Source organism: Burkholderia sp. BCC0322, from assembly GCF_902833045.1.
Lineage (GTDB): Bacteria > Pseudomonadota > Gammaproteobacteria > Burkholderiales > Burkholderiaceae > Burkholderia.
In genome coordinates this window covers 286,609-341,704 of the sequence record NZ_CADFDU010000006.1, presented here as the reverse complement: position 1 = coordinate 341,704, position 55,096 = coordinate 286,609, and the positions used below count along the sequence as shown (strand labels likewise).

Sequence of the window (55,096 nt, the reverse complement as noted above, 5' to 3'; positions counted from 1 at the left end):
AAGCAAGTTTCGACCCGACGAAGCGCGACGTTTCGCACATCACCGTCTATCCGGATCCAGCGGGCACGCAGCAGAAGACGAGCGCCCAGGGGAAAACCGACATCCTGATCCTGCGCGACAAGGGGCTGCGCGTCATCCATATGACCGCGCATCCGCTCGTGCGGGATCGCATCAACTTCGTGAACGGCTGGCTGCTGAACGGCAACGGGCAACGGCGGTATTTCGTCGACCCGAGCTGCGAGCACGTAATCGAGTGCTTCGAGCAACTGACCTACAAGGAAGACACGAACCAGCCGGACAAGGAAAGCGGCATGGATCACATGCCCGACTCGATCGGCTACTACCTGTACACGAAACACATCTGGATCCCCGCGCAACGCGTAGATAGCCCGCACATGGCCCGCTGACGGCCTCGCCAATCCCCAAGCATGCCCGGCGCCGCACGAGCGGCGCCACGGGCTCCATATGAGGCGCCAATGTGGTTAGACCTGAAATCGCAGCACAAGCAAGACAAGGACTTGCCGCAGCGAAGCTTTGAAAACCAGTGTTACAACGCCGTGCTCGACGGCACGCTGTACGACGTTCTGCAACACTCCTTCCATACCGAGCGAACCGACGCAAACGAGTACATCAAACTCCGAGATCGGCGCCCGAGCGTCAGATATGCGCTCTGCCGAGCCGTCGTCGACGATTCGGTCGGCCTGCTCTTCTCGGAAGAGCACTTTCCGACGCCGAAGTGCGAGGAAAACCCCGATGTCGCGCAGCAGCTTGCGACGATCATCAAGGAAACGCGCCTCAACCAAATCATGATCGACGCCGCGACGCAGGGCTCGGTTGGATCGGTCGCAATCCTCATGCGTGTCCTGAATGGGCGAATCTTCTTCGACGTGATGCGCACGACGTATCTCACGCCCGAGTGGAAGGCCGACGAGCCCGACACGCTCGCGACGGTCGTCGAGCAGTACAAGACGAAGGGAAGCGCCCTGAAGGTGCTTGGCTACTCGATCAGTGACGACGACCTTTCGGCAGATTTCTGGTTTTGCCGCGATTGGGATCAGCGGGCGGAAAACTGGTACATGCCGTGGCCGGTACAGGGCGCGGATCCCGATTTCAAGCCGATCCAGGACGAGAAGCGAACCGTAACGCACAACCTCGGTTTCGTTCCGATGGTCTGGATCAAGAACCTTCCGGGCGGCAACGGAATCGACGGCGAATGCACGTTCAAGCTCGCGATCGATACCAACATCGAAATCGACTACATCCTTTCGCAGGGCGGCCGCGGGCTGAAGTATGCCAGCGACCCGACGCTGCTCATTAAGGAACCGGCCAGCGGCGGCGGCAACTCGATGGTCAAGGGCGGCGGGAATGCGATCGTCGTCGACAAGGACGGCGACGCGAAGCTGCTCGAAATGAGCGGCGACAGCACGACGGCGATCCTAGAATACGTGCGGCTCTCGCGCCAAGTCGCGCTTGAATCGATTCATGGCAACAAGTCGGACGCCGACAAGATCGCGGCGGCGCAGTCTGGGCGAGCGATGGAACTGATGAATCAGGCTCTTATCTGGCTCGCCGACAAGCTGCGAATCTCCTACGGCGAGTGCGGGCTACTCGAAATCCTGAACATGATCGTTCAGGTATCGAACAAGCACGCACTCAAGACGAAAAAAGGCAAGCCCATCGGCAAGATTCCGGTCGATCCGGAAATCGCGTTGAAGTGGCCGCCGTGGTACGCCCCTACCTGGGCGGACAAAACGAACGAAGCAAACACCCTAACCGCTCTCACGGGCGGCGGGATCCTCTCGAAGGAAACCGCCACGGAATCGATCGCCGACGAGTACGACATCGAAGACACCGCGGCGGAAACCGGAAAGATCAAGGCCGAGGCGCAGGCGGCGCAGGACGCGCAAATCACGCTCGCCAAGGCAACCAAACCCGTCCCGGATAACACGGGCGACTAGCGGCCGATGCCGCGCATCACCTCGGCGCCCTGCCGGGACATTTCAACATCACCAAGGGGGAAGGCTGATGCCTGACTCAACGCCTCACTACATCGGTAAGGCTCTGGCCGCAAACGCGGCCGAACGATTGGGGGCACGCTCTGCTGTTCTGCTGACGCAGGACGAAAACGGAGTCGTGACGCTCTTCTCGCACGGCGCGACGACGCACGCCGCAATCAACGGCGTGCTGTCCGTTGGCATCCACATCAACCTGTCGGATCACGACGCGCAAGTGCTCGGCGGCGCTGCGGGGCAAGAAGCCATGCAGACGGCGCAATCGATCCTCAATTCCTAACCCTGTAGCGAGCAATCACCATGCGAATCACGAAACTCCTGTCTGCCCTCCTGTTCGGTTCTTTCTTCCGTTTCTCCGTTGAAGATTCGGGTGGTGGCGGCGGCGGTGGTGGCAACCCGCCCGCCAATCCGGACGCGCGGGCCACGTTCACGCGCGAGTACGTCAGCGAACTGCGCGAAGAGGCGAAGATGTGGCGCCTGAAGTTCCAGGAGCGCGACGGCCAATTCAACGAGGCGAGCAAGAAGCTCACCGACAGCGAGACGGCGCACAAAACCGCCCTGACCGACGCCGACACGCGCGCCAATCAGCGCGTCATGCGCGCCGAGCTGAAGGCGCACGCCGTGAAAGCCGGGCTCGTCGACATGGAAGCGCTCGACCTGCTCGACCTGTCGTCGGTGAAGTTCAACGACAAAGGCGAACTCGAAGGCGTCGACGCGCTCTTCGAGGCGGCGAAGAAGGCAAAGCCGTACCTGTTCGGCGCACAGAACACCGGGTCGACGGAAAAGAAGCCGCCGCCCGCTGAGAACACGCCGAAAGACGTGCGCAATCTGTCGGCCGCCGAGTACGAGGCGGAAAAAGCCAAGATGGTCGCCGCGTCCCGCAAGCGCTGATCGCATCCCTCCCCCTGTAGCACCTTCCCTTTCCTGAATGCCCCGCCATCGAGCGGGGCATTTTCATTTCCAAGGTAGAAAATGGGTATTCAAAATTTCCCGGCCGCACTGCAACCCGCGATTCAACAAGGCTTCCTCGCTCGCGAGTTCGAAAGCGGCCTGCGGTCGCGCCTGGGTTTCCGTGACATCGCCGATCGCGAAGACTTCCCGAACAAGGTCGGCGAGACGATCACGAAGACCCGCAACGGCCTGAAGGCGCCGACCACGACGCCCCTCAACCCGTCGACGAACACGAACCTCGACAACGGCATGTCGCCGTCGCAGTGGACGATCGAGCAATACGTGCTCGGCATCAACATGTACGGCGACACGATCGACCTGAACATGGTCACGCAGGGCGTCGGCATCGCGAACCAGTTCCTCGTGAATGCGAAGGTGAACGGCGTGCAGTCGTCGCAATCGCTCGACCGCATCGCGCGGAACACCCTCTACGGCGCGTATCTCGGTGGCAATACCCGCGTTCGAACCACGCTCGGATCGGCGGGCACCACGGTTTCGGTCGACGACATCCGCGGGTTCCAGCAAGTCTACGTCGACGGCTCGGGCCTGACGCCGGGCAACGGCACGATGGTGCCGGTGAACGGTTCGAACACGATGCAGGTCACGGTAGGATCGAACGTCTATGCGCTGGTCGGCGCGACGGCCGACGTGACGAACGTATCGACCGCGCCGCAGGGTATTTCGGGCACGCTGACGTTCTCGGGCAACGTCACCGTTGCGGACGGCACGGCCGGTAACGCGGTCCTGTCTCAGACCGGCGCGACGATCTACCGCCCGAACGGCCGCACGACGACCGCGGCGCTCCAGGCGGGCGACTACCTGACGATGCAAACCGTGCTTTCCGCTGTCGCGACGCTGCGCGGTAACGGCGTCCCGGCCGTGCGCGGCCTGTACAACTGCTACATCGACGACATCCAACTGCTCGGCCTGTTCAAGGACGGCGATTTCAAACTGCTCTACCGCGGAGCGTACGGCTCCGAAGAGTACAAGACCGGCCAGATCATCGAGCTGCTCGGCGTGCGCTTCATCCCGACGAACGAAGCGCCGCAGCAAACATCGATCGGCGCGGGCGCCGTTCACCGCGCGATTGTGTGCGGTCAAGGCGCGATCATCGAAGGCGATTACGTCGGCATCGCATACAGCGACGTTAGCGGAGACAACGCGCTGATCGAAATGGTCGACAGCGTGTGCATGGTCACTCGTGAGCCGATCGACCGCCTGCAACAGATCATCGCGCAGTCGTGGTACTGGATCGGCGGTTTCGCCGTGCCGACCGATGTCACCGCGACGCAACTCATCATCCCGACCGCGACGCTCTCGTACTTCAAGCGCGCCGTCGTTCTCGAATCGCTGTAATCGCCCCGAGGGCGTAGCGATTGAGGGGCGCCCGTAGTCGCGCCCCTCCCTGATCGAAATTTTGAAGGAATCCCCATGACGGACGCAGTTCAGGCCGCTACCGCGGCGGCCACCAAGGCGGTTACGAAGGCCGCGGCGACGGCGACGGCGAAGAAGGCGAAGACCGACGCCGAGACGGCCACAAAAACCGTCGTCGCCGACGCGAAGAATCTGCCCGAGTCGGTGACGCTCGCCGCGCCGCACGGCTTTATCGACGACGAAGGCGAGGCGCATGTGTGGCTTCAGCATGAAGTCGTCACGGTCGAAAGCGAAATCAAGTTGCTGATCGAGCGCGGTGCGCGCCTGTTCGGCATCAACGGCGAGCCCGAAGCGCCCGCGAAGGCGAAGTAATGCTCACGGACGCCCAAAAGATCGACATCCGGCGCTTTTGTGGCTATCCCGTGTACGGCGGCCAACCTGTTCAAGCGTTCGGCTACCGCTTCTTCCAGTGGTACGGCACTCTCGAGTTTCGTATGAACAACCTTGCTCAGGGCGAGGAAACGGTCGTCATCAATACGTACCTCGCGAACCTAAACACGCTGGAACAGGCGATTCCCGGCACGTCGTCGAACCTCGACACCGATACGGCCGCAGTGTGGAAGCACAACCCGAACGAGCAACGCGACCGAGATCGCCTATTCGACTCGTGGCGCCGCCGCCTCTGCGGATTCTTCGGCATCCCGCCCGGCCCGTCGTTTGTCGACGGGTCGTCGGGATCAATTGCGCTGGTGGTCTGATGGACGGGGCCACGCTTCAGCGCAAGGTGTATCAGGGATACGGGAAAGCCGCTATCCGGGTCGGGTTGCCCTTCGCGCAGTATCGGCCGACCGGCTCGAACAACCCGACGCAGGGCGCCCCGCTCAACTCGGCACTGCTCGCCAGCTTCAACGCCGAAGACATGAAGTACGGCCGGGCGAACAAGTACGGAAAGCCGACATGGTATTGCCTCGCGGATGGCACGCAGATGCAGGTCTTCGACTATCTCGTCGGCCCGCAGCGCACGTATTTTATCGCCGCCATGCAGCCGCTCTTGCCGATCCTGGCCGTCGAGTGCAATCGGACGCTCAACATCACGCGCCCGCAGCAACAAACGCAGTTCGGCCAAGTGTCGAGCTACGAAGGCACGACGGCCGCGAACGAAGTTCCGTTGATGGCTACATGGCCCGCTTCGGTGCTGCAAGGCACGAAGGGCGAGAAAGGTGAAATCGTTCTGCCGGGCGACGTTCGTAACGCATGGTGGGCGATTCTTCTGCCGTCCACGCCGAGCGTCACGCTCCGGTCGGGTGACCTCATCGCCGACGACATCGGGCGTCGCTACATCATTTCGAGCGCCGAGCTAACCGATCTCGGATGGCGGCTCACCGCGCAACAGGGTCAAACGTAATGGCCGATCTTTCTGACGTTCAAAACGTGCTCGCCGGACAGATCGCGTCGTGGCTTTACCCGAATGGAACGGGAACCCCTTCTGCTGTCGGGTTCGATGTGCGCGTCGGATGCGGATGGCCGACCACCGCCGTGCTCGACGCCGACTTGAAATCGGGTTCCGCAAACGTGTCTATATACGCGACCGGTATCGAGCAGAAAACGACGCGGTGGCAACAGGGATGGCAGATGCAGAGCAACAATGCTCCAACTCTGACGCTATCGCAGTCCGGTCAGGTGGTTACGGTTGGCGGAACGAACCCGACGCCTTACAGCCAGCAGAACATCGCGATCTTCATCAACCAGTCGCCGTACACCTACGCGGTTCAGCCGTCCGACGCACCCGCGACGATCGCGACAGCGCTCGCGACGATCATCGCCGCCGCCGTTCCGGGAACAACCAGTTCCGGTGCCGCGATCACCATTCCGGCCGGGGCGCGCATCGGCGCGCTTCGCGTCGGCGGAACTGGAACTGCGGTCAAGGTCATCCGGACGCAACGTCGCCTGTTCCAGATCGTTCTGTGGTGCAGCACCGACGCACAGCGGGTCGCAATTGCCAACTGCATAGACGGCCAGCTTTCCGATATGACGCGAATCGCCATGCCGGACGGCCTGTTTGCGCGGGTCGTCTACCACGACAGCCCACAGCAGGATCTAGGAGAAAAGGCCCGCCTCTTCCGGCGTGACCTCCGTTATTTCGTCGAGTTCTCGACGACTAAGACGGAAGGCGTCGCACAGGTGATTGTCTTCAAAACTACAGTGTCGGATCAGTTTGGGAATCCGATCACCTCTTTCAACGCATAAGGAATCCGCATGAGCGATAAGAAAGCTCCCGCGCCTTCGTTCGATTTCGAACTGGTGGTGATTCACCAATTCGGTTTCAACGAGCGCGGCAAGCGCATCGCCGACCCGCAAGAAATTGCGAGCGTCATCGGGACCGAAAACGAACGGTTCTGCCACAAGGTCGCGAAGGAAGATCCGCAGTAATCGCCCCTATTTCCGAATGAAGAAGCCCGCTACGTGCGGGCTTTTTTTATTGGAGCATCAATGCCTATTTATCAAGTCGGTCAACTGAACTCGACCGCTCTCTCTGCGCCGGGCGTGTATCTGCAAATTCAGCCGCCCCCGCTCATCATCAACGGCGTTCCGTCAAACCTCCTCGGGATGATCGGCGTCGGATCCTGGGGGCCGGTCAACAGTCCGACGCTCGTCGGCTCGCCGAGCGATGTCGCGAATTTTCTCGGGGGCGCCCAGGTGCGAACCTCCGACCTTCCGACGCACATCGGCATTGCATTTCTGATCGGGGCAACGGCGATCAAGTACGTCCGCGTGACGGACGGCACCGATACCGCTGCGACGATCGCACTGAAGGACACGGCAAGCACGCCGATGACCGGCGCGACGCTCACCGCGCTCTATACGGGCACGGGCGGAAACGCCATGACCGCCGCAATCACGGCGGGCACGAAGGCGAGCACGTACAAGCTGACGGTCACGCGGCCCGGCATCACGCCGGAAGTGTTCGACAACATCGCCGGAACTGGCGCCGCCTTCTGGCAAAACCTCGTCAATGCCGTGAACAACGGGCAGTCCAATGCGCGCGGCCCGTCGCAAAACGTCGTTGCGACGATCGGAACGTCCGTCACTGCGCCGAACATCGTCACGGTTTACGCGCTGGCTGGAGGCACCGATGGCGCGACCGGAGTCACGAATGCGACGCTCGTCGGCGTCGACGGCACCGCAGGCGCAGCCAAGGGCATGTACTGCCTGCGCTCGCAAGGCTGCCAAGTCGGCGCGCTCTGCGATCACACCGACCTCACCGCTGCGTCGACCATCCTGCAATTCGGTTTGCAGGAAGGCATCTACATGGGCACGCAGGGATCGGCCGGGCAGTCGTATTCGACGGTATCGACCGCGCTCAACACGGCGGGCGCGGACGGCTACGGCCTGAAGGTTTTCGTCGGAGATTGGGTGACGTACTGGGACGGCACGAACAACCAAAACCGCCTCATTGGCCCCGCTACCTTTTGGGCCGCCGAGCAAGCGTCGCTGTCGCCCGAGCAATCGAGCCTCAACAAGCCGCTACCCGGAATCGTCAGTACGCAGCGCGTCGCGCAAAACCTGCCGTACAGCTCGGCCGAAATTGGCGCGATCAAGTCGGCGCGACTGGATGTCATCACGAACCCGTCGCCCGGAGGCAACTACTACGCGTGCCAAACCGGCATCAACGCGTCGAGCACGAACGGCCAGAACGGCGACAACTACACGCGCATGACGAATTACCTTGCCCTGACGCTCGCGAGCGCGTTCGGCAAGGTCATCGGCCAGCCTCAGACGGCCGACCTGCGCACCGACGTGAAAAGCGCGATGCAAGGGTTCCTCATGAACCTGTGGCGCGCGAAGATGATCGGCGACGTGAACAACCCGCAAGCGGTTCCGTTCACGGTCGAAATCGACGCGGCGAACAACCCCGCGCAGCAGGTCGCAAACGGATACATGGCCGCAAACGTGTCCGTCAAGTACCTGTCGATCGTCTTCTACTTCGTCATCAACCTCCAGGGCGGACAGACGGTCACGATTCAGTCGTCGATCAGTTCTCACTAAGCCCCCCTCCGAACAACCAGTAAGCCCGCCATGCGCGGGCTTTTTCTATTGGGAAGCGTAAATGCCGCTGAATGGCTTTAGCGTTGGCCGCGACATCGCGACCAACATCCAGACGCCGACCGGAACCCTCGCCCTTTCGCTCATCACGAAATTCACTTCGAAGCCGGAAACGACCGACAAGAAGGTGAAGGGGATCGACGGCCGGACGCGTCACCTGATTTTCCCGGACGGCTGGACGGGCGCGTTTGAAGTCGAGCGGCAAGACAGCACGATCGACGATTTCTTCGCCGCCCAAGAGGCCAACTACTACGCAGGGCTCAACCTGCTTCCGTCGACGATCACCGAAACGATCACCGAGTCGGATGGTTCGACGAGCCAGTACATGTATGTGGGCGTGATTTTCAAGCTCGACGATGCTGGCGATTGGGCTGGCGACGAAACGGTCAAACAAAAAATCAGCTTCATGGCTGAACAACGGATCAAGGTGGCATAAGGATGACGACGGTCAACGTGCGCAGCAAAAAGCAGGAGTCGCCGCAGGTCGGCGAAACCCCCTCGCAACAACTGATCAAGAAGGCCGATGCATCGGTCACGATCGACACGCCGAACGGCCTGCAAGTCACGCTGCGCAAGCCGGGCGTGCTGTCGCAATTCCGGCTCGTGAAAATGCTCGGCGAGGCGGCGAAAAATCAGGTTTACGTCGGCATGGTGCTTCCGATCACCTACATCACCGGCATCGACGGAAAGCCTGTCAACTACCCGAACAACGAGCGTGAGATCGAGGCTCTGATCACGCGACTCGATGAAGATGGCGTGACAGCCGTCATGCAGGCGGTCGACGAGCATTTCGGCGCGCAATCGAAGCCGGACGAGGTGCGCGAAGAAGTAAAAAACTAGCACGCTCCGCGGCAATCAGCGAGGCGCTGTGGCTCGTGAAAAACGGAGTGCCGTTCGACGTAGCGTTCGCCTTGGACGATGCGACGCGCACGGCATTCTCGATCAAGTTTTCGGAGTTCGAGGGCCATAAGTTCAACTACTCGAATATGGAGTTTGAGGACTCGTGAGCGCGATTCGGGAATTTGCGAGCCTGGGCCAGTTCGCTGCGCATCTTATGACGCGTCAAGCGGCGGTAGCCCTTGAATTGCATGCGGGGCTTGTCGAGGTTGCGAACAACGTTCGCGACACTGCGCGGCAGGAGCTTGGCACATATCAGAAATCGATCGGGCCGTTTCCTGCTTGGGCTCAACTGAAGGAAGAAACGAAAGCGGATCGGGTTCGCCAAGGGTTCACGCCGAACGATCCGCTCCTTCGATCGGGCGAAATGCGCGATTCGGTTCAAAGGGAGGTGTCGGCGCTCGAAGCCGTGGTCGGATCGGACGACGACAAAGCCGTGTATCACGAGCTTGGCACCGACAAGATCCCGCCGCGCCCGTCCCTCGGGCCTGCGGTGCTGCACTGCGAAGAGAAGATGAAACGCGTGCTCGGCGGCGCACTCGTGACCGGCATCCTAGGTCGGGGCATCAACGTTCCCACGTTGATGACCTCGCGCGAATTCACATAGACGAAACGAACGCCCACACGATCGCGCAAGTCCCGGTCAGCAGCGGGATCGCGATCGCTGCAGCGCCCGCGCACAACATCACCATCGAAATCCGCTGCCATATCGGCATCGGATGAATGAACTGAACGCGCGCCCCTACGCGCGACGCCCTATTCAATGGGCGCACATTCGGATACTGCACCGAGTCGAACCGGTCAGCCGCCCATTCATGCAGGCGAAATATAAAGGACGGTTTCATGTTCGAAGCCTTCAAAATTGGCGTGCGAATCAGCCTCATCAACAGCGCGTCATTGGGGCTTGCCGCACTCTCTAAAGATTTTTTACGCACCGAGGCGCAAGCCAGTCTACTGCAAAAGCGGATCGAAAGCATACAGAATCAGGCGAAGAAAGGCGCCTTAATGCTCGGAATTTCCGCAGGGATTGTCGGAGCGCTTAAGGTTCCATACGAAGAAGCGAAGAAACTTCGCATGGAGCAAGAAAAGTTTCAAACGCTTAACCTTTCGTCTGCCGATAACGCGAAGGTATTCGCGACCGCGCAGACGCTCGCGCACAAGAACCTCGGCGCAACGATCGCGGACAACATCGCGCTCATCACCGACCTGCACACGGCGACCGGTGACCTCGGAAAGGCACTGTCGCTATCCGACGCATACAACCGGTTTGCGATCGCCGCGAAGATTCAGAACGACGGAAAGAATGTCGACGGCCTGGTTTACAACTCGGTAAAAGCGCTTGAGCATCGCGGCGACAAGGTGATGCAGAATCCGGCCGAGTTGGCGAAAGAACTTTCGATGCAGTCTCAAGTTTACTTTGGGACTCGCGGTCGCGTGTCGGCGAACGACTATTTCCACGCGTCGCAGACCGGCAAGATCGCCTATCAACTTGCGTCGCCCGAATACTTGTATGGCGCTTTCGCTGCACTCATCAGCGCGAAGACCGGCTCGACTGCTGGCACCACGTTGATGACGTTCAACAGCTCGCTGATTGGCGGGCACATGGACAAGAAAGCAAAGGGGTTCCTGTCGAGCCTCGGCCTGTGGGATACGAAAATTTCCCCCGAGGCGCTCGCGATTCAGCGCGCCATCAACAAGACCGTAGACCCTGCGATGCGCGCGGCACTTCGGGCGCAGCACGTTGAAACGCCGGTCACGGGCGGCCTGTCCGCAGAAAACGCAAAACTTGCGTCTCAGCGTCCGGATGTATTCATTCATGATGTGCTCGTGCCAGCCATGCGGCGCAAGTACGGGAATCTCGACGAAGAACAGCTCGCGATCCTCGTCGCGCAGCACTTCAACCGAGCGACTGGCGATTTTATCGGCTCCAACATAACGAGCGCACAGAAGAACGCGAAGGACACGGCGATTTTCCGAAAGACGGATGATTTTTCGGGAGCGTACCGGCAGTACATCAAATCGCCCGAGGGTGCCGAGGTGGCCGCGGATGCCGCGTGGAAGAACTTCCTCGCCGTGTTCGGCTCGGTCTACCTGCCGACAATCACAAACGGACTCTTGAAGATTGCGGGCGGCCTGGATCGATTTGGTCAGTTCGTGGAGCGACACCAAACGCTGTTCAAGGTCATAGCAGACGGGTTCATCCTGCTCGCTGGCGGACTCGCCATCAACGGCGCCGTTCTGCTCGTAACCGCGGCGGTCCGCGGCTTCGGATTGGCGCTTGCCATGCGCGCTATTGGCGGCCCTGCCGGTTTGATGCGGCTCGGTCGCACTGCGGCCGGACTCGGCATGTCGATTTTCAGAATGGGAGGTATCGCGTTCCGCGCGCTGCGTATCACGGGCAACGGGCTCGCGTTTCTGCGAGGCATGGCATTCATCGTCACTGGACCGATAGGCGCCATTGCGCGCGGATTGCTTTTCCTCGGGCGCGCTCTGGCAATGCAAGCTGTCGGTGGCGCTGCGGGGATTGTCCGTATTGCTGGCGCGATCGCCGGAAGCGCGTCCACGGCGTTTACTGGCGCGCTGGCCGCGCTCGTTAGCCCGCTAGGCATTGTCGTGCTCGCGCTCGGCACCCTAGCGGCTGCCGCGTACGCATTCCGGCCGTTCACGCAGTCGGAAATCGATAGTTACAAGACGGACGGGGGCGTGAAGCTCTCGGCGGGCGCGCAGAAGCGCGTCGACGCAGGCGAATTCAAGGGCGCCGCGGCGCCGACATTTTCGAGTGTCAATCAGGCGACAACGACGCAATCGCGATTCGTTCGACCCGGCCCTCCTGCGGTTCACGTAACGACCTATGCAGACTTCGGAAACGGATTCGAGAAGGGCGTGACGAAAGTCGTCGGCGGGATCGTTTCTAAGTCTTCGGCGCCGCTCGGCTCAGGCATGTACGACGCCGGGCTCGGCCAAGCGGTTCCGGGGCAGGAGTACTAATGCCGGACATCACACTCAGTCTCGGTGATGTGCAGTTCGCAGATACCGAGATTCCCGAAGTAATCAAGGTGAAAACCGGACAAAGGAGTGTCGTTCACAAGTTCATCGGCGGCGCTCGGCAGGTCGACCTGCTTGGCGCCGACCACGATCCGATCGAATGGTCGGGGCTGCTGATCGGGGAAAACGCGCTCGATCGCGCGCTTACTCTGAAAGGCATGAACGACGCGGCACTGCCAGTTTTCTTGGCATGGTCCGAATTCTTCTACCTGGTGGTCGTAACGGGCTTCGATGCTGATTACGAGCGCGACTACCAGATCCCGTATCAGTTGACCTGCACTGTCGTTCAGGACATGACGACGACGCCGGGCCAGAGCGCGAGCGACAGCCTCGACGACCTCATCAACGGGGACATGTCCGCGGCTACTTCGCTGGCGTCGAGCATTGGCGATAGCGGGGTCAGCGGAGCTATTTCAACGCTTGGCTCTGCTGTTTCGGCGGTTTCCGATTTCGCTAAGGCCGCAAAGAGCACGATCAACTCGGTGCTTACTCCGCTGAATCAAGCGCGCAGCGTCGTCGGTACGCTGATCGCATCGACGGAAAACACCATTCAGAGTGTTACGACGTTGGGCGGAATCCTTCCGGGAAATCCGATTGCGACGAACGTCTCGCGCCTCTTCACGCAGATCAACGCGTTTCAGTCTCAGCAGAACCTAGTCCAACTCGACAGTGTTCTCGGTCGAATGGGCCGGAATCTCGGCCAGATCAACAGCGGCATCAAGACCATCAAATCGGGCGGCGGCTCACTGTTCGACATCGCATCGAAGTTCTACCGCGACGTGAGCGGATGGACGACGCTGGCTCAGGCAAACCCGCAGCTCGGTGGCGATCCGAGGATCATCGGAAACCAATCGATCGTCATCCCGCCGTATCAGGGCGGCTCAGGAGGAATTTTAGGTGCCTAACTCGTCCGCAAACTCGGTTCGCGGCGCGATCAAGGTAAACGGTCAGATCATCACGGGATGGGATTCGTTCGAGGTCGACAACAACTCCTATGCATCTGCGGATACGTTTTCCTGCGTATTTGCAGCAAACGCGCTCCCTGCGTCTCAGGACGCAGCATGGTTTTCCAACCAAAAGGATATGTATATCGAGCTTTTCGCCGGGGTTCCTAACGACCTGTCGAAATGGACGGCTACGGAGCTTCCGCGATGGATTTACGGGCAGGTCGACAAGATCGGATACGACCCGGCTCGCGGCTGCATTGAAGTGTCAGGGCGCGATCTTACGCGCGTTTTCATCGATGCGAAGACGACCGAAAAATTTCAAAACAAAACGTCGTCGCAAATCGCCGCCTTGCTCGCTCAACGGCACGGCCTCACGTCAAACGTCACGGAAACTTCGACCCTCGTCGGTAAGTACTACGCGATCGACCATGACGCGATGAACAACGCGCGAACGGAGTGGGATTTGCTCTGCTATCTCGCACGCATCGAACAGTTCGCCGTCTACGTGCGGGGGCAAACACTGTTTTTCAACCCTCGCCCCGATCCGTCGAAGGTGGCGCCGTACAAGATCGTATGGACGCCGCCCGACGCAAATACCGGCGCGCCTACCTGTAACGTCAAGGGCCTGAAGTTCGAGCGAACATTGACTGTGTCTCGTGGGATTTACGTACAGGTTCGATCGTTCAACGACGTTGACCAGCGTGTCTATACCGCTCAGTACCCATCGTCCACAAGCAAGAAATCGACGGCGCCCGGTTCGATTGGAAGCTCGGGCGACGCTCAGACGTATTACTACAACGTTGCGAACCTCACGAAGCAGAAGTGCGTCGAGTACGCGCAAGCGAAATACAACGAACTCATTCGGCACGAAATGTTGATGGAGTTCGAGATTCCAGCCGCTGGAAACGATTTCCTCGATACGACATCCGTCGTTCAGATGCAAGGGACCGGAACGGCATGGGATCAAATGTATTTCCCCGACAGCATCACGCGGCGTCTTAGTTTCGATGACGGATACACCCTCGAATTGCACGCGAAAAACCACAGCCCCGATTCTCAGCAGGAGGGCATATGAGTACACGCGTAGCGAATCGGCTCGCGAACATGGCCCGCATGCAGTCGGATTTGAGCGGGCAAGGTAGCGCGAAACCGAGAACCGGGATTGTGTCGAGCTATGACCCAAACCGTCACGCAGTGAAGGTCAAGATTCAGCCCGAGGATGTGGAACTCGTCGGCTGGATTCCGGTTTCCGCTCCGGGCGTCGGAAATGGCTTCGGCGTGCTCGTCGGTCCAAACATCGGCGACATGGTGCAGATCACGTTTAACGAGGGGAACGAGCGCGCGCCTCGCGTTACTGCGCGCTTTTTCTCGAACGCCAATCCGCCCGTAATCGTTCAATCCGGCGAAACCTGGATGGTCCACAAGAGCGGGTCGACCGTCAAATTGACGAACGACGGAAAGGTGACTCTCATCGACAAAGCCGGGTCGACTGTCGTCATGAATGGCGACGGATCCGGAGTCATGACGTTCAGCGGGGGGCTGACGTTGAACGGGACGCTTCTTGTGACAAAGACGATTACCGGACAAGGTGGAATCCAGATTTCCGGCAATAACGGCACCGGATCGGCATCGACCCTCACCGGGAATTTCACCATCGTCGGCGACATCAGTTCGACAGGCGCCATCGTCAACAACGGCCACCACGTCGATAGCACGCATTACCACTCAAACGGTAACGGCGGATCCAACACTGGAGAAGTTGTAAATTAATGCCCGATATTTACCACTATTGGGGAGGCGACCTTGTCGTCTCCCCCGGTGGCGATTTGGCGGTTGCGAATGAAGGTGATAGCACAACACAGCAGATTCTTCGCGCATTGATGACGAACCCTGCTCTAAGCGATGCTGCTGGTAACGCTATCGCGTCGGCTGACTATTCCGATCATCCATCTTTCGGTGCGGGCCTCCCGCGCCGGATCGGTTCAACGGTAAACATCCCGACAGTCAGGGCGCTCGTCCGCAGCGTCGTCTATTCGTTCCCTTCCGTCTGCCGCTCTCCTGCCCCGACCATCGACGTTCAACCGTTCAACGATGGCGCGACGATCAACATCCAGTATGTCAACGCCGCAACCGGCGAAACTGACACGCTGTCATTCGACATCAACAAATGAGCGTTCAAGGCCAATCCTTCACGCAGATCCTTACCGGATTTGCGACGGCCGTTCAGGGCGCTGCGTCCACGCTTGTCAGCTTCGTCATCGGCTCGGTTCTACGGGCGATCGGCGAGGGGACGGCATGGATCGCGATGTACCTGCAAGGGCTGATCCTCACCGCAATTGCACTCACGCGCGCAGCTACATCGAACGGCGCTGACCTCGACTCATGGTTTGCACAGTTCGGATTCTCGCGATTGCCGTCGAGCGCTGCAAGCGGCCAAGTTACGTTTTCCCGGTTCACCTACACGCAGCAGGCTGTCGTCCCGGTAGGCTCGATTGCGCAGACCGGCGACGGCACGCAGCAATACCAGGTAGTCGCCGATACGACGAACCCGGCATATAGCGCCAGCCTAAACGGCTTCGTTATCGCGGCCGGAGCACAATCTGTCACGTGCTCGGTAGTCAGCATCACTGCCGGAAGCAATTCCCTAGCGTTGCCGGATGCATCTGGAAATGTGATTGCGAACGCAATCAGTTCCCTGTATCAGTCGATCCCCTACGTCGACACCGTTTCGAATGCGCAGCCATTCACGAACGGCAAGAACGCCGAAACAGACGCGGCCGCGCGGGTTCGTTTCGTCGGGTGGCTTGCAACACTCGCGCGCGCTACACCCGCGGCAGTCGGAGCTGCAATTTCCGCGCTTGGGGCGAATTTCGCGTACTCGATCGTCGAAAACCAGAATTACAACGGCTCCACGAATATTGGGTACTTCTATGTCGTCGTCGATGACGGCACGGGATACCCATCGTCTACAACGCTGTCGACCGCGTACAACGCGATCAATGCAGTCCGGCCGATCACCTCGACATTTGGTGTGTTCGCGCCGGTAGTGGTGGGCGCAGTCATTTCGATGGCCATCACGACTACATCGACCGGCGCAGGGCACTCGTCCACCGCGGCAACCGTTCAGGCTGCGGTGCAAAGCTACGTCAACAGTTTGAAGCTCGGGCAGATGCTCTCCTATCTGCGAATCGCGCAGGTTGCGTTCGATGCGTCGAGCGATGTGACGGATGTCGGGTCGTTACTGTTGAACGGCGGAACGTCGGATCTTATCGCGACCAACCAACAGGTCATCAAGGCCACTAGCGTATCGGTGATTTGATGACGATAGGCGACCAAAGCGATTTTCTCGCTCGACTTAAGGAGCGGATGCCGAACGGATGGTTTGGGACAATCCATCCGATTCTCGACGCCGTTCTGAGCGGCATCGCGAGCATGTTCGCTGCCGTGTACGCAGCCTATGCGTTCATGGTGGCGCAGACTCGCATTCAAACGTCGACCGGCGGGTGGCTCGACATTTCTTCCGCCGACTACTTCGGCACGAATCTCCCGCGCCTTTCGAACGAATCGGATCCGGCGTTCAGCGCTCGGATTCAGATCAATTTGGTTCAGGAGCGCGGCACCCGCAACGCCGTCGTTACGGTGCTCAAAAACTTGACCGGGCGCGCACCCGTCATCGTAGAAGTTCAGAACCCTGCGGATACCGGGGCGTATGGAGGCCCGACGATCGGATACGGCGTTGCGGGCGCATATGGCTCTCTCGTGCTCGACTATCAGGCGTTCATCACCGCGTATCGCCCGATTGGTTCCGGCATTCCCAACATCGGCGGATATGGATCGTCTGTATCGGGGTATTCGATGCCATCTCAAGGCGAATACGCCGACCTGTCGCAAATGAATTCGGGCGTGACCGATTCCGCGATCTACGCCGCAATCGAATCCGTTCGTCCTGCCGGGACGATTCTTTGGGTTCGTATTTCGAACTAATTCCCCGCGCACTATCACATGCAAACCCCGCTTCGGCGGGGTTTTTGTTTTTGGAGTTTCAATGGATCGACAGATCGTCTACGCAGGTCAAATCCCGCTCGAAACTGACCTTCTCAACACGAACCGAAACACATACACGGCCCTCGGCATGCTCATTCAAGACATGCTTGGCACGAACACGGTTTTCTCTGGGCTCGCATGCGTTCCGACATCGCCCGCGGGAATGACGGTCAACGTGAACCCTGGGCGCGTCTACTCGCTTCAACAACGCGATCCGACAGCGTATTCATCGCTCGGTCAGGACACGACCAATCAGATCATGAAGCAAGGGATCTTGATGGCCGCGACGAACTTCTCGTGCCCTGCGCCCGCAACGTCCGGCTACTCGGTCAACTATCTGATTTCGGCATCGTTCCTTGAGCAGGATACGAACGCTGTCGTTCTGCCGTATTACAACTCGACAAATCCGCAGCAAGCGTTCAGCGGGCCACCCGTAAACGGCCAGTCGAGCGGAACCGCGCAGAACACCACGCGGCAAGACACGATCCAGCTCACGCTTACGCCGGGTGTAGCGGCTGCGACCGGCTCGCAGCAAACGCCCGCGACACCGACCGGCCAAATCCCGCTGTGGGTCGTCACCGTCGCCTATGGACAATCTACGATCACTGCATCGAGCATCAATGCGGTAGCTGGATCGCCGTTCGCGCCGACTGGCGGGTATTTCCAAGCTGTCGGGGAACGTTATAGCTCGATCATCAACGCATCGGCGAGCCAAACGCTCACTACCGCTGCGCTCGGCGCGCTCATCAACGTCACGTCGACCGGGACGACGCAGACGCTCCCGCCTGCATCGAGTTGTCCGAACGGAACGAGTATCACGGTCGTGTACATGCAATCGTCCGGATCGGCAATTGTCGCGCGGAACGGCACCGATACGCTATCGTTCGGCCAGGGAAGCAGCTCAAACAGCATCACGCTTTCTCCCGGCGAGGAAGTGCAGTTCGTTTCGAACGGGTCGAATGGGTGGGTCAGTGCGGGGCAAACGCTATCAACAGGCGTTACTGCTACGCAGTTTGACAATTCGCAGAAACAGGCAACTACCGCGTTCGTTCAGCGCGCGCTCGGTAACTTTTCCGGCTTCACCGCGCTGAATGCGAATACGACACTCACCGCGTTTTATGCCGGTCAGCTCATTCAATGGTACGGCGCATCAGGAGGAGCAATCACCCTTCCGACTGGCGCGTCAATGCCTTCTGGAGGGACGATTTCGATCGTCAACTTTGGCTCCGGGCCTATCACTGTCAACACTCAGGGCTCCGATTTCATTTGGTCCGCGGGCAACGTGCAGCCCGTGACGCTGCAGATCGGCGACTCTCTGCTTTTAGTGTGTCGCGGCAGTACGGAATGGGATGTGGCGGGCGGCACCGCAGCAATTCAATTTTCGCAGACTCGCGGAGTTACGGCTGCGCAGTTCGACAGCAGTACCCGTCTTGCGACCACGGCGTTCGTGCAGCGGGCGCTCGGCAATTTCCAGAATTTCTACAGCTACCAGACTTCGCAGACGCTCATCGGCGCACAATCTGGCGCAGTGATCAATTTCTGGGGTACGTCGGCAGCGACGTTCACACTCCCTGCCGCATCCGCAATGCCGACGTGCGGGGCACTGTATTTCATCAATAGTGGTTCGGCAGCTTTGACGGTGTCGCGGGCCGGCACCGACGCCATCGTCGGGAGCGGCGGAAACACGAGCGTGGTTCTGAATCCTGGCGATTCGCTTCGGCTGGTGACGACCAATGGGGCAAACCAGTGGATCGTGATCGGGGGGAGCGCTCAACTTCAGTTCAACCCGGTTAGTGTTGGTGCGGCCACGCAAAGCCAACACGCGGTGCAGCGCTCTCAATCGATCGGGAATGGCGCGACCACGCTGTCGACGCCAACTCGGGTTGTCGGGACGACCTATACGAATTCGACGGGGCGCCCGCTGTTCATCATGCTTAGCGTCGGCTCGGGGAACGGCAACGGATCGACCGGATCTGGTTTTGGTTTAAGCATCAATGGAACTGTAGTTGCCTCGTTGTTCGGCCCGATCACAAGCGGGATTTCCGTCAGCGGAACGATCTCGGCAGTCGTGCCCGTTGGCGCTACATACGTACTTAACAACACCGGCCTCGGCGTTGGTTTCGTCGGAAGCTGGACGGAATATTGAGGATGTCCATGCAAAACTTCATAGACAGCAAGAAGGGAGCAGTTTATGCATTTGAAGACAACGTACAGGTCGATTGCGAGGCCGGAGTCTACAGTTTTCGAACGGCCGCGGGCGAAGCACTTGACGTTCCGGGGACGCTTCAGCCGTATGTAGTTCCTGCGCCATCTGCAATCCAGGTAGCCGCCAACGAAGCTGGCGCCGCATGGCAGGCATGGCAAGCATCCAACTCTGAGTCAGATTTTACGGCTTACTTGCAGACTGTTGACGCACTGACGAAAGCGAAGACGTCGTAACGTCCGGTGAGATAGGGGCCGCCTTGTTGCGCCTTAAAAGTGCCAAACAGGGGCTCTCTACGAGATGCCACGACAGCGCGGCCAATACGAGTGCGGCGGGGATGGCAATCAGAAGGCTCTGATAGTTCGTTATGGAAGGGAGCAATGTTTGCACGCATTGCTGAACGAAGAACCCATATATGTAAACTCCGTATGAGTAGTCATGCTTCTGATTAAGTTTCCTCAGGACTGGTGTTGATCCGACCCAGAGAATCCCATAAGTAAAAGCGGAGTAGTAAATGGCTGTCGCCACGTGTGAATGACGGAGCACGACAAATGAAATAACGAGCGCGAGCGCCATGCGTCCATCGATGATGATTTTGTCACGGAATACATATGCGGTCATTCCGATTAGAAAGAATGCGACCGGGTAGCCGTTATATGAGCCCTGTAGCATGAAAACGTCATAAAAAAAAGACGTTTCAGCCGGGGGGTGTCGAATCATATAGAAAAACGATATTGCACATACGACGATCGATATGATCGCCTTCCTTTTCGTTGAGAGCATTCCGAACGTCCCGAGAAGCAGCACAAGCGCGTAGCACTTGATTTCGATCGGGAGTGTCCACAGTGCAATGTTGACGAATGGCGTATGGTTATGCTCAAAAAGGCCCGGCAAAAAAGGGGGGGTCCCAAAGAACACTCCTGCGACAGTAAGTGGCCATGTGTAGGTCGTCGGATTTGAGAAATAGCCTGTCAAAGTGTCTGACGACATCAGCGGCCCTATCACAAACGCGGTGACGACGGCGCACGCTACCAGACCCGGCCAGATCCTGAGCGATCGAGCCAACAGGAACCGAGCCGGCCTGGGATTCTGATCGAAGCTGCGCGTGATGAATATCCCACTGACAAGGAAGAATGCATAAACGGCCAAAGAGCTGCAAAGCTCCTGTCCGGTGAATGTTTGTATTGGATCCCAATTTCCTGGCGTCTTCTGAACCATGTAGGAATGTCCGAACATCACCAGGATGGCGGCGAAAAGCCGAACAAGATCGAAATTATTGCGCCCGCGTCCGAGGGCGTCGTTGAGTTTTGGCTTCATTCGCGATAAGTGCGGTAGTCAAGCGGCGCCACTCGGTGGCCCTTGATCCCTTCTAGGAAGTCTTTGCGCATCGAAATTTATATGTGGTTTGCAGAATTCTACCGCAGCGCCAAGTGCCTCTGTTGCCAATCGTAACCTCGCCGCATCGCGACAAATACATCCGGCCGCCTCGTGCGGCCTATTCATTTTCGGAACTCAATGGAACAAAACTTGACGGGCCTCGTTGCGCTCGCTCTCCCGGCCGCGGGCGGCGTCCTATGGTGGCTGCTGCGCGGCGCTCACGCCAAAGCGGATGCCATCGCCAAGGAACTGGCTGATTTCCGACTGCATGTCGCGGAAAGCTACGTGACATCGAACACGCTGCAAAAAGCACTCGACGGGCTTACCGACACATTCAAGGCGGTATTCGCAAAGCTCGATCGCATCGAAGACAAGCTCGACGGCAAGGCGGACAAGCAATGAATCTCGATCTGATGAGAAAGGAACTGCGCCGCGACGAAGCGGTGCGCTATACGCGCTACCTCGATCCGGAGGGCGTCCCGACGACGGGAGTAGGCCACAACCTGCTCGCATCTCCGCTGCCGCCCGGCTGGACGTACCCGCTGAACGATACGCAGGTCGACAGCCTGCTCGATCACGACCTTACGGTGACGTTCGCCGCGCTCGATCTTCATCTGCCGTGGTGGCGCAACCTCGATGAGGTGCGCCAGCGCGTCATCGCGAACATGTGTTTCAACATGGGGATAGGGCGCCTTCTCGGCTTCAAGAACACGCTTGCAGCCGTTCGGCGCGGCGCGTATGCCGTGGCCGCGGCCGGCATGAAGGCGTCCAAGTGGTATTCGCAAGTTGGCAAGCGCGCCGTGCGCCTGTGTCTCGCGATGGAAACCGGCGTGATGCCTGCCGCCTAATCTCCCCTCCTGTAAATCCTCACCTTCAAAGCCCGCCATCGAGCGGGCTTTTTTTCGTCTATGGAAATTGCACAAGAGCACGAGCACCGCGACACGATCACCGAAGACGTGTTCTATCCCGCGCACCCGCCGCGCAGCGAGTCGCCGACGTTCCGCGCCACGAAACGCGCAGGGCATGCGGCGAAGCTGCCGTGCGCCATCAGCGGGCAGGCGATCGGCACCGAGTATCACCACGTTTTTTGTGAATGGGCGTTCACGAGCGCCGTCGACTGGCTGACGGTGAAAGGCGTGGCGACCGGCGAAATCACCCGTCTGCCGGTTCTCGACCTCGAAACCGATCAGCCGACCGGGGAAACGTTCGACGCCCGTCAATCGCTTCTCTGGATCGTCGTCACGCTCGCGTCGGCCCGCGGATTCGACTGGCAGGCATTCGACCCGGCCAAGCCGGAAACCTTCATCGACGGCATGGCGAACATGCTCGTCCTGCACTCGAAATTCCACCGCGCGAAGGGCCACGGAATTCACGCCGAAACGTTGCCGGTCTGGATCTTCCAGGCGTTCCCGCGCGTGCCCGGCTTCGTATATTCCGCCGACGAACTGCGATCGGCTCACCAAGGGACGTAAATGCTGAAAAAACTGCTGCAACTCGTGACCGGCGACGACAACGTAACGCTCGAACCGGCTTACGCGTGGGCCGCCGCCGCTTTCGTCGTCGGGCTCGGGCTCGAAATCTACTGCACTGTCACTGGAAAACCGTTTGACCTTACCCAATACGGGCTCGGTTGCGGTGCGCTGCTCACGGGCCTCGGGCTCGGAAAGAAATTCGGGAGCTAACACCATGCTCGAAAGCACCATCGCGCGCGCTCTCGCGCTTATGGCTACCGTCGCCGCCCTGCTCGGCGTCGGGGCCTATCTGGCATCACGCCACTACGAGCCGATCGTCGCCGGGCTCGATCAGAAACTGGGCGCGGCGAACCAAGTCATCGCGGACGACAAACAGGCCTATGGCGTGCTGGCCACGCAGGCGAAGACGCAAAACGACGCGATCCTAGGATTGCAACGCGCCGCCGAGGCGCGCGCCGCGTCGGCCGCCGCGGCCGTGGCCGCCGCTGAATCTGTCGCCACCAAATCCCAGGCGCGCGCAAACGTCCTGCTCGCCAGCAAGCCCGCGCCCGGCGTCAATCTCTGCGACGCCGCCCGAGCACTCGTCGACGAGCAGATCAAACAGGAGCGCACGCAATGAAACGAATCCTCATATGCGCGGCTCTCGCGGCCCTCTCTGGCTGCGGAGTCGCCCCGGCCACTCAGGCCCCTGAGCCGGTCGTCACGACCGTATACAAGCCCGTTCCGGTGCCCTGCGATGCACCGGTCGTCGAGAAACCAAGTTTCGCTTTCGACTCGCTGGCGCTCGGCGCCGACATTTACACGCAGACTGCTACACTGTTGGCAGACCGAGCGCAACGGGGCGGCTATGAGACGAAGCTCGAAGCCGCAAACGCTGCGTGTCGGAAGTGAGTGTGCCGTTACGGTGCCAAGCCTGCCAGGCACACACATTAACCGCATGATTATGTGGGGCTTTTTTATTTTCTAAGACCCATATAATACTTGCTCGCCTCCGTCAAAGTCAGGGTTGACTGTTCCCTCATTCCATGAGCACACCGTTCGCTTCACCGGCAGTCCAGGCCGCACCCGCCTCGCTCCCCGTTTTCCCCCGCCCGTCCGCCGCCGATTTCGACGCGCCGGGCGCCTGCATGCCGCTGCCGCAGTTCGGCGTGATCGACGTGGCCGGCGATGATGCCGCGACGTTCCTGCACGGCCAGCTCACCAACGACATCGAACATCTCGACGCCGCGAGCGCGCGGCTGTCCGGCTACTGCTCGCCGAAGGGGCGCCTCCTCGGCTCGTTCCTCACGTGGCGCGCCGGCCACGGCGTGCGCCTGCTGGTGTCCAAGGACGTGCAGCCCGCCGTGCAGAAGCGGTTGTCGATGTTCGTGCTGCGCGCCAAAGCGAAGCTGACCGATGCGAGCGACGCGCTCGCGGTGGTCGGTTTCGCGGGCGACGTGCGCGACGCGCTGTCGGGCATCTTCGACGCGCTGCCGGACGGCGTGCACGTGAAGGTCGACGGCCCCGCCGGCACGCTGATCCGCGTGCCCGATGCGGCCGGCCGCAAGCGCTATCTGTGGATCGGCCCGCGCGCGGAAGTCGACGCGCGCATCGCCGCGCTCGGCGGCACGCTGCCGGTCGTGTCGCCCGCCGTCTGGGACTGGCTCGACATCCGCGCGGGCGAACCGCGCATCACGCAGCCTGCCGTCGAACAGTTCGTGCCGCAGATGGTCAACTTCGACGTGATCGGCGCCGTTAACTTTCGCAAAGGGTGCTACCCGGGCCAGGAAATCGTCGCGCGCAGCCAGTACCGCGGCACGATCAAGCGCCGCACCGCGCTCGCGCACCTCGCCGGCGAGACCGATACCGTGCATGCCGGCGTCGAGCTGTTCCACAGCGACGATCCCGGCCAGCCGTGCGGGATGATCGTCAACGCGGCGGCCGCGCCCGCGGGTGGCGTCGACGCGCTCGTCGAGATCAAGCTCGCCGCGCTCGACAACGGCACGGTGCACCTCGGTTCGGCCGACGGCCCGGTGCTTGCGTTCGATACGCTGCCGTACGCGTGGCCGACGGAAGCGTGATGCACCGACAACCCATTCGGGCGCCGGCTCGCGAGTCGCAGCCGGCGCCCGATGTTTTCTGCGAGAGATTCGCCCGATGTGTCTGATTGCCTTCGACTGGCAGCCCGATGCCGCCGCCGGTCCCGTCTTTACCCTCACCGCCAATCGCGACGAGTTCTTTCGTCGGACGAGCGCGCCGCTCTCGTGGTGGGAAGATGTACCGGGCGTGCTTGCCGGCCGCGATCTCGAAGCGGGCGGCACGTGGCTCGGCGTATCGCGCGACGGCCGGTTCGCCGCGCTGACGAACTACCGCGCCCCGTTCGACATTCGCGCCGGCGCGCCGACCCGCGGCAAGCTCGTGTCCGATTTCCTCGGCGGGCCGTCCGTCGCGCCGCTCGACTACCTCGGGCAGCTCGCCGGGCATGCGGCCGTCTACAACGGCTTCAACCTGCTCGTCGGCGACTGGCGGCGGCGTGAACTCGCGTGGTTCTGCAATCGCGCGCCCGAGGGCGAAAGCGGTGTCGCCGCGCCCGTCGCGATCGCACCCGGCGTGCATGCGCTGTCGAATGCGCGGCTCGATACGCCCTGGCCGAAAGTGGTGCGCAAGCGCGCGGAACTCGGCACGCTGCTCACCGACAATCCAACCCCGACGCTCGACGAGCTGATCGCGCTGATGCGCGACCCGCATGTCGCCGACGACGACGCACTCCCGCACACGGGTATTCCGATCGAGCGCGAGCGTGCGCTGTCGGCCGCGTTCATCGAGACCCCCGAATACGGGACGCGCGGCACGACCGCGCTGCGCGTCACGATGAAGGAAGGCGTGCGGCTGACGGTCGAGATCAAGGAACGCTGCGACGACGACGGCTCGCACCGTACCGTCCGCCCGGGCACGTTCGAGCGCGCATTCACGTTCGACCTCGACGCGACACAGCCGCGCTGAGCGCGCGAACCGGCGCCGTGCTACGGCGCGCGCGCCATCTCGACGTGCGGCACGCCGGCTTCGACGAACGGTTCACCGACCGCCGCGAAGCCGTGCCGCAAGTAGAACGACACGGCCGAATCCTGCGCGTAGAGCCGCACGACGATTTCGCCGCGCCGCCGCGCCGCCTCCAGCAATGCGTCGAGCACGGCTGACCCGACGCCCTGCCCGCGTGCGTCGGCCAGCACCGCGACGCGCCCGATCGTGCCGGACGGCAGCAGCCGCCCCGTCGCGACCGCGCGGCGTATACCGGTCGCCGCATCGACCCGGTACGCCACCGCATGGAGCGACAGCGGATCGTCTTCGTCGAGCTCCCATTCCGGCGGAATCTGCTGCTCGCGCACGAACACCGCGTCGCGAATCCGCGCGGCGTCGCCGCCCAGTACCGTCCAGTCGCCGGTTTCCACCACGCCGTCCGTCATCGCAGCTCCCATGCGGCGCGTACGCCGCTCAACCATCGCCATCAAACGTCGTCGAATGCAGCCTTCAGCGCCGCGACCGCATCGGCATGCGCGGCCCGTACCTCGGGCACGTAGCCGGCCATCTTGAAGAATTCGTGGATCATCCCCGGATAGCAAACCAGCGTGACCACGTTGCCCACCGCGCGCAACTTGTCCGCATATGCGGCGCCTTCGTCGCTCAGCGGATCGTATTCGGCCGTCGCGATCCACGCCGGCGCGACGCCCGAAAACGACGGCGCATCGCGCATGCCGTCGAGCGGCGCGAAACGCCAGTCGTCGCGGTCCGCCCGATCGCGCACGTATTGCGTGAAGAACCACTGGATCGTGTCCTGCGTCAGCAAGTATCCGCTCGCGAGCCGTGCATGCGATTCGGTGTCCTGGTAGCCCGTCACGCCCGGATAGATCAGCATCTGCAGCGCCAGGCGAATGCCTGCGTCGCGTGCGAGCACCGCGCATACGGTCGCGAGCGTGCCGCCCGCGCTGTCGCCGCCGACGGCCAAACGGTCGGCGTCGATTCCGAACGTGGCGGCCTCGCGATGCAACCATTGCAACGCGTCGTCGGCGTCGTTCACCGCGGTCGGGAACCGGTGTTCCGGCGCGAGCCGGTAGCCGACCGACAGCACCGCGCATTGCGCATCGTGCGCGAACATCCGGCACAGCGCGTCGTGCGTATCGACGCTGCCGACCGTGAAGCCGCCGCCATGGTAGTAGACGAGCGCGGGCAGCGGCTCCGCGAGGCTCGGTGCGACCGGCAAGTACAGCCGTGCACCGATCGTGCGGCCGTCGCGCGTCGGCACGACGCATTCCTCGACCGAATGCATCGGCGCCGGTGCGACGTCGAGAATCGGCGCGCTTTTCTCGTACGCGGCGCGCGCCTGCTGCGGCGTCTGATGGTGATAGGACGGACGTTTCGCACGCTCGATCATGTCGAGCACCTGGGCGATCTTCGGATTCAGCGGCATCGGTTAGGACGGCGCATGCGGGGCACCGTGAACGAACAAGTGTGCATGATGCCATGCGCGCGCCGGGCAAGCGTTACGCGCCGTGCGTATCGAAATTCCGGTGCACCAGGACGCGTCGCAAAACAAAACGGCCCTGCCCGTGAAGCGGCAGGGCCGTGCGTCCGGGCGCTTACGCGTCGCTCGGGCCGGGCTGGGCGTCAGGCGCCGTGCGCGAGCGTTGCCGCTTGATGTCGCGGCCCACCGCGAGCCGCCGCATGTACTTGAACGTGCCGAGCGCCTTCGCAACGAAATTGCCGTCGCTGTCGCGCACTTCGCCCTCGCAGTAGGCCATCGTCGTCGAGCGATGCATCACGCGCCCGTAAGCGCGCAACTCGCCGCGACCCGGCTGCATGAAGTTCACCTTCATCTCGACCGTCACGACGCCAACACCGTCGTCGGTCAGGCTGCGTGCAGCCATCGCGAGCGCGATGTCCGCGAGCGTCATCGTCACGCCGCCGTGCGCGATGCTCCACGTGTTCATGTGCCGCTCTTCGAGCGGCAGCACGAGCTCACTCGCACCGTCCTTCGCGGACACGAGCTGCACACCGAGCAGGTCGACGAACGGGCTTTCGATCGACGGGCCGTCCGTCGGGGTTGCCGCGTCGCTCATCGTGCGGTGTCGACGATGTAGTCGACGCACTCGCGCGATTCGGCCACCGCGACGACGAATTTCTTCACTTCCTGGTGAACCGGGTGCACCTGGTACGCATCGAGCGCGGCCTTGTCCGCGAAATCGGATACGAGCACGATGTCGGCGGTCGCATCGAGGCCCGGCGTCGCCACGCCGACGTCGATCTGCAGCGTGCCTGGCACGAGGTCGCGGCAGCCTTCGAGCTTTTCCTTCAGCTTCAGCGCGTTCTGTGCACGCGTCGCGCCCTCGGCCGATTCTTTCAACTTCCACATGACAATATGTCTGATCACTTTGTTCGCTCCTGTTCGTGATGGTTCGGCAATTTGCCCAAAACCCTTGCCGGTTGGGCACCTTACGCCCTTCTACCGTTCGCTCACGTTCGCCGAAAATCGCGTCCGGCCGAAAAATAGGGGGATAAAGGGGGGTATCATTTCGACCATCCAAAGACGATACCTCTTTTTCACCATGCCACTTGCCGGCATCAAGATCCGACAAACATAGGCAGGCAACAAGCCTACCAAACTGGTTCATGGCTGTCTTCCAGTCGTGAGCGGCACGCCCCCAGTCAGCCGTGATGTTGCGCAGTGCCAGCCAGATCAGTTTCGTTGCCGCATGGTCGGTCGGGAAGCGGCCTCGGGTCTTGATCATCTTGCTTAGCTCATGCTGGACGGTTTGGCGCTGGCTGGCGCGTAGTCGGGATGGTGACTCATCTCGCATTCAACGATGCGTGTTCTTCGTCGCAACCGAAATTAAACAGTTGCCTGACCGGCGATGCGCGTATGATGGTTTCGTCCGGGCTCCATTTGTGGATTAACGGCCCTCCCTCCCCTGCAGTCCGTGTCGCGCCCTACTTGCGCACCACATTCCCCCCTCACCACACCCGCCGCGCGGCAGCGACACAGCTGGGAGTCGGCTCCTGCGCCCCTGAGTGAACCCCGGTGTTCTGGCGGGGCAGCAAGTCAAGATGCAAATCGTCAACAACAGGCGGCAAACATGAGCTGGTACTGCGAAGTGGAGCGCGAGTTGGTCCACATCAGGCGAGCGATCGGACTCCTTGAGCAAGCAGAACATGCCTTCATCGACAGATCGCCTGTCAGCAATCCATCGTATTGGACAGTCAAGCTCAACAGACTCCGCAGGCAATCTCAGCGAAACAAGGTCCTCGAACTCCAAGTAGATGAGCTTTTGGGACGCCTCGAACAAATCCACAATTCGCGCAGTTGCAAATAGCAACCTGTTCCGTCAGCCTCATCATTTTCCTGGGCTCGTCCAATCCGGGAGGCAGTTCAAGCAAGTCGAATTCAACCTTCAGGGCAACATCATGATTGACGCCAAACCAAGCAACACGTTTCGACACCTTCCACTCTCGCCAGAGCAAGACGCGGAAATCCGGCACCATATAAAGAAGAAGGAACAAAGGGGCGAGCAATGGGACACCCCTGAACTGGCGATGATGCTCGGAGACATGCTCTCCCCTCCACCCAGCGACGATGCGGAGCCAGAGCCTACGGTTGAAGAAACGAAACTGGCTTGCGAGTATGCATTGGCATCGATCGACGAAGCCATGGAATCTGTTTCCGCAAGCGAGGAACGACTCGCCGCGGTGGAAGCCGAGGAAATGAAGCACCCACGACGATAGCGTTTTGCCAGCGTCAACGTGCCGTGTCCGCGAATTGACGATCACCGGTGCCCGCCATCGCGATTCGCCACCCGGAACGACGGGATCAATGATCACCTTGCAGCTGTGTCACCAGGCGGTCTGTTTCGAGAACGAGACGACGTGATCCACACTCGTTTCGGAACGTTGCCGCGTGAACGCGCCTGTCAGCGCTTTCACGCATCGTCCAGTCGTTCGCAAAAGCCATGACGCCCAGTGTCGCTACCTGAAAATTCATTCGCAATTCGAAGAATTGATCAACGTCGGTCGGTGCACGACGCCTGGCCAAAAGCGCTTGACACATTTCTTGACGACGCGTACTGTCGGTCGCTGAAGTATTCAAGAAGCGCGATTGCTGCTCATCATCGACCGCTACCTGCGGTATTCGTTGTCCTCTCCCTCCTTGATTTCTTTTCCTCGTCCATTCGAGGCGCATGTGCTCGTCCATTTTCAGGAGATCTGCCATGGATACCGGTACCGTCAAGTGGTTCAACGACAACAAGGGCTTCGGCTTCATCACCCCCGACAGCGGCGGCGACGATCTGTTCGCTCACTTCTCGGAAATTCGCAGCGACGGCTTCAAGACCCTCGCGGAAGGTCAGAAAGTCAGCTACGAGACAAAGAATGGCCCCAAGGGTCTGCAAGCATCGAACATTACCCCGCTGTAATCGCGCGACGCCATCCGTCCTGCTCACGAAGCGACACCTCACTGCCGCTTCAATTGCTGCACCCTCCGTCGTAGATGCAACGCGACTCGACGCAGACCAGGCCCGACCATCCGTCTCCCATCCGGCTGTCGACCAAGTGCGTAGTCGATACGCAAATATCGCTCGTAGCGCGCGTGTTCAGCCGCACGAGTGCGATCGGGCGCCATGCCCACCGCCTCCCCGCAAGCCGCACATCAGGAGAATCCGCATGACCCGAAGTCAGCCTCGCAGTAACAAGGCCCCTCCGCGTGCCAAGCAGGCCATGATCCTGCCCAAGCTGGGCACCGCATTGAACTGGGTGCCGCCGAAGCCTCCCTCTGGCACGAACTCGCGCCCGAAGAGGCGCCCTCTCGCGCCGCAATAGCGGATTGAGCCGGTTGTAACAGCGAACTTGCCTTCGAGTGAAGGTCGTCGCTCTGACGAGAGACATTGGCGCGACAAAGGAAGAACGCCTGGAACCGGACGGCGTTGTCGATGAAGTCCTCTCGGAGAGCAGATTCCGCGTGACACTGGAAAACGGCGCGACCGTCGCCGCGCACGCATCGGAACGCATGCGCAGGCACCGCATCGGGATCCTCGCAGGGGCTCGCGTAAGGCCGGCGTTGTCCGCCTACGACCGGACCAACGACCGCATCGATTTCCGGCACGGAGACGACCGGGCGCCGGCCGCTTCGACGACAAAGAGATTCGTTCGACGCTCGCCTGATCACGGGTGTCATCGAGTGGACACGTGACGATGTCACCCCCTGCCACTCGCAAGCCGATACCGCACGCCTGTCGCACCGCATGCCGACACGTTCTTGTTCGTACCCAAAATAAATCATACGTGCGTCAAACGATGCGCGTATGATGGGTTCATCAGGGAGATCATCAGTCCTCTGATCTTTCGCCCCTCCATCCGCCCTCTTGCTGCATCGCCCCTCCTTCGCGCTGCAACGTAGTCCCCTTCACCAACCAGCCCGCTCCGCAACAGGGACACCGGCTGGATGTGTTCGCCCATGCGACTCGTCGTGGCCGAACGCCAGGAGTTTGTCATGAGCATGCACGTCTATCGTGGATTCGAGATTTACCCATTGATTTACCCGCACGTGCCGGCGCCGAATGGCAGCCCGCATAACTACGATGCCGGGTTCGACGCGGCCGTCAAGATTTGCCTTCGCGGGACCACCGATACGCTGACACAAAGCCAGACTTTCAGATTGCGCGACACCTCGCCATTTGACAGCGCCGGCGACGCCCGTCGTGCCTCGGTGCGCTTTGCCGAGAACATCATCGACGACAATCGCGAAAAACAGGGTTTCTTTTCCAGCGCACGCTGAAGCGACTCGCCAGCGCAACACAATTTCCCGGTCGTTTGGAGGGCGAAATGATCATCGACGAACTACTCGGCTTGATCAGACGAAATGAGGTCACCCGGATCGACACCGTCGTGCCCTCCAGAATCGCCGATTCAGCGATGTGCCATCAACATGAGCTGCAAATGTTCGTGGCTATACGTGCACTATCGATCGGGGCCGGATATTCGGAATTCGAATCCGACGAGATAGCCAGCGCCGTCATGACACGACTCGGCTAGCTGTACGCTCGAATCTTTCAAAACAGGATCTACATGACGACAATTATTCTGAAGCTCAACGAACCGATCGATGTCGCGCTGCGGCGATTCCGGCGTGGCATCGAGAAAACCGGGTTGATTCGCGAGTTGCGCAGCCGCACCGGCTATGAAAAGCCCACGACGGAACGCAAGCGCAAAAAGGCCAGCGCCGTTGCCAGGCAGCGCTTGCGTGCGAAACGCATGTTGCCGCCCCGGAAAATGTACTAGGAGGGCATCGTGTACAACATGCCGACCGAGGCGCCTCCGTTTTTCCCGCTGACTAAATGCGAAGTCGATTTCAATCAGCAGAAAGACATGGTGACCCTGTTACCTAGCTTCTATGCATTCGGGTGCGAGTACACCAGCCGGGGTTTTCTGATCGGTCGGGACGACGCATTCAAATTGATTGCCGCAATTGAGAAGGCGCTCAGTATCTGAGGATGGGCTCACGCCGACGCGTTCACAAACATTGAAAGCCAGAAGACCAACCATGCGCGTCGCAACCAGGTATGTGGATCTGCTCTGTTTCCTTGTTGCGCTGCAACTCGTCACCCAAAGGAAAACTCGTCAGTGGCTGTCGCCCCATCAGCTAGTTGAATCATTGCAGGCATGGCTAATCGTCCATCGAGCGAAATGCGAGTGGCGCGATCGCGTCTGGATAGGCCATGCTGCTCTTCAGATAGCGAAGTCCGTCCACCCGGTGGATAGCTCCACGCCTCCTGAACAGCGTCCTGGTGTGGCACATGACTCGACAACCCACCCGCAAGGTGCGCCCGCAAATCGGTTAGGTATACGACTAAAGTGCATCCAGTACCTTCGGGAGCGTGTCTGACAGCAACCGCCCTGTGATGGGGCGAGCGCTCGAGCAACAGCCGCAAGCTAACGAGGAGAAAGCGTCAGTCGTTGACTCGATCACCGAAATACAGAATTTGGAGGAAAAATGCTCTTCAATTCAACACGATTCCGGATCGATTCGACACCGCGCAGAGCGGATGTTCAGTATGTCGCGCACGTGCGGATTACCACGATACTGATGAATGGCACGGAGCAAGAAGTACACAATAGCAGCGATCTGGCTGCCTTCTACAGTCGTGACGATGCAGTTGCGTACGCAAACAAATGGGCAGAGGAATGGCTAACGTCACAGTATGGTTGACGAGCGATGTCGATCGCTCGAACGCGACGAACATAGCTGACGGAACCATTCTTCCACATTGAAAAACCTATGCGGATGGCTACGTTGGAAGGAGTCTGACTTGCTAACCAGATCTCGGGGAATGGCAACACCGACGATGATAGTCGACCGACGTTGCGTACCTCACTACGTTGTGCTCCTGGACGGCTGGCGACCTTATGTATTGAATGTGGACCGCATCGTTATCCGACGAGAAGCGAGTCGGTTGTTGCTTGCCTTTGCACGGACCCATGGCAAACTTGAGCACATCGACGGTGACGAATGGAACACGTTTTCCGACACACAAAATCTTTCAGCGCCTGAGCGTCGCGAGGCGCGGTTCTATGTACTCGTAATGGGGACCGAGACCCAGCATCAGTTGCGGTTGCTAGCCAATCTCTAAAGTTTCCGTCCCGAGCGGAGTGAACCGCCCCGAGATTTGTGAAGGCTCCAACTGTCGAGAGAGGTAGCCGTCGAACGAAGGCCATCTTGACGCTCAGAGCTTGATGCGCTGAAGGCCGGTCTGAATGCGGTCGTGGTCGTTTGCGGGGGGATCAAATCGCCCGCCTGCCAGTCGAACATGTGTTCATGCACGGGGCGCGTGAAGTCGGCGATCACCTCGACGAATTCATCGTATCCGTAAGCCCCCTCGACATCTTCGGGAGGGCACGCGTTGGCGCCACCGAGGTCCAAGGGATACGGGCAGGTCTCTGCCGGCAGGACCTTTTCAACCTTGATCTTGTGCCTCCAGTCGTCGCCGAAGTCATGGAGGTATGCAGTGCCGCGGCACCGTCCGGGCATTGCCCGAGCCTCGCCCGGGCTTCGTAGATCACCGGCTCACGGAAACCGAACTCCGGATCGGGGATGCCGTAGCGCTCCCCCGCAATCTCGAACGCATGCAGGTGACTGTCGGCCCAGCCCGGAGCGGCCTGGATCAATGTGTCTAATCGCTTCGTTCGCTCCCGTTCGCATTGATCCGCCATTCCGGCTGAAACCCTAGCCGGTCACGCATGTTCCGCCGCCCCGCCATTCACTCGCGTGCCGGACCGCGCGGCCATGCGCTGAAAGGCTGGGCTCGAAACGGGCATCATTTCATACCAGCGGCAACGATGCCCGATGTTCTCCGTGTCGCCCGCCGACGCGAGGATCCCGCCCGCGACCGCCGGCAGCAAGCCGGCCCAACCTGCCGGCTCCGGGAGCGCTGTTTCCGTCAGCGCGCGGGGCGCCGCGACTCATTTGATCAGGCGCAGCACATCGCGAAAATGGGGATGCCGGCTGGATCCCAGCCACTCGAACCCGATCATCTCGACCGTCGCGATTTGCGCCCCCGCCGCCCCGAGCCGAGCGATCCCTGCGTCCCGGTCGATCGTCTTGCGCGACCCCACTGCATCGCTGACCACCGTGACGTTGCGGCCGCTGCGCAACAGCCCGAACGCCGTTTGCAACACGCACACATGCGCCTCGCAACCGGCGACGATGACGCTATTGCGCCCGGCCGGCAATGCATCGACCAGTCCCTCGGCGCACGCGTCGAAATGGTCCTTGACGACCGTGCTCGAGCACAGCTCCTTGATGTCCGACACGTTCCGGCCCAGCTGGAGGGGGCTCTGCTCGGTACCCATCACCGGCACGCCGACTATCTGCGCAATACGGGCAAGCCGGACCGCCTGCGTGACGACGGATACCCCTTCGTGGATCACCGGCATCAGCCGCGTCTGAAAATCAACCAATACGACCACTGAATCGTCGGGTACGTGCAGCACGGTGCATGCTCCGGAGTAAACGCGACGTCAACCATCATCGACCATCGATGAAGAGTCGCTCTGTCGCAAAATCGTCAGCCCCGCAAATGACGGATATCGAATCGCATCAATGATCGACTGCGTCAATTCGGTAAACGGAGGCGGGCCCCCAGCCTACCAAACTTACCGACGCGGTTGGCGCGATCGCATGGAATCCGGTTCTCGGGATCACCCGCCGGCCCGGTCGCAGGAACGCCGGTTGCTCACCGCTCCGTATCGCCGAATCCATCGCGTTCCGCGCCTTCCGTTTGCACCGCCCGAGACGTGGCGACAGACGAACCGTCACGATTCAATCCCGGTTCGAAATCAATCGCCAATACGGACATCGATTGCCATTCGATTTTCACCGAACTCGATAATCGGCGCATCTTCACTCCTCATGAATTAGCATATTTTACCGATCCGGCAAGCAATAATTGCGGCCTCATTTTCAGAACACCATTCGAAAACCATAAAATCATTATTGACTTCGACTTTCTCGTAACTTTAGAATCCCCTACGGTGGCTTACGTTTCGTTTTTCACGCCGTGCACGCACCAACGGCGGCACTGCACTCGGACGCCAGCAGAGCTGTCTTTCATGCCTGTCCGAGGCAGCATCTACTATTGTTTTCAATTCTGGAATTAACCGAGAACGGGTTATTTCCCATTCAATTCACCCCAGCAGCACGCCTGGATCAATTCCATAATTTCCAGGAATTCCATAATGCCGGGTGAAGCAGACCGAGCACCTGCTCATTCAATAATTCTCATAAAAATCGCCAGTCATCAGGAGGGACGTGACATGCATCGCTTCGCGAAATCGCTGTGCACGGGATTCGTCTGCGCCGGCCTGCTCGCCGCCTGCAACGACGACGACATCCAGCCGGCCAACCCGCCATCGAACCAGGCCGCGCTGTCGTTCCGCATGGACACCGGTGGCCAGATCAACGCGTTCTACCGGCAGGACAAGGTCGCCGCGCACCTGCTCGCGCGCTCGTCGACGAAGCCGCGCCTGCTCGTGGTCTTCCCCGCCGGCAACAGCGGCACGGGGCTGTGGTTCGACGACACCGCGCAGCCGGTGACCTGGAGCCTCGACACGTCGCCGTCCGCGCTATCGGCACCCGACGCACACGGCCGCCCGCTGTACGGTATCGGCGCCGACGTGTCGGTGGACACCAACACGCTGACGATCCGCCAGGGCGTGCTCAGCAACGTGCGCTTCCTGCGCGATTTCAACGGCGGCGCAACGGTTCCGCAGCAGATCCTCACCGCGCCGACGGTCCAGGGCAGTGCCGCACAATGGCAACGCGACCGGATCGACGGCGCGCCCGGCTATTCGCTGCGCATCACGCTGCGCGACGGCGGCAGCATCGCGCCGGCAGCGGGCGGCAAGCTCGTCCTGAGCGCACCGGCGGGCTCGCGCACGCTGCGGCTGCATGTCGATGCGCTGTCGGGCGAGACGCCGTTGTCGCCGATCACGCGTGCCGACCTGCTCGCGCCGTCCGTCAACCCCGACCCGGTGAGCCAGAACGTGCTCGAGTTCCTGAGCTTCCACGACAAGCTGCTGGCCGGCTCGTGGCAGTACGACACCTACTTCGGTCGCGACACGCTGATCTCGGTGCGCATGCTGATGCCCGTGCTCGAACCCGCGGCGATCGAGGCCGGCCTGTCGTCGGTGCTGAGCCGGCTGGCGACCGACGGCAAGGTCGCGCACGAGGAAGGTATCGGCGAATTCGCGCTCGTCGACAACCAGAAGAACGGGCGGCCGAACGATTCGACGCCAACCTACGACTACAAGATGATCGACAGCGACTACCTGCTCGCGCCGATCGCCGCCGCGTGGCTGATCGACGATACGCGCGGCCAGGCCCGCGCGGCCGCGTATCTCGCACAGCGCGGCAGCGACGGGCAGACCAACGGCAGCCGCCTGGTCGTCAACCTGCTGCACGTCGCGACGACCGCGCAGCCGTTCGCGCAGCAGCCGTCGGTCGCGAACCTGATCCACCTGCGGCCCGGCGAGATCGTCGGCAACTGGCGCGACAGTACCGACGGGCTTGGCGGCGGCGTCTACCCGTACGACGTGAATGCGGTGCTCGTGCCGGCCGCGCTGCGCGCGGCGAACGCATTCCTCACACGCGGCCTGCTCGATCCGTATCTGGATGCCGGACATCGCGCGACGCTCGCCAACACGGCGAACCAGGCGGCCACGTGGGAGACGCAGGCACCTCCGCTGTTCCAGGTCAGCGTGCCGGCCGCACAGGCGGCCACCGACGTGTCGGCCTATGCGCCGTCCACCGGCGTGCCGGCCGGCACCGCACCGGGCGTGCCGCTGGCGTTCTACGCGCTGTCGCTCGATCAGCAGGGCAATCCGATCCCGGTGATGAATTCCGACGGCGGCTTCGCGCTGCTGTTCGGCACGCCGCCGGACGACGAGCTTCAGCGGATCGTCGCCGACGTCACGCGGCCGTTCCCGACCGGGCTCGTGACCGATGCCGGGATGCTGATCGCGAATCCTGCGTATGCAAGCCAGGCGCTGTGGCCGAAGTTCACCAGTTCCGCGTATCACGGCACGGTAATCTGGTCGTGGCAGCAGGCGATGTGGGTGGCCGGGCTCGATCGCCAGCTCGCGCGCCAGGACCTGTCGGCCGCGACACGCACGCTGCTCACGCAGGCGCGGCAGACAATCTGGCAGGTTATCTCGAACGGACGCGACATGCGCACGTCGGAAATGTGGACATGGTCCTACGTGAACGGCAAGTACCAGACCGATGCATTCGGCACGCGCAGCGCGGACGCCACCGAGGCGAACGCGGCGCAGCTCTGGAGTACGACGTATCTCGCGATCCGCGATCCGCAGCAGCGTGCGGGCAAGTACTGGTGGCAGGCGGCGCAGCGGATGCAGGATGCTCAGCCGAAGAAGAGTGCAGCGGCCCTGGCATCGCGGTAACGCAGCGCCGGACGCATGCCGACCGGGCATGCACAAGCCCCGGGGGCGTCACCGCCACCGGGGCTTCGGCAGGCATTGAAGCGATCGACACCGCTTCCGCACGACCGCGTTGCCGAACGTCGCGCGCCCGATCACCCGTGCCCGCGTGCCGCGCAAACCCATGTCACCGCGAAACGACCCGGTTCCGCCCTTCCCGTTTCGCCTGGTACAGGCGTTCGCCGACCACGCGCAGCAACGCATCGACCGTGCTGCCGTCGGCCCCGTATTGCGCGACACCGACGCTGACCGTCACCTGCACGCGCTTGAAATCGAGCCCGAACGGCGAACTCGCGATCGACGAGCGCACGCGCTCGGCGGTCATCCGCGCGCCTTCGAGCGGCATTTCCGGCAGTAGCGCCATGAACTCCTCGCCGCCGACCCGCGCGAGCCCGCCGGCCGGCCGGATCGCATCGAGGCACTGGCGCACGACGCCACGCAGCACCTCGTCGCCGATCTGGTGCCCGTATGCATCGTTGATGTTCTTGAAATTGTCGAGATCGAGCGCGAGCAGGCAGAACGGTGTGCCGTCACGCTCGGCCCGCGCCATCTCGCGCTCGACCTGCGCGATGAACTGCCGGCGGTTCGACGCGCCCGTCATCGGATCGGTCGCGGCGATGTATTCGAGCTTCTGGTTCGTGCGTCGCAGTTCCTGCAGCGCGCTCTCGGTACGCGCCATCGATTCCGACAGCCGGCTCATCAGGTCTTCCTGGCTGTAGATCGCCGAGAACGAGCGCGTCGTCTGCAGCGCCTGCACGACACCGTAGCTGAGCAGGAAGAAACCGCCCGCGAAAATCGCGTGCGCGAGCCACCACATGTGATTCCACGGCTTGCCGAGAATGAACGCGAGCGACGACAGCGCAAACGCCACGATCGACACGCCGTAGATCATCATCAGCGGCGAGCGGATCCGCCGCGCGAGCAGCACGGCGACGTTCAGCAGCGAGAACACGAGCGCGCCGCCTTCCATCGACAGCCGCGTGCCCGGCGCGCCCGCGACCGGCGAATACGCAATGTACGCCACGGCCACGTTGACGATCACGAAGAACACGATCCACGGCAGCCACGTGCGCATGCTCGTGCGCTTCTCGATGCGATCGGGCGGACTCGAATAGGACAGCAGGCCCGTGAGCAGCAGGATCGACATCACGAGCCGCGACGCGGGCCCGTATAGCAGGAACAGCCAGATGTTGTGATGCGCCATCCCGGTGAACGCGCCATGCAGCGCATAGATCATCGCGAAGCCGAGAAAGCCAAGAGTCAGCCAGCGCAGCAGCGGCTCGCCGGACGACCGGTAGCACACCCACGTAACGTAGGTGACGAACGCGCCTTCGAGGGTCGCGGCGGCGATCGCGATTTCATGGAACGCGTGGTTCTCGAACACGACGCGCGGGTCGCTGAAGAACCACAGATAGGCGATCAGATAGGCGGGCAGCAACGCGAATCCGACCAGCAGGCATTTCGCGTAGAGCCTCGCGGCCGCGCTGACGACGCGCGGCGGTTCCCCGGCTGCATAGGTCGTACTCATTCGGTCCCCGGTCGGTCTGCTGCGTTGGTTCTAGCCTTCGCGGCACGGATCGCACGACGCACGATCCGGCCCATCGTGCCGAAAGGCAAATGTCAGAGCAAGTATAGGTGGGGCAATTCGTTTGACAAGTAAGGGGAAACGGCATTGCCGGGCGCATGCCTTTTGCTTCCCGATTGTTTCGAATAGCGGATCAGTCGCACCGATTCGCGCCGCGGCCGCCTGCCTCGCCGAAGCGAAACCGCGGCCGCTCGGCGTCAAAGATCAGAGGATTTCGAACAGCCCGGCTGCGCCCTGCCCGCCGCCGATGCACATCGTGACGACCACGTACTTCACGCCGCGCCGCTTGCCCTCGATCAGCGCATGGCCCGTCAGGCGCGCGCCCGATACGCCGTACGGATGGCCGACCGCGATCGCGCCGCCGTTCACGTTCAGGCGATCCTCAGGAATCCCGAGCGTGTCGCGGCAGTACAGCACCTGCACGGCGAACGCTTCGTTCAATTCCCACAGGCCGATATCGGCGACCTTCAACCCCGCCTGCTTCAGCAGCTTGGGTACCGCGAACACGGGGCCGATGCCCATCTCGTCCGGTTCGCAACCGGCCACCGCGAAACCGCGGAATACGCCGAGCGGCTGCAGCCCTTCGCGCTGCGCGGCGTCGGCGCTCATCACGACGCAGGCCGACGCACCGTCCGAGAACTGGCTCGCGTTGCCGGCGGTGATCACGCCACCCGGCACGGCCGAGCGGATCTTCGACACGCCTTCGAGCGTCGTGTCGGGGCGAATCCCTTCGTCGGCCGACACCGTCACTTCCTTCGTGAACAAGCGGCCCGTCGCCTTGTCGGCGATGCCCGCGAGCACGGTGATCGGCACGATCTCGTCGTGAAAACGCCCGGCTTCCTGCGCGGCCGCCGCCCGCAATTGCGACTGCACGCCGTACTCGTCCTGCCGCTCCTTCGAGATGCCGTAGCGCTTCGCGACGTTCTCGGCCGTCTGCAGCATGTTCCAGTAGATCTCCGGCTTGTGCTGGGCGAGCCAGCCTTCCTGGATCATGTGATGGTTCATCTCGTTCTGCACGCACGAGATCGATTCGACGCCGCCCGCCACAAACACTTCACCTTCGCCCGCGATGATCCGCTGCGCGGCCAGCGCGATGGTCTGCAGCCCGGACGAGCAGAAGCGGTTCACCGTCATCCCCGGCACCGTCACGGGCAGCCCCGCGCGCAGCGCGATCTGCCGCGCGATGTTCGCGCCGGTCGCGCCTTCGGAGTTCGCGCAACCCATGATCACGTCCTCGACGTGTGCGGGGTCGAGCTTCGCGCGTTCGAGCGCGGCCGCGACCACGTGGCCGCCGAGCGTCGCGCCGTGCGTCATGTTGAAGGCACCGCGCCAGGATTTCGCCAACGGCGTGCGGGCGGTCGATACGATTACGGCTTCGGTCATGCGAGTCTCCTTCGGTCCTGCTTCATGTCCTGAATCGGATGGGGGAATGCGCTACGCCGCCTGGCGCGCGCCCGCGGACGTCACGTGCGCGACGCCCGCTGCCTGCATCTGCTGCCATGCGTGGGCGAGCGACCCGTTCAGGTCGATCGCGCGGCACGCATCGTTGATCACCGCGGCTTCGAAACCCGCCGCGCGCGCATCGAGCGCCGACCACGCGACGCAGTAGTCGGTCGCGAGCCCGCAGCACCACACGCGTTTCGCGCCGAGCTCGTGCAGATAGCCCGCAAGCCCTGTGCGCGTCGTGCGGTCGGCTTCGACGAACGCGGAATAGCTGTCGACTTGCGCGTCGCCGCCCTTGCGGATCACGAGCCGCGCATGCGGGATGTCGAGGTCGCGATGCAGCGCCGCGCCGTCGGTGTCCTGCACGCAGTGCACGGGCCACAGCACCTGTTCGCCGTACGGCAGCGCGAGCGTGGAGAACGGTTCGCGGCCCGGATGGTTCGCCGCGAACGACACGTGCTCGCGCGGGTGCCAGTCCTGCGTCAGCACGACCTGGTCGAAGCGTTGCGCGAGCGCGTTGATCACCGGCACGACCGCGTCGCCGTCGGGCACCGCGAGCGCGCCGCCCGGCATGAAGTCGTACTGCACGTCGATCACGAGCAGTACGTCGTCGGTGCGTTTCATTGCATTTCTCCGGGTGTTCGTCGCGCCGCGATCCGGCGCGTCAGCCGTTGAACCCGCGGCCGGCCTTCGCGAGCTCCGCGATCGACGGCGCGAGCTGCCATGCGTCGCCATTCGGCGCAGCCGCGTAGCGGCGAATCGCGCGCTCGACGTTGTAGAGGCCAACCATGTCCGCGTACAGCATCGGGCCGCCGCGCCACAGCGGGAAGCCATAGCCGGTCAGGTAGACCATGTCGATGTCGGATGCCTTCGACGCGATCTTCTCTTCGAGGATCTTCGCGCCTTCGTTGACGAGCGCGAACACGAGCCGCTCGACGATCTCGTCGTCGCCGATCTTGCGCCGCTCGACGCCGCGCTCCTTCGAATACGCGACGACCATCTCGTCGACGAGCGACGACGGCTTTGCCTTGCGATCGCCCGGCACGTAGTCGTACCAGCCGGCCCCCGTCTTCTGGCCGAAGCGGCCCTGCTCGCAGAGGCGGTCGGCGATCTTCGAGTACTGGAGACCGGGCTGCTCGACGTAGCGGCGCTTGCGGATCGCCCAGCCGATGTCGTTGCCGGCGAGGTCGCTCATCCGGAACGGGCCCATCGCGAAACCGAATTTCTCGATCGCCCGGTCGACCTGCGCGGGCAGCGCGCCTTCCTCGAGCATGAAGAGCGCCTGACGAATGTACTGCTCGATCATCCGGTTGCCGATGAAGCCGTCGCACACGCCCGACACGACCGCCGTCTTGCGGATCTTCTTCGCCACCGCCATTACGGTGGCGAGCACGTCCTTCGCGGTCTGCGCGCCGCGCACGACCTCGAGCAGCTTCATCACGTTCGCCGGGCTGAAGAAGTGCATGCCGACGACGTCCTGCGGACGCTTCGTGAACGCCGCGATCTTGTCGACGTCGAGCGTCGACGTGTTCGACGCGAGGATCGCGCCCGCCTTCGCGACTTCGTCGAGCTTCCTGAACACCTGCTCCTTCACGCCGAGTTCCTCGAACACGGCCTCGACGATCAGGTCGGCGTCCTTCAGGTCGTCGTAGGACAACGTCGGCGTGATCAGCGCCATGCGCGCGTCGAGCTTCTCCTGCGTGAGCTTGCCCTTCTTCACCTGCGCGTCGTAGTTCTTGCGGATCGTCGCGACGCCGCGCTCGAGCGCTTCCTGTTTCGTCTCGAGCAGCGTGACGGGCAGGCCCGCGTTGACGAAGTTCATCGCGATCCCGCCGCCCATCGTGCCCGCGCCGATCACGCCGACGCGGCGGATCTCGCGCAACGGCGTATCGGCCGGCACGTCGGGAATCTTGCTCGCCGCGCGCTCGCCGAAGAACGCATGCCGCAGCGCGCGGCTTTCCGGCGTCATCATCAACGCGACGAAACCCTCGCGCTCGGCGACGCTGCCCTTGTCGAAGCCGTGCAGCACGCCGGCCTCGATCGCGTCGATGCACTTGTGCGGCGCGGGGAAATTCGGTGCGGCGGCCCGGGCCGAATTGCGCGCGAACTGGATGAAGCCCGCTGCGTTCGCGTGGACGATCTTGCGATCGCGCACGCGCGGATGCGGCCCCTTCTGCGCACCGACCTTGCGGGCGAACGTGACGGCCGCGTCGAGCAGGTCGCCGTCGGCCATTTCGTCGAACAGCCCGCTCTTCGCGAGCTGCTCCGACGGCACGGGCGCGCCCGACACGATCATGTTCAGTGCGGTTTCGAGCCCCACCGCGCGCGGCAGGCGCTGCGTGCCGCCTGCGCCCGGCAGCAGGCCGAGCTTCACTTCGGGCAGCGCGACCTGCGCACCGGGCGCCGCGACGCGGTAGTGCGCGCCGAGCGCGAGCTCGAGGCCGCCGCCCATCACGACGCTGTGCAGCGCCGCGACGACGGGTTTCGCGCTCGCCTCCACCGCGCGGATCACGGTGTGCAGCGTCGGTTCCTGCAACGCCTTCGGCGTATTGAATTCGGTGATGTCGGCGCCGCCCGAGAAGGCGCGTCCCGCGCCGGTCAGCACGATGGCCGTGACCGACGGATCCTGCGCGGCGCGATCGAGCGCGTCCATGACACCCTGACGGGTCGACAGACCAAGCCCGTTGACGGGCGGATTGTTGAGCGTAAGGACGGCCACGCCGTCGCGAGTCGAGTAATCCACTGCCATCTGCCTGCCTCCATGCATCGCGCGCCGGGGTGGCTGCGCTTCATTGTGCGCGGTCGAACAGCCGCATGTCCGGATGAACGGAGGCAGCATACAACGAAAAAGCACGGTCGTTCAATTTGAATTTTGTTCCCGATCCGGGGACGGATCGGGCGACCGTTTCACGAGCCGCTTCCGGACCGCGCCCGGCGTTACGGCTCGCAGACCGCCGTCGGCAACACGTAATCGCGGAACGTCTCGCGCAGCTTCAGCTTCTGCAGCTTGCCGGTCGCGGTATGCGGCAGCGATTCAACGAATACGACGTCGTCGGGAACCCACCATTTCGCGACCTTGCCTTCGTAGAACGCGAGCAGCGCGTCGCGGCTCAGGTTCGCCCCTTCGCGCGGCACCACGACGAGCAGCGGGCGCTCGGTCCATTTCGGGTGGGCACAAGCGATGCAGGCGGCCTCGGCCACGCCCGGGTGCGCAATCGCGACGTTCTCGATGTCGATCGAGCTGATCCACTCGCCGCCCGACTTGATCACGTCCTTGCTCCGGTCGGTGATCTGCAGGAAGCCGTCGGGGTCGATCGTCGCGACGTCGCCGGTCGGGAACCAGCCGTCCGACAGCGGCGACGTATCGCCGCGAAAGTAGTGGTCGATCACCCACGGGCCGCGCACCTGCAGCTCGCCGAATGCGACGCCGTCCCACGGCAGTTCGTGGCCGTCCTCGCCGACGATGCGCATGTCGACGCCGCAGATCACGCGCCCCTGCTTTTCGAGCAGCTTGCGCTGCGCGTCGAGCGGCCGCTGCGACTGCGCCCAGTTGAGCTTCGCGAGCGTGCCGAGCGGCGACAGCTCGGTCATCCCCCATGCGTGGATCACGCGCACGCCGTATTCGTCCTCGAAGGTGCGCAGCATCGCGGGCGGGCACGCGGAGCCGCCGATCACCGTGCGGTTCAGCGTCGAGAAGCGCACGCCGGCCTCGCGCATGTAGTTGAGCAGGCCGAGCCACACGGTCGGCACGCCCGCGGAAAAAGTCACGCGCTCGGCTTCCATCAGCTCATACAGCGATTTCCCGTCGAGATCCTTGCCGGGCAGCACGAGCTTGCCGCCCGTGAGCGGCACCGCGTACGGCAGGCCCCATGCGTTGACGTGGAACATCGGCACGACGGGCAGCACGGCGTCCATCCCGGACAGGTTCATCGCGTCGGGCAGCGCGGCGCCGTACGCGTGCAGCACCGTCGAGCGGTGCGAATACAGCACGCCCTTCGGGTTGCCGGTCGTGCCCGACGTGTAGCAGAGCCCCGACGCCTGCTGCTCGTCGAGGCGCGGCCATTCGTAGCGGCCATCCTCCGCTTCGACGAGCGTTTCGTAACAGAGGAACGGCGTCGTGCCGGACGGCAGGTGCGCGGCGTCCGTCATCGCGACCCAGCCCTTCACGTGCGGGCATTGCGGTGCGATGGCCTCGACGAGCGGTGCGAAATTGATATCGAAGAAGACGTAGCGGTCTTCCGCGTGATTGACGATGTACGCGATCTGCTCGGGGAACAGGCGCGGGTTGATCGTGTGGCACACGGCCCCCATGCCGCCAATCCCGTAATACGCTTCCAGATGCCGGTAGCCGTTCCACGCCAGCGTACCGACGCGATCGCCGGTTTCGACGCCGAGCCGCGCGAGCGCCTGCGCCAGTTGCTTCGCGCGGCGCTCGCAATCGCGGTACGTGTAGCGATGCAGATCGCCTTCCACGCGCTTCGACACGATCTCCGTATCGCCGGCGTGCCGCGCGGCATGAGAAATCAGCGAGGAAACCAGCAACGGCATGTCCATCATCTGGCCCAGCAACGGCTTGCCCATCGTCTTGTTCTCCGTGTGGATGCGAATCGGTGCCTCTGCCGCGCGTCCGTCGGCGGCCCCGGGCGGGCGTGGCGCACGGTGCGCGGGCCACCATGCGGGCGGCGCGGCGCCGCCTTACAATATCGGCTTACCCAGAGGCGCTCAACATGTCGTTTTCCCGAAGCGCAGCCGATGCGGCTGACACCCTTCCCGACCTCGCCGCCACGCTCGGCGCACCCGCCGAAGGCGCGTTCGTCCGGCTCGGCGACGCGTTTCATACGCGCCTGCCGGCCGCGCCGCTTGCCGCGCCGTACGTCGTCGGCTTTTCCGACGAGGTCGCGCAACTGCTCGACCTGCCGGCGTCGATCGCCGCGCAGCCTGGCTTCGCCGAGCTGTTCGCCGGCAACCCGACGCGCGACTGGCCCGCAACCTCGATGCCGTACGCTTCGGTGTATTCCGGCCATCAGTTCGGCGTGTGGGCCGGCCAGCTCGGCGACGGCCGCGCGCTGACGATCGGCGAGCGCACCGGCACCGACGGCCGCCGCTACGAACTGCAACTGAAAGGCAGCGGCCGTACGCCGTACTCGCGGATGGGCGACGGCCGCGCGGTGCTGCGCTCGTCGATCCGCGAATTCCTGTGCTCGGAAGCGATGCATCACCTCGGCATCCCGACCACACGCGCGCTGACGGTGATCGGTTCCGACCAGCCGGTGGTGCGCGAGGAGATCGAGACATCGGCCGTCGTCACGCGCGTGTCGGAAAGCTTCGTGCGCTTCGGCCACTTCGAGCACTTCTTCTCGAACGATCGCCCCGACCTGCTGCGCCAGCTCGCCGATCACGTGATCGACCGCTTCTATCCGGATTGCCGCCGCGCCGACGATCCGTACCTCGCGCTGCTCGAAGCCGCGACGCTGCGCACGGCAGACCTCGTCGCGCAGTGGCAGGCCGTCGGCTTCTGCCACGGCGTGATGAACACCGACAACATGTCGATCCTCGGCGTGACGATCGACTACGGCCCGTTCGGCTTCGTCGACGCGTTCGACGCGAACCACATCTGCAACCACTCCGATAACGGCGGCCGCTACGCGTACCGGATGCAGCCGCGCATTGCGCACTGGAACTGCTATTGCCTCGCGCAGGCGCTGCTGCCGCTGATCGGGCTGCAGCACGGCATTGCGGACGACGACGCACGCGCCGAGCGCGCGGTGGACGACGCGCAGGCCGCGCTCGCGAAGTTTCCGGAACGCTTCGGCCCCGCGCTCGAACGCGCGATGCGTGCGAAGCTCGGCCTCGAGCTCGAGCGCGAGAACGATGCCGAGCTCGCCAACAAGCTGCTCGAGACGATGCATGCGAGCCACGCGGATTTCACGCTGACGTTCCGCCGGCTCGCGCAGATCTCGAAGCACGACGCGAGCCGCGACGCGCCCGTGCGCGACCTGTTCATCGACCGCGACGCGTTCGATGCGTGGGCGAACCTCTACCGCGCGCGGCTGTCCGAGGAAATGCGCGACGATGCGGCACGTGCTGCCGCGATGAACCGCGTGAACCCGAAATACGTCCTGCGCAACCATCTGGCCGAAGTCGCGATCCGGCGCGCGAAGGAAAAGGATTTCTCGGAAGTCGAGCGGCTCGCGCAGATCCTGCGCCGGCCGTTCGACGAACAACCGGAGCATGAAGCGTACGCGGCGTTGCCGCCCGACTGGGCCGGGTCGCTCGAAGTGAGCTGCTCGTCCTGAGCCCCAACCCGCGCGTATCGACCGACCGATCAGGAGAACCCCACATGTCCCACGATTCCGACGACAAGACCTTCCCGTACGAGAAGGACGACGCCGAGCTGCGCCGCCGGCTCACGCCGATGCAGTACGAAGTCACGCAGCATGCGGCGACCGAGCGTGCGTTCACCGGCGAATACACCGACACGGAAGACGACGGTATCTACAAATGCGTCGTCTGCAGCACGCCGCTGTTCGAATCCGGCGCCAAATTCCACTCGGGCTGCGGCTGGCCCAGCTACTTCAAGCCGCTCAACGGCGAGGTGATCGACGAGAAGGTCGACTACTCGCACGGGATGGTGCGCGTCGAGGTCCGCTGCAATCACTGCGGCGCGCATCTCGGCCACGTCTTCGAGGACGGCCCGCGCGACAAGACCGGTTTGCGGTACTGCATCAATTCGGCTGCGTTAAACTTCGAGTCCCGACCCGAAAACGAATGAGCGGCGCCGGGCGGATCGGGGCTCCCCTCGCCACCGCCCCGATCCGCTCCGGCGGTGCCTGGCGGGTCCCTACAACGGTGAAAGGCCGCGCACGCGGCCTTTCACGCAGCTGCGAGCGCCATGAAATTCCTGTTCGATCTGTTTCCGATCATCCTGTTTTTTGCCGCCTTCAAGGTCTGGGGCATCTTTACCGCTACCGCCGTCGCGATCGTCGCGACGCTGGCCCAGGTCGCATGGGTTGCCTTCCGGCACCGGAAGGTCGACACGATGCTGTGGGTCAGCCTCGGCGTGATCGTCGTTTTCGGTGGCGCCACCCTCGTCCTGCATGACGAGAAATTCATTCAATGGAAACCGACTGTGCTGTACTGGCTGTTTGCGATCGGGCTGCTCGCCGCACGCTATGTGTTCGGCAACAACCTGATCGAGAAGATGATGGGCAAGCAGCTCACGCTGCCGCACCCCGTGTGGGACAAGCTGAACGTCGCCTGGGCGCTGTTCTTCGCAGTGCTCGGTGTCGCGAACCTGTACGTGGTGCACAACTTCACCGAATCGCAGTGGGTGAACTTCAAGCTGTTCGGCACGACGGGCGCGATGGTCGTATTCATCATCCTGCAGAGCCTGTGGCTCACGAAATACCTGAAGGACGAGTGACATGACGGACGCCTTTCTCCACGCGTCGCCCGACGAGCGCATCGCGCTGATCGAAGCGCGCCTCACGGCAGCGCTCGCCCCGCTGTCGCTCACCGTGCGCGACGACAGCGCGCAGCACGCGGGCCACGCCGGCGCGGCCGCCGGCGGCCACTTCACGGTCACGATCGTGTCGGCCGCATTCGCGGGCAAGCCGCGCGTCGCACGGCACCGGCTGGTGTATGATGCGCTCGCTGATGCGATGCAGCGCGGCATTCACGCGCTCGCGATCGTGGCGTACACGCCCGAAGAATTCAACGAATCTTCAATCTAGTCTCATTAGGAATTCCCGATGATCCTGAAATCCCCCCGCCTGTGGGTCGCGGCGGCTGCCTTTGCAGCGGCACCGGCATTTGCCCAGAACATCGCCGTCGTCAACGGCACGCCGATTCCGAAGTCGCGCGCCGACGCGATGGTTGCTCAGCTCGTCCAACAAGGCCAGACCGACAGCCCGCAACTGCAGCAGGCCGTGCGCCAGGAACTCGTGAACCGCGAAATCCTGATGCAGGAAGCCATCCGCGAAGGCATCCCGAACCGTCCGGACGTGAAGGCGCAAGTTGCCGTCGCGCAGCAGACCGTCGTGCTGCGTTCGATGATCGAGAGCTTCCTGAAGAAGAACCAGCCGACCGACGCCGAAGTGAAGGCCCGCTATGACGACCTCGTCAAGGGCGCCGGCGGCAACCGCGAATATCACCTGCACCACATCCTCGTCGACAACGAGCAGCAGGCGAAGGACCTGATCGCGAAGATCAAGGCCGGCGCGAAGTTCGAGGATCTTGCGAAGCAGTACTCGAAGGATCCGGGTTCGGGCAAGAACGGCGGCGACCTCGACTGGTCCGACCCGAAGGCATACGTGCCGGAATTCGCAGCGGCTGCGCAGAAGCTGCAGAAAGGCCAGATGACCGACTCGCCGGTGAAGACGCAGTTCGGCTGGCACATCATCCGCGTCGACGACATCCGCGACATCGCGCCGCCGCCGTTCGACCAGGTGAAGGCGCAGATCGCGCAGCAGCTCGTGCAGCAGAAGCTGCAGGCGTTCGAGGAAGGTCTGCGCCAGCAGGCAAAGATCCAGTAACGCCGGCGCTCATCGCCGATGCATCGAAAAGCCGCTCTTCGGAGCGGCTTTTTTATTGCCCGCGCACTGCCTGCGGGCGCGTCACGATGCGCTTGCCGCCCGGCAAAAAGAAACAGGCCGCTCCAAAGAGCGGCCTGTTTCCGTGCCGGATTCGCGCGCACCGCAAGCCCAGGCTACGCGGGATGGAACACGTCCTGATAGCGAACGTCACCCGACGGCCGCGGCGCCGAATCGTCGAGCGACAGCGCGAGGAAATACTCGGGCGGCACGCCCGGGAACACGATGCCGCCGGAAGGCGCAAAGCCGAACCGCGCGTAGTACGCGGGGTCGCCGAGCAGGACGCAACCGCGCGCGCCAAGCCGGCGCAACGCGTCGAGCCCCGTGCGCACCAGCCCTGCACCGATGCTCCGTCGCCGGCAGTCGGGCAGCACCGCGAGCGGCGCCAGCCCGTACCAGCGCTGGCTGCCCGACGGTTCACCGCCAATCGACACCGGCGAGAACGCAACGTGCCCGATCAGGCGGCCGTCGCGCTCCGCGACGAGCGAGACGCTCAACGCACCGTCCGCACGCAGCGTATCGACGATCCGCCGCTCGAACTGCCCGCCTTCCGGCTCGCCCGCGAACGCGGCGACGATCACGCGACCGATCGCGTCGCCCTCGCTCGCACGCTCGTCGCGCAGCGTGACGACCTCGACCGGCGCGTTCGGGTCGAACATCATCCCGATCAGCCGATCCAGCGGCGCGCGTTACGGAACACACGCATCCACGGGCTCGCTTCGCCCCAGCTTTCCGGATGCCAGCTCATCGCGACCGTACGATGCACACGCTCCATGTGCGGCATCAGCACCGAGAAGCGGCCGTCGGCCGTCGTGACCGACGTGATGCCGGCCGGCGAGCCGTTCGGGTTGAACGGATAGCCCTCGGTCGCTTCGCCGCGGTGGTCGATGTAACGCATCGCGACCGCGACGCGATCGATGTCGCCCTGCTGCGAGAAATCCGCGTAGCCTTCGCCGTGCGCGACCGCGACCGGAATCCGCGAACCTTCCATTCCGGCGAAGAAGATCGACGGCGACTTCTGCACTTCGACGAACGAGAAGCGCGCCTCGAACTGCTCGGACTTGTTGCGCGTGAACTTCGGCCACGCTTCTGCGCCCGGAATCATCGACGCGAGGCTCGACAGCATCTGGCAGCCGTTGCAGATGCCGAGCGCGAACGTGTCGGGACGCGCGAAGAACGCCGAGAACATGTCGGCAAGGTTCGCGTTGAAGCGGACCGTCTTCGCCCAGCCTTCGCCAGCGCCCAGCACGTCGCCGTACGAGAAGCCGCCACATGCGACCGCCCCTGCGAAATCGGCGAGCGTTGCACGGCCGGCGAGCAGGTCGCTCATGTGCACGTCGTGCGCATCGAAGCCCGCGCGATCGAACGCGTAGGCCGTTTCCAGATGCGAGTTCACGCCCTGCTCGCGCAGGATCGCGACGCGCGGTCGTGCGCCCGTCGCGATGAACGGCGCGGCGATGTCGTCGGCCGGATCGAAGCTCAGCACCGGCGAGATGCCGGGATCGGCCGCGTCGAGCAGCGTGTCGTATTCGGCATCCGCACACGCGGGGTTGTCGCGCAGGCGTGCGATGCGCCAGCTCACTTCGCTCCATGCGCGATGGAGCTCGGTGCGCGGTGCGTCGAAGATCTTCTTCGCGTCGCGGTACACCTCGATCACGTCGCGATCGTTGACCGAGCCGATCACGTGCGAGCACGCCGACAAGCCGAACTCGCGCAGCGCGCCGAGCACAGCGTCGCGGTCGGTCGCACGCACCTGCACGACGGCGCCGAGTTCCTCGGAGAACAGCGCGCGCAGCGTGCGATCCTCGCGACGGCCACTCGTCTGCTTCGCCCAGTCCTTCGCGTCGCCGTAGTCGGATTCGTGATTCGGGTCCAGCGTCAGCATGTCGACATTCAGCGACACGCCCGCGTGGCCCGCGAACGCCATTTCGCACACCGTCGCCCACAGGCCGCCGTCCGAGCGATCGTGGTACGCGAGCAGCTTGTCTTGCGCATTGAGCGACTGGATTGCGTTGAAGAAGCGCTTCAGGTCTTCCGCATCGTCGACGTCCGGCGTCGTGTCGCCGACCTGCTGCGTGACCTGCGCGAAGATGCTGCCGCCCATCCGGTTCTTGCCGCGGCCGAGATCGATCGCGATCAGCACGCTGTCGCCCGCGTCGGCGATACGGCGCAGTTGCGGCGTCAGGTGACGGCGCACGTCCTCGACCGGCGCGAACGCGGAGATGATCAGCGACACCGGCGACACCACTTCCTTCGCGACGCCCTGCTCGTCCCACTTCGTCTTCATCGACAGCGAATCCTTGCCGACCGGGATGCCGATCCCGAGCGCCGGACACAACTCCATGCCGATCGCCTTGACCGTGTCGAACAACGCGGCGTCCTCGCCGGCCGTGCCGCACGCGGCCATCCAGTTCGCCGACAGCTTCAGCTTGTCGAGCGACGCGATCGGCGCGCTCGCGATGTTCGTGATCGCCTCGCCGACCGCCATGCGGCCCGATGCCGGCGCGTCGATCACCGCGAGCGGCGTGCGCTCGGCCATCGTCATCGCCTCGCCCTTGAAGCCCGCATAGTCGAGCGCGGTGATCGCGCAGTCGGCCACCGGCACCTGCCACGGGCCGACCATCTGGTCGCGCACCGACGTGCCGCCGACCGAACGGTCGCCGATCGTGATCAGGAACGACTTGCTGCCGACCGTCGGGTGCTTCAGCACGTCGACGGCGACTGCCGACAGCGCGATGCCCGTCACGTCGACCGGCGCGCGCTCGGTCGCCACGCGCGTGACGTCGCGATGCATGCGCGGCGGCTTGCCGAGCAGCACTTCCATCGGCATGTCGACCGGGTATTCGTCGGTGCCCGTCGCTTCGTCGTCGACGAGCTTCAATTGGCGTTCGTCGGTCGCGACGCCGACCACCGCGAACGGGCAGCGCTCACGTGCGCAGATCGCCTCGAAGCGCGGCAGATCGGCCGGCGCGATCGCCAGCACGTAGCGCTCTTGCGCTTCGTTCGACCAGATTTCGCGCGGCGACAGGCCCGATTCCTCGAGCGCGACCTTGCGCAGCTCGAAGCGCGCGCCCTTGCCCGCGCCGTCGACGATCTCGGGGAACGCGTTCGACAGGCCGCCCGCGCCGACGTCGTGGATACTCAGGATCGGGTTTTCCGCGCCGAGCTGCCAGCAGCCGTTGATCACTTCCTGGGCGCGACGCTCGATTTCGGGGTTGCCGCGCTGCACCGAGTCGAAGTCGAGCTCGGCCGTGTTCGCGCCGGTCGCCATCGAGCTCGCGGCGCCGCCGCCCATGCCGATCCGCATGCCGGGGCCGCCGATCTGGATCAGCAGCGAGCCGGCCGGCACGTCGTGCTTGTGCGTATGCTGATCCGCGATGTTGCCGAGGCCGCCCGCGATCATGATCGGCTTGTGATAGCCGCGCACCTGGCCGCCGACGTTCTGCTCGTACACGCGGAAATAGCCGCCGAGGTTCGGGCGGCCGAATTCGTTGTTGAACGCGGCGCCGCCGAGCGGGCCGTCGATCATGATCTGCAGCGGCGACGCGATGCGATCCGGGCGGCCGTACGGGCCGTGCACCTCGTTCGGGTTGCGCTCGCCGACCGGCTGCGCCGCGTCGCGCGCGTTTTCCCACGACTGGCGTGCGTCGGGCAGATCGAGGTTCGACACGGTGAAGCCCGTGAGGCCGGCCTTCGGGCGCGCACCGCGGCCCGTCGCGCCTTCGTCGCGGATCTCGCCGCCCGCGCCGGTCGCCGCACCCGGGAACGGCGAAATCGCCGTCGGGTGGTTGTGCGTCTCGACCTTCATCAGCGTGTGCGTGAGCTCGGTGTGGCGGCCATAACGCTCGCCCGGCTCGCCGGCCGCGCCCGTGTTGCGCGGGAACCAGCGCTCCGCTTCGGCGCCGACCATGATCGACGAGTTGTCCGAATACGCGACGATCGTGCCCTGCGGGCTCAGCTTCTCGGTGTTGCGGATCATCGCGAACAGCGACATGTCCTGCGCTTCGCCGTCGATCGTCCACTGCGCGTTGAAGATCTTGTGGCGGCAGTGCTCGCTGTTCGCCTGCGCGAACATCATCAGTTCCACGTCGGTCGGGTTGCGTTCGAGCTTGCGGAATGCGTCGACCAGGTAGTCGATCTCGTCGTCGGCGAGCGCGAGGCCCAGCTCGACATTCGCGCGTTCGAGCGCGCCGCGGCCGACGCCCAGCACGTCGACGCGCGTGAGCGGCTTGGCCGGCAGTTCGTCGAACAGGTGCTTCGCGTCGTCGCGTGCCGCGACCACGCTTTCGGTCATCCGGTCATGCAGCGCGGCCGCGACGGCCGCGCGCGCGTCGTCCGACAGCGCCTTCTTGCCGCCGAGCAGGCCCGACTTCAGCGTGACCGTGAACTCGACGCCGCGCTCGATGCGGCGCACGTGCGTGAGGCCGCAGTGCTGCGCGATGTCGGTTGCCTTGCTCGCCCACGGCGAGACCGTGCCGAAGCGCGGCAGCACGACGAAGGTCTCGGCCGTGCCCTTCTCGGCCGCCGGCTCGAACGGCGCGCCGTAGTGCATCAGCGCGTCGATGCGCGCGCTGTCGTCGGCCGACAGCGGCTCGGCCGCATTGACGAAGTGCAGGAACTGCCCGCGCACCGCGACAATGTTGGCGTCGATTTGCCTGAGCGTGTCGAGCAGACGGGTTTGACGGAAATCGGAGAGGGCCGAAGCGCCGGGAAAACACGAGAAGTGAGCCATGGGCTGGACTGACGTCGATGAGTCGCGCGAGGTGGCGACGTGGGGCGAAAGGAAGGCCGTAATTATACCCGGAAGTCGGTCGCCCCAGACCGGCCGATCGGCAGTCCGCATGCACCGCAACGGTGCCGCGGTGCGCGCCGCGCACCGGCCGCCCCGCGCAGGCAAGGCAGCCGGCGGCCGTGGCGCGGCTGCACGGTCCGTGCTCGCCCGGCGCCGGCTCACGCGATTTTGGCGCTATTATTCCGGGTTCACCGGGCCAGGGCCCCCAGCGAATTTCACCAGGCGGCGCACGCGCGCCACCCGTCATCGAAGCAATCCATGGATGTCATCGTCATCGGCGGCGGAATCAGCGGCGTCGCCACCGCCTACCAGTTGCGCGCGGCCGGCCATCGCGTGTGCGTGGTCGAACGCCACGCGACCGTCGCGCAGGGTGCGACCTACGGCGACGGCGGCGCGCTGCTGCCGAGCCCGCTCGACGTCTGGTTCGGCCCGACCTTCATGCGCCAGCGCCAGCCGCGCGACAGCGGCATCGTCTACAAGCCGGGCTTCAACGGCGGCGTGCGCCGCTTCGTCAAGCAGCTCGGCACGCTGCGCGAGCCCGACGCGTTCGCCGCCCAGTACGCGCGGCTGCGCCCGCTGATCGATGCGTCGCGCGACACGCTCGCCGACATCGAGACGCGCCTCGAACTCGAATTCGAGCAGAAGCCCGGCATCCTGCACGTGGTGCGCGACCCGCGCGACTGGGATGCGATGCAGCCCGCGCTCGAGCTGCTGCGCACGCTCGACCAGCCGTACCGCCTGCTCTCCGCCGACGAATGCGCGGAGCTCGAGCCGTCGGTGCCCGCCGAGCCCGGCTTCGCCGGCGGCGTGCTGCTCGAGACCGAACGCACCGGCAATTGCCCGCTGTTCGCGAAACTGGTCAAGCAGACGCTCGACGAGCATGGCGTGCAGTTCCGCTTCGGCGCGGAAGTCGCCGCGATCCGCGCCGACACCGGCCGCGCCGCAGTCGAGCTCGCCCCGACCGGCGATCGGCGCGCGTCGAACGCACGCGAGGTCGACGTGATTTCCGCCGATGCGATCGTGGTCGCCGCCGGCGCCGGCAGCCTGTCGCTGCTCGACCGGCTCGGCTGGCGCCTGCCGCTGCACCCGGTGCGCGTCCATACGCTAACCGCGCCGGTCGCCTACGAAGAACACGCACCGCACCTGAACGTCATCGATTCGATCAAGCGGATCTCGATCACGCGCACCCACCAGCGGCTGCGTGTCGGCGGCGGCGCCGTGCTGCAGAGCCTGCCCGACACCGCGAA

61 protein-coding genes and 1 pseudogene (2 of these 62 running past the window's edge) are annotated in these 55,096 nt (G+C 63.0%); 45 read left to right on the top strand and 17 right to left on the bottom strand.

Annotated features, from left to right (window positions below):
• The 14 genes from HWX39_RS19890 to HWX39_RS19825 all read left to right on the top strand — a co-directional run.
• Nucleotides 1-407 carry the 3' portion of a terminase family protein gene (locus tag HWX39_RS19890; protein ID WP_347879581.1) on the top strand. It extends 922 nt beyond the left edge of the window, so only the last 407 of its 1,329 coding nucleotides appear in the window; its start codon lies off the left edge, out of view; its stop codon occupies nucleotides 405-407.
• A gap of 69 nt (nucleotides 408-476) precedes the next feature.
• Complete coding sequence (locus HWX39_RS19885) at nucleotides 477-1,958, top strand: phage portal protein (protein ID WP_175969633.1); 1,482 nt, start codon at nucleotides 477-479, stop codon at nucleotides 1,956-1,958.
• Nucleotides 1,959-2,025: 67 nt separating this feature from the next.
• Complete coding sequence (locus HWX39_RS19880) at nucleotides 2,026-2,292, top strand: hypothetical protein (protein ID WP_175969632.1); 267 nt, start codon at nucleotides 2,026-2,028, stop codon at nucleotides 2,290-2,292.
• Nucleotides 2,293-2,312: 20 nt separating this feature from the next.
• Nucleotides 2,313-2,903, top strand: a complete 591-nt coding sequence (locus HWX39_RS19875) for a hypothetical protein (RefSeq protein ID WP_175969631.1) — start codon at nucleotides 2,313-2,315, stop codon at nucleotides 2,901-2,903.
• An 81-nt stretch (nucleotides 2,904-2,984) separates the two neighbouring features.
• Nucleotides 2,985-4,319, top strand: coding sequence for a DUF4043 domain-containing protein (locus HWX39_RS19870; RefSeq protein ID WP_175969630.1), 1,335 nt, complete (start codon nucleotides 2,985-2,987; stop codon nucleotides 4,317-4,319).
• Between the two features lie 75 nt (nucleotides 4,320-4,394).
• A complete protein-coding gene (locus tag HWX39_RS19865) occupies nucleotides 4,395-4,709 on the top strand; it encodes a hypothetical protein (RefSeq protein ID WP_175969629.1) in 315 nt (104 codons plus the stop codon).
• A complete protein-coding gene (locus HWX39_RS19860) occupies nucleotides 4,709-5,095 on the top strand; it encodes a hypothetical protein (RefSeq protein WP_175969628.1) in 387 nt (128 codons plus the stop codon). Before HWX39_RS19865 ends, HWX39_RS19860 begins: the two co-directional genes overlap by 1 nt.
• On the top strand, nucleotides 5,095-5,742 hold the full coding sequence (locus HWX39_RS19855) for a hypothetical protein (RefSeq protein ID WP_175969627.1): 648 nt from the start codon (nucleotides 5,095-5,097) through the stop codon (nucleotides 5,740-5,742). The genes HWX39_RS19860 and HWX39_RS19855 overlap by 1 nt, the downstream gene beginning before the upstream one ends.
• Nucleotides 5,742-6,584, top strand: a complete 843-nt coding sequence (locus HWX39_RS19850) for a hypothetical protein (RefSeq protein WP_175969626.1) — start codon at nucleotides 5,742-5,744, stop codon at nucleotides 6,582-6,584. Before HWX39_RS19855 ends, HWX39_RS19850 begins: the two co-directional genes overlap by 1 nt.
• A 9-nt stretch (nucleotides 6,585-6,593) precedes the next feature.
• Nucleotides 6,594-6,767: a hypothetical protein gene (locus tag HWX39_RS19845; protein ID WP_175969625.1), complete on the top strand. Its 174-nt coding sequence runs from the start codon at nucleotides 6,594-6,596 to the stop codon at nucleotides 6,765-6,767.
• A gap of 60 nt (nucleotides 6,768-6,827) precedes the next feature.
• The gene (locus tag HWX39_RS19840; RefSeq protein ID WP_175969624.1) at nucleotides 6,828-8,384 is read left to right on the top strand and encodes a phage tail protein; all 1,557 of its coding nucleotides are present in this window, start codon (nucleotides 6,828-6,830) and stop codon (nucleotides 8,382-8,384) included.
• A 61-nt stretch (nucleotides 8,385-8,445) separates the two neighbouring features.
• Complete coding sequence (locus HWX39_RS19835; RefSeq protein WP_175969623.1) at nucleotides 8,446-8,877, top strand: hypothetical protein; 432 nt, start codon at nucleotides 8,446-8,448, stop codon at nucleotides 8,875-8,877.
• 2 nt (nucleotides 8,878-8,879) lie between these two features.
• Nucleotides 8,880-9,281 carry a hypothetical protein gene (locus HWX39_RS19830; protein WP_175969622.1) on the top strand — a complete coding sequence of 134 codons (402 nt, stop codon included), beginning with the start codon at nucleotides 8,880-8,882 and terminating at the stop codon, nucleotides 9,279-9,281.
• Between the two features lie 163 nt (nucleotides 9,282-9,444).
• Nucleotides 9,445-9,945, top strand: a complete 501-nt coding sequence (locus HWX39_RS19825; protein WP_244135055.1) for a hypothetical protein — start codon at nucleotides 9,445-9,447, stop codon at nucleotides 9,943-9,945.
• Here HWX39_RS19825 and HWX39_RS19820 read toward each other — a convergent pair.
• On the bottom strand, nucleotides 9,938-10,183 hold the full coding sequence (locus HWX39_RS19820; RefSeq protein WP_175969621.1) for a hypothetical protein: 246 nt from the start codon (nucleotides 10,181-10,183) through the stop codon (nucleotides 9,938-9,940). The genes HWX39_RS19825 and HWX39_RS19820 overlap by 8 nt on opposite strands.
• Between HWX39_RS19820 and HWX39_RS19815 the strand changes: the two genes are divergently transcribed.
• The 8 genes from HWX39_RS19815 (at nucleotide 10,182) to HWX39_RS19780 (ending at nucleotide 19,520) form a co-directional block, all read left to right on the top strand.
• Nucleotides 10,182-12,326: a hypothetical protein gene (locus HWX39_RS19815; RefSeq protein ID WP_175969620.1), complete on the top strand. Its 2,145-nt coding sequence runs from the start codon at nucleotides 10,182-10,184 to the stop codon at nucleotides 12,324-12,326. The genes HWX39_RS19820 and HWX39_RS19815 overlap by 2 nt on opposite strands.
• Complete coding sequence (locus HWX39_RS19810; RefSeq protein WP_175969619.1) at nucleotides 12,326-13,288, top strand: hypothetical protein; 963 nt, start codon at nucleotides 12,326-12,328, stop codon at nucleotides 13,286-13,288. Before HWX39_RS19815 ends, HWX39_RS19810 begins: the two co-directional genes overlap by 1 nt.
• Nucleotides 13,281-14,405, top strand: a complete 1,125-nt coding sequence (locus tag HWX39_RS19805; protein ID WP_175969618.1) for a hypothetical protein — start codon at nucleotides 13,281-13,283, stop codon at nucleotides 14,403-14,405. The genes HWX39_RS19810 and HWX39_RS19805 overlap by 8 nt, the downstream gene beginning before the upstream one ends.
• On the top strand, nucleotides 14,402-15,100 hold the full coding sequence (locus HWX39_RS19800; protein ID WP_175969617.1) for a phage baseplate assembly protein V: 699 nt from the start codon (nucleotides 14,402-14,404) through the stop codon (nucleotides 15,098-15,100). Before HWX39_RS19805 ends, HWX39_RS19800 begins: the two co-directional genes overlap by 4 nt.
• Nucleotides 15,100-15,501: a phage tail protein gene (locus tag HWX39_RS19795; protein WP_175969616.1), complete on the top strand. Its 402-nt coding sequence runs from the start codon at nucleotides 15,100-15,102 to the stop codon at nucleotides 15,499-15,501. Before HWX39_RS19800 ends, HWX39_RS19795 begins: the two co-directional genes overlap by 1 nt.
• Nucleotides 15,498-16,649 carry a baseplate J/gp47 family protein gene (locus HWX39_RS19790; protein WP_175969615.1) on the top strand — a complete coding sequence of 384 codons (1,152 nt, stop codon included), beginning with the start codon at nucleotides 15,498-15,500 and terminating at the stop codon, nucleotides 16,647-16,649. Before HWX39_RS19795 ends, HWX39_RS19790 begins: the two co-directional genes overlap by 4 nt.
• Nucleotides 16,649-17,314: a hypothetical protein gene (locus HWX39_RS19785; protein WP_175969614.1), complete on the top strand. Its 666-nt coding sequence runs from the start codon at nucleotides 16,649-16,651 to the stop codon at nucleotides 17,312-17,314. Before HWX39_RS19790 ends, HWX39_RS19785 begins: the two co-directional genes overlap by 1 nt.
• A gap of 61 nt (nucleotides 17,315-17,375) precedes the next feature.
• Nucleotides 17,376-19,520, top strand: a complete 2,145-nt coding sequence (locus HWX39_RS19780; protein ID WP_175969613.1) for a hypothetical protein — start codon at nucleotides 17,376-17,378, stop codon at nucleotides 19,518-19,520.
• A 240-nt stretch (nucleotides 19,521-19,760) separates the two neighbouring features.
• On the opposite strand, the gene HWX39_RS19775 is transcribed toward HWX39_RS19780, so the two are convergent.
• Nucleotides 19,761-20,894, bottom strand: a complete 1,134-nt coding sequence (locus HWX39_RS19775) for an acyltransferase (RefSeq protein WP_175969612.1) — start codon at nucleotides 20,892-20,894, stop codon at nucleotides 19,761-19,763.
• A 198-nt stretch (nucleotides 20,895-21,092) separates the two neighbouring features.
• Here HWX39_RS19775 and HWX39_RS19770 point away from each other — a divergent pair, with 198 nt between their 5' ends.
• The 8 genes from HWX39_RS19770 (at nucleotide 21,093) to HWX39_RS19735 (ending at nucleotide 25,408) form a co-directional block, all read left to right on the top strand.
• A complete protein-coding gene (locus tag HWX39_RS19770; protein WP_175969611.1) occupies nucleotides 21,093-21,356 on the top strand; it encodes a hypothetical protein in 264 nt (87 codons plus the stop codon).
• Nucleotides 21,353-21,802 (top strand): lysozyme, encoded by a 450-nt coding sequence (locus HWX39_RS19765; RefSeq protein WP_175969610.1) that lies wholly within the window; start codon nucleotides 21,353-21,355, stop codon nucleotides 21,800-21,802. The genes HWX39_RS19770 and HWX39_RS19765 overlap by 4 nt, the downstream gene beginning before the upstream one ends.
• Nucleotides 21,803-21,862: 60 nt before the next feature.
• Entirely contained in the window at nucleotides 21,863-22,426 is a 564-nt protein-coding gene (locus HWX39_RS19760) for a hypothetical protein (protein WP_175969609.1), read from the top strand.
• Nucleotides 22,427-22,636, top strand: coding sequence for a hypothetical protein (locus tag HWX39_RS19755; RefSeq protein WP_175969608.1), 210 nt, complete (start codon nucleotides 22,427-22,429; stop codon nucleotides 22,634-22,636).
• Between the two features lie 4 nt (nucleotides 22,637-22,640).
• Nucleotides 22,641-23,045 (top strand): hypothetical protein, encoded by a 405-nt coding sequence (locus tag HWX39_RS19750; protein WP_175969607.1) that lies wholly within the window; start codon nucleotides 22,641-22,643, stop codon nucleotides 23,043-23,045.
• Entirely contained in the window at nucleotides 23,042-23,317 is a 276-nt protein-coding gene (locus HWX39_RS19745) for a hypothetical protein (RefSeq protein ID WP_175969606.1), read from the top strand. The genes HWX39_RS19750 and HWX39_RS19745 overlap by 4 nt, the downstream gene beginning before the upstream one ends.
• Before the next feature lie 134 nt (nucleotides 23,318-23,451).
• A complete protein-coding gene (locus HWX39_RS19740; RefSeq protein WP_175969605.1) occupies nucleotides 23,452-24,486 on the top strand; it encodes a folate-binding protein YgfZ in 1,035 nt (344 codons plus the stop codon).
• 76 nt (nucleotides 24,487-24,562) lie between these two features.
• Nucleotides 24,563-25,408 (top strand): NRDE family protein, encoded by an 846-nt coding sequence (locus HWX39_RS19735; RefSeq protein ID WP_175969604.1) that lies wholly within the window; start codon nucleotides 24,563-24,565, stop codon nucleotides 25,406-25,408.
• A 20-nt stretch (nucleotides 25,409-25,428) separates the two neighbouring features.
• Here the strand turns inward: HWX39_RS19735 and HWX39_RS19730 are convergent, their stop codons facing one another.
• The 5 genes and pseudogenes from HWX39_RS19730 to HWX39_RS19710 form a co-directional block, all read right to left on the bottom strand.
• Nucleotides 25,429-25,869, bottom strand: coding sequence for a GNAT family N-acetyltransferase (locus tag HWX39_RS19730; RefSeq protein WP_175955898.1), 441 nt, complete (start codon nucleotides 25,867-25,869; stop codon nucleotides 25,429-25,431).
• A 41-nt stretch (nucleotides 25,870-25,910) separates the two neighbouring features.
• Nucleotides 25,911-26,870 (bottom strand): alpha/beta hydrolase, encoded by a 960-nt coding sequence (locus tag HWX39_RS19725; protein WP_175969603.1) that lies wholly within the window; start codon nucleotides 26,868-26,870, stop codon nucleotides 25,911-25,913.
• A gap of 169 nt (nucleotides 26,871-27,039) precedes the next feature.
• Nucleotides 27,040-27,519, bottom strand: coding sequence for a PaaI family thioesterase (locus HWX39_RS19720; protein ID WP_011352338.1), 480 nt, complete (start codon nucleotides 27,517-27,519; stop codon nucleotides 27,040-27,042).
• On the bottom strand, nucleotides 27,516-27,830 hold the full coding sequence (locus HWX39_RS19715) for a Dabb family protein (RefSeq protein ID WP_119337996.1): 315 nt from the start codon (nucleotides 27,828-27,830) through the stop codon (nucleotides 27,516-27,518). The genes HWX39_RS19720 and HWX39_RS19715 overlap by 4 nt, the downstream gene beginning before the upstream one ends.
• Nucleotides 27,831-28,059: 229 nt before the next feature.
• Nucleotides 28,060-28,215: pseudogene (locus HWX39_RS19710) on the bottom strand (IS256 family transposase); the annotation flags it as partial.
• A gap of 646 nt (nucleotides 28,216-28,861) precedes the next feature.
• On the opposite strand from HWX39_RS19710, the gene HWX39_RS19705 reads away from it, so the two are divergent.
• Nucleotides 28,862-29,179 carry a hypothetical protein gene (locus HWX39_RS19705; protein ID WP_175969750.1) on the top strand — a complete coding sequence of 106 codons (318 nt, stop codon included), beginning with the start codon at nucleotides 28,862-28,864 and terminating at the stop codon, nucleotides 29,177-29,179.
• A gap of 85 nt (nucleotides 29,180-29,264) precedes the next feature.
• Here the strand turns inward: HWX39_RS19705 and HWX39_RS19700 are convergent, their stop codons facing one another.
• A complete protein-coding gene (locus HWX39_RS19700) occupies nucleotides 29,265-29,663 on the bottom strand; it encodes a hypothetical protein (protein WP_175969602.1) in 399 nt (132 codons plus the stop codon).
• Between HWX39_RS19700 and HWX39_RS19695 the strand changes: the two genes are divergently transcribed.
• From HWX39_RS19695 to HWX39_RS36330, 7 genes are all read left to right on the top strand, one after another.
• Nucleotides 29,662-29,865: a cold-shock protein gene (locus HWX39_RS19695; protein WP_175969601.1), complete on the top strand. Its 204-nt coding sequence runs from the start codon at nucleotides 29,662-29,664 to the stop codon at nucleotides 29,863-29,865. The two genes, HWX39_RS19700 and HWX39_RS19695, sit on opposite strands and share 2 nt — an antisense overlap.
• Before the next feature lie 467 nt (nucleotides 29,866-30,332).
• Nucleotides 30,333-30,638 carry a translation initiation factor IF-1 gene (gene infA / locus HWX39_RS19690; RefSeq protein WP_175969749.1) on the top strand — a complete coding sequence of 102 codons (306 nt, stop codon included), beginning with the start codon at nucleotides 30,333-30,335 and terminating at the stop codon, nucleotides 30,636-30,638.
• A gap of 300 nt (nucleotides 30,639-30,938) precedes the next feature.
• A complete protein-coding gene (locus tag HWX39_RS19685; RefSeq protein WP_175969600.1) occupies nucleotides 30,939-31,223 on the top strand; it encodes a hypothetical protein in 285 nt (94 codons plus the stop codon).
• Nucleotides 31,224-31,270: 47 nt separating this feature from the next.
• Nucleotides 31,271-31,480 carry a hypothetical protein gene (locus tag HWX39_RS19680; protein ID WP_175969599.1) on the top strand — a complete coding sequence of 70 codons (210 nt, stop codon included), beginning with the start codon at nucleotides 31,271-31,273 and terminating at the stop codon, nucleotides 31,478-31,480.
• A gap of 33 nt (nucleotides 31,481-31,513) precedes the next feature.
• The gene (rpsU, locus tag HWX39_RS19675; protein WP_175969598.1) at nucleotides 31,514-31,726 is read left to right on the top strand and encodes a 30S ribosomal protein S21; all 213 of its coding nucleotides are present in this window, start codon (nucleotides 31,514-31,516) and stop codon (nucleotides 31,724-31,726) included.
• A gap of 9 nt (nucleotides 31,727-31,735) precedes the next feature.
• Nucleotides 31,736-31,936, top strand: a complete 201-nt coding sequence (locus HWX39_RS19670) for a hypothetical protein (RefSeq protein WP_175969597.1) — start codon at nucleotides 31,736-31,738, stop codon at nucleotides 31,934-31,936.
• Nucleotides 31,937-32,438: 502 nt separating this feature from the next.
• Entirely contained in the window at nucleotides 32,439-32,654 is a 216-nt protein-coding gene (locus tag HWX39_RS36330; RefSeq protein ID WP_244135054.1) for a hypothetical protein, read from the top strand.
• A gap of 1,250 nt (nucleotides 32,655-33,904) precedes the next feature.
• On the opposite strand, the gene HWX39_RS19660 is transcribed toward HWX39_RS36330, so the two are convergent.
• Nucleotides 33,905-34,435, bottom strand: a complete 531-nt coding sequence (locus HWX39_RS19660; RefSeq protein WP_175969595.1) for an isochorismatase family protein — start codon at nucleotides 34,433-34,435, stop codon at nucleotides 33,905-33,907.
• A gap of 242 nt (nucleotides 34,436-34,677) precedes the next feature.
• Complete coding sequence (locus HWX39_RS19655; RefSeq protein WP_175969594.1) at nucleotides 34,678-34,842, bottom strand: hypothetical protein; 165 nt, start codon at nucleotides 34,840-34,842, stop codon at nucleotides 34,678-34,680.
• A gap of 415 nt (nucleotides 34,843-35,257) precedes the next feature.
• On the opposite strand from HWX39_RS19655, the gene HWX39_RS19650 reads away from it, so the two are divergent.
• Complete coding sequence (locus HWX39_RS19650) at nucleotides 35,258-37,402, top strand: hypothetical protein (RefSeq protein WP_175969593.1); 2,145 nt, start codon at nucleotides 35,258-35,260, stop codon at nucleotides 37,400-37,402.
• A 163-nt stretch (nucleotides 37,403-37,565) separates the two neighbouring features.
• On the opposite strand, the gene HWX39_RS19645 is transcribed toward HWX39_RS19650, so the two are convergent.
• From HWX39_RS19645 to HWX39_RS19625, 5 genes are all read right to left on the bottom strand, one after another.
• The gene (locus tag HWX39_RS19645) at nucleotides 37,566-38,966 is read right to left on the bottom strand and encodes a sensor domain-containing diguanylate cyclase (RefSeq protein WP_175969592.1); all 1,401 of its coding nucleotides are present in this window, start codon (nucleotides 38,964-38,966) and stop codon (nucleotides 37,566-37,568) included.
• 261 nt (nucleotides 38,967-39,227) lie between these two features.
• Nucleotides 39,228-40,406, bottom strand: coding sequence for an acetyl-CoA C-acyltransferase (locus tag HWX39_RS19640; protein WP_175969591.1), 1,179 nt, complete (start codon nucleotides 40,404-40,406; stop codon nucleotides 39,228-39,230).
• A gap of 51 nt (nucleotides 40,407-40,457) precedes the next feature.
• The gene (gene pncA, locus HWX39_RS19635; RefSeq protein ID WP_175969590.1) at nucleotides 40,458-41,090 is read right to left on the bottom strand and encodes a bifunctional nicotinamidase/pyrazinamidase; all 633 of its coding nucleotides are present in this window, start codon (nucleotides 41,088-41,090) and stop codon (nucleotides 40,458-40,460) included.
• Nucleotides 41,091-41,130: 40 nt separating this feature from the next.
• Entirely contained in the window at nucleotides 41,131-43,215 is a 2,085-nt protein-coding gene (locus tag HWX39_RS19630) for a 3-hydroxyacyl-CoA dehydrogenase NAD-binding domain-containing protein (RefSeq protein WP_175969589.1), read from the bottom strand.
• 188 nt (nucleotides 43,216-43,403) lie between these two features.
• Nucleotides 43,404-45,047, bottom strand: a complete 1,644-nt coding sequence (locus HWX39_RS19625) for a 3-(methylthio)propionyl-CoA ligase (RefSeq protein ID WP_175969588.1) — start codon at nucleotides 45,045-45,047, stop codon at nucleotides 43,404-43,406.
• A 146-nt stretch (nucleotides 45,048-45,193) separates the two neighbouring features.
• On the opposite strand from HWX39_RS19625, the gene HWX39_RS19620 reads away from it, so the two are divergent.
• From HWX39_RS19620 to HWX39_RS19600, 5 genes are all read left to right on the top strand, one after another.
• Nucleotides 45,194-46,762 carry a protein adenylyltransferase SelO gene (locus HWX39_RS19620; protein WP_175969587.1) on the top strand — a complete coding sequence of 523 codons (1,569 nt, stop codon included), beginning with the start codon at nucleotides 45,194-45,196 and terminating at the stop codon, nucleotides 46,760-46,762.
• Between the two features lie 44 nt (nucleotides 46,763-46,806).
• A complete protein-coding gene (gene msrB / locus HWX39_RS19615) occupies nucleotides 46,807-47,238 on the top strand; it encodes a peptide-methionine (R)-S-oxide reductase MsrB (protein WP_046545914.1) in 432 nt (143 codons plus the stop codon).
• A 120-nt stretch (nucleotides 47,239-47,358) separates the two neighbouring features.
• Nucleotides 47,359-47,889, top strand: a complete 531-nt coding sequence (locus HWX39_RS19610) for a septation protein A (protein ID WP_175955865.1) — start codon at nucleotides 47,359-47,361, stop codon at nucleotides 47,887-47,889.
• A gap of 1 nt (nucleotide 47,890) precedes the next feature.
• On the top strand, nucleotides 47,891-48,199 hold the full coding sequence (locus HWX39_RS19605; protein WP_027787167.1) for a BolA family protein: 309 nt from the start codon (nucleotides 47,891-47,893) through the stop codon (nucleotides 48,197-48,199).
• A gap of 18 nt (nucleotides 48,200-48,217) precedes the next feature.
• A complete protein-coding gene (locus HWX39_RS19600; RefSeq protein WP_175969586.1) occupies nucleotides 48,218-49,000 on the top strand; it encodes a peptidylprolyl isomerase in 783 nt (260 codons plus the stop codon).
• Between the two features lie 173 nt (nucleotides 49,001-49,173).
• On the opposite strand, the gene HWX39_RS19595 is transcribed toward HWX39_RS19600, so the two are convergent.
• Both HWX39_RS19595 and purL read right to left on the bottom strand, forming a co-directional pair.
• Complete coding sequence (locus HWX39_RS19595) at nucleotides 49,174-49,719, bottom strand: N-acetyltransferase (protein ID WP_175969585.1); 546 nt, start codon at nucleotides 49,717-49,719, stop codon at nucleotides 49,174-49,176.
• A 5-nt stretch (nucleotides 49,720-49,724) separates the two neighbouring features.
• Nucleotides 49,725-53,789: a phosphoribosylformylglycinamidine synthase gene (gene purL, locus HWX39_RS19590; RefSeq protein WP_175969584.1), complete on the bottom strand. Its 4,065-nt coding sequence runs from the start codon at nucleotides 53,787-53,789 to the stop codon at nucleotides 49,725-49,727.
• Between the two features lie 318 nt (nucleotides 53,790-54,107).
• Between purL and HWX39_RS19585 the strand changes: the two genes are divergently transcribed.
• Nucleotides 54,108-55,096, top strand: partial view of an FAD-dependent oxidoreductase gene (locus HWX39_RS19585; protein ID WP_175969583.1) — the 5' portion only. The gene runs 313 nt beyond the window's last position; the window shows 989 of its 1,302 coding nt (coding positions 1-989); the start codon lies at nucleotides 54,108-54,110; its stop codon lies beyond the right edge, outside the window.

Coding starts and splice junctions, on each gene's coding strand:
- HWX39_RS19885 (WP_175969633.1), top strand. CDS start 477: ATGTGGTTAGACCTGAAATCGCAGCACAAGCAAGACAAGGACTTGCCG.
- HWX39_RS19880 (WP_175969632.1), top strand. CDS start 2,026: ATGCCTGACTCAACGCCTCACTACATCGGTAAGGCTCTGGCCGCAAAC.
- HWX39_RS19875 (WP_175969631.1), top strand. CDS start 2,313: ATGCGAATCACGAAACTCCTGTCTGCCCTCCTGTTCGGTTCTTTCTTC.
- HWX39_RS19870 (WP_175969630.1), top strand. CDS start 2,985: ATGGGTATTCAAAATTTCCCGGCCGCACTGCAACCCGCGATTCAACAA.
- HWX39_RS19865 (WP_175969629.1), top strand. CDS start 4,395: ATGACGGACGCAGTTCAGGCCGCTACCGCGGCGGCCACCAAGGCGGTT.
- HWX39_RS19860 (WP_175969628.1), top strand. CDS start 4,709: ATGCTCACGGACGCCCAAAAGATCGACATCCGGCGCTTTTGTGGCTAT.
- HWX39_RS19855 (WP_175969627.1), top strand. CDS start 5,095: ATGGACGGGGCCACGCTTCAGCGCAAGGTGTATCAGGGATACGGGAAA.
- HWX39_RS19850 (WP_175969626.1), top strand. CDS start 5,742: ATGGCCGATCTTTCTGACGTTCAAAACGTGCTCGCCGGACAGATCGCG.
- HWX39_RS19845 (WP_175969625.1), top strand. CDS start 6,594: ATGAGCGATAAGAAAGCTCCCGCGCCTTCGTTCGATTTCGAACTGGTG.
- HWX39_RS19840 (WP_175969624.1), top strand. CDS start 6,828: ATGCCTATTTATCAAGTCGGTCAACTGAACTCGACCGCTCTCTCTGCG.
- HWX39_RS19835 (WP_175969623.1), top strand. CDS start 8,446: ATGCCGCTGAATGGCTTTAGCGTTGGCCGCGACATCGCGACCAACATC.
- HWX39_RS19830 (WP_175969622.1), top strand. CDS start 8,880: ATGACGACGGTCAACGTGCGCAGCAAAAAGCAGGAGTCGCCGCAGGTC.
- HWX39_RS19815 (WP_175969620.1), top strand. CDS start 10,182: ATGTTCGAAGCCTTCAAAATTGGCGTGCGAATCAGCCTCATCAACAGC.
- HWX39_RS19820 (WP_175969621.1), bottom strand. CDS start 10,183: ATGAAACCGTCCTTTATATTTCGCCTGCATGAATGGGCGGCTGACCGG.
- HWX39_RS19810 (WP_175969619.1), top strand. CDS start 12,326: ATGCCGGACATCACACTCAGTCTCGGTGATGTGCAGTTCGCAGATACC.
- HWX39_RS19800 (WP_175969617.1), top strand. CDS start 14,402: ATGAGTACACGCGTAGCGAATCGGCTCGCGAACATGGCCCGCATGCAG.
- HWX39_RS19795 (WP_175969616.1), top strand. CDS start 15,100: ATGCCCGATATTTACCACTATTGGGGAGGCGACCTTGTCGTCTCCCCC.
- HWX39_RS19790 (WP_175969615.1), top strand. CDS start 15,498: ATGAGCGTTCAAGGCCAATCCTTCACGCAGATCCTTACCGGATTTGCG.
- HWX39_RS19785 (WP_175969614.1), top strand. CDS start 16,649: ATGACGATAGGCGACCAAAGCGATTTTCTCGCTCGACTTAAGGAGCGG.
- HWX39_RS19780 (WP_175969613.1), top strand. CDS start 17,376: ATGGATCGACAGATCGTCTACGCAGGTCAAATCCCGCTCGAAACTGAC.
- HWX39_RS19775 (WP_175969612.1), bottom strand. CDS start 20,894: ATGAAGCCAAAACTCAACGACGCCCTCGGACGCGGGCGCAATAATTTC.
- HWX39_RS19770 (WP_175969611.1), top strand. CDS start 21,093: ATGGAACAAAACTTGACGGGCCTCGTTGCGCTCGCTCTCCCGGCCGCG.
- HWX39_RS19765 (WP_175969610.1), top strand. CDS start 21,353: ATGAATCTCGATCTGATGAGAAAGGAACTGCGCCGCGACGAAGCGGTG.
- HWX39_RS19760 (WP_175969609.1), top strand. CDS start 21,863: ATGGAAATTGCACAAGAGCACGAGCACCGCGACACGATCACCGAAGAC.
- HWX39_RS19755 (WP_175969608.1), top strand. CDS start 22,427: ATGCTGAAAAAACTGCTGCAACTCGTGACCGGCGACGACAACGTAACG.
- HWX39_RS19750 (WP_175969607.1), top strand. CDS start 22,641: ATGCTCGAAAGCACCATCGCGCGCGCTCTCGCGCTTATGGCTACCGTC.
- HWX39_RS19745 (WP_175969606.1), top strand. CDS start 23,042: ATGAAACGAATCCTCATATGCGCGGCTCTCGCGGCCCTCTCTGGCTGC.
- HWX39_RS19740 (WP_175969605.1), top strand. CDS start 23,452: ATGAGCACACCGTTCGCTTCACCGGCAGTCCAGGCCGCACCCGCCTCG.
- HWX39_RS19735 (WP_175969604.1), top strand. CDS start 24,563: ATGTGTCTGATTGCCTTCGACTGGCAGCCCGATGCCGCCGCCGGTCCC.
- HWX39_RS19730 (WP_175955898.1), bottom strand. CDS start 25,869: ATGACGGACGGCGTGGTGGAAACCGGCGACTGGACGGTACTGGGCGGC.
- HWX39_RS19725 (WP_175969603.1), bottom strand. CDS start 26,870: ATGCCGCTGAATCCGAAGATCGCCCAGGTGCTCGACATGATCGAGCGT.
- HWX39_RS19720 (WP_011352338.1), bottom strand. CDS start 27,519: ATGAGCGACGCGGCAACCCCGACGGACGGCCCGTCGATCGAAAGCCCG.
- HWX39_RS19705 (WP_175969750.1), top strand. CDS start 28,862: ATGATTGACGCCAAACCAAGCAACACGTTTCGACACCTTCCACTCTCG.
- HWX39_RS19695 (WP_175969601.1), top strand. CDS start 29,662: ATGGATACCGGTACCGTCAAGTGGTTCAACGACAACAAGGGCTTCGGC.
- HWX39_RS19700 (WP_175969602.1), bottom strand. CDS start 29,663: ATGGCAGATCTCCTGAAAATGGACGAGCACATGCGCCTCGAATGGACG.
- HWX39_RS19685 (WP_175969600.1), top strand. CDS start 30,939: ATGAGCATGCACGTCTATCGTGGATTCGAGATTTACCCATTGATTTAC.
- HWX39_RS19680 (WP_175969599.1), top strand. CDS start 31,271: ATGATCATCGACGAACTACTCGGCTTGATCAGACGAAATGAGGTCACC.
- rpsU (WP_175969598.1), top strand. CDS start 31,514: ATGACGACAATTATTCTGAAGCTCAACGAACCGATCGATGTCGCGCTG.
- HWX39_RS36330 (WP_244135054.1), top strand. CDS start 32,439: ATGCTCTTCAATTCAACACGATTCCGGATCGATTCGACACCGCGCAGA.
- HWX39_RS19655 (WP_175969594.1), bottom strand. CDS start 34,842: ATGCGCCGATTATCGAGTTCGGTGAAAATCGAATGGCAATCGATGTCC.
- HWX39_RS19650 (WP_175969593.1), top strand. CDS start 35,258: ATGCATCGCTTCGCGAAATCGCTGTGCACGGGATTCGTCTGCGCCGGC.
- HWX39_RS19645 (WP_175969592.1), bottom strand. CDS start 38,966: ATGAGTACGACCTATGCAGCCGGGGAACCGCCGCGCGTCGTCAGCGCG.
- HWX39_RS19640 (WP_175969591.1), bottom strand. CDS start 40,406: ATGACCGAAGCCGTAATCGTATCGACCGCCCGCACGCCGTTGGCGAAA.
- pncA (WP_175969590.1), bottom strand. CDS start 41,090: ATGAAACGCACCGACGACGTACTGCTCGTGATCGACGTGCAGTACGAC.
- HWX39_RS19630 (WP_175969589.1), bottom strand. CDS start 43,215: ATGGCAGTGGATTACTCGACTCGCGACGGCGTGGCCGTCCTTACGCTC.
- HWX39_RS19625 (WP_175969588.1), bottom strand. CDS start 45,047: ATGGGCAAGCCGTTGCTGGGCCAGATGATGGACATGCCGTTGCTGGTT.
- HWX39_RS19620 (WP_175969587.1), top strand. CDS start 45,194: ATGTCGTTTTCCCGAAGCGCAGCCGATGCGGCTGACACCCTTCCCGAC.
- msrB (WP_046545914.1), top strand. CDS start 46,807: ATGTCCCACGATTCCGACGACAAGACCTTCCCGTACGAGAAGGACGAC.
- HWX39_RS19610 (WP_175955865.1), top strand. CDS start 47,359: ATGAAATTCCTGTTCGATCTGTTTCCGATCATCCTGTTTTTTGCCGCC.
- HWX39_RS19605 (WP_027787167.1), top strand. CDS start 47,891: ATGACGGACGCCTTTCTCCACGCGTCGCCCGACGAGCGCATCGCGCTG.
- HWX39_RS19600 (WP_175969586.1), top strand. CDS start 48,218: ATGATCCTGAAATCCCCCCGCCTGTGGGTCGCGGCGGCTGCCTTTGCA.
- HWX39_RS19595 (WP_175969585.1), bottom strand. CDS start 49,719: ATGATGTTCGACCCGAACGCGCCGGTCGAGGTCGTCACGCTGCGCGAC.
- purL (WP_175969584.1), bottom strand. CDS start 53,789: ATGGCTCACTTCTCGTGTTTTCCCGGCGCTTCGGCCCTCTCCGATTTC.